Source organism: Butyrivibrio sp. INlla16 (genome assembly GCF_900104155.1).
GTDB lineage: Bacteria > Bacillota > Clostridia > Lachnospirales > Lachnospiraceae > Butyrivibrio.
In genome coordinates, this window is record NZ_FMYB01000033.1 from 1 (window position 1) to 49,477 (window position 49,477).

General features: G+C 42.9%; 45 protein-coding genes and 2 pseudogenes. 43 read left to right on the top strand and 4 right to left on the bottom strand.

The annotated features are described in order from the left end of the window. Positions 1-205 precede the first annotated feature (205 nt). Positions 206-781, top strand: coding sequence for a hypothetical protein (locus BLR42_RS14570; RefSeq protein ID WP_022760713.1), 576 nt, complete (start codon positions 206-208; stop codon positions 779-781). Positions 782-879: 98 nt separating this feature from the next. Next, the gene (locus tag BLR42_RS14575) at positions 880-2,418 is read left to right on the top strand and encodes an O-antigen ligase family protein (RefSeq protein ID WP_091870598.1); all 1,539 of its coding nucleotides are present in this window, start codon (positions 880-882) and stop codon (positions 2,416-2,418) included. Here the strand turns inward: BLR42_RS14575 and BLR42_RS14580 are convergent. Further along, positions 2,411-4,732 (bottom strand): putative bifunctional diguanylate cyclase/phosphodiesterase, encoded by a 2,322-nt coding sequence (locus BLR42_RS14580; protein WP_091870601.1) that lies wholly within the window; start codon positions 4,730-4,732, stop codon positions 2,411-2,413. The genes BLR42_RS14575 and BLR42_RS14580 overlap by 8 nt on opposite strands. Positions 4,733-4,864: 132 nt before the next feature. Here BLR42_RS14580 and BLR42_RS14585 point away from each other — a divergent pair, with 132 nt between their 5' ends. The 20 genes from BLR42_RS14585 to BLR42_RS14680 all read left to right on the top strand — a co-directional run bounded on the left by BLR42_RS14585 (position 4,865) and on the right by BLR42_RS14680 (position 27,016). Further along, positions 4,865-6,400: a hypothetical protein gene (locus tag BLR42_RS14585; protein WP_091870604.1), complete on the top strand. Its 1,536-nt coding sequence runs from the start codon at positions 4,865-4,867 to the stop codon at positions 6,398-6,400. Positions 6,401-6,535: 135 nt separating this feature from the next. Beyond that, positions 6,536-7,015, top strand: a complete 480-nt coding sequence (locus BLR42_RS14590; RefSeq protein ID WP_091870607.1) for a fibronectin type III domain-containing protein — start codon at positions 6,536-6,538, stop codon at positions 7,013-7,015. A 167-nt stretch (positions 7,016-7,182) separates the two neighbouring features. After that, positions 7,183-8,547, top strand: a complete 1,365-nt coding sequence (locus tag BLR42_RS14595) for a transglutaminase domain-containing protein (protein WP_091870609.1) — start codon at positions 7,183-7,185, stop codon at positions 8,545-8,547. 149 nt (positions 8,548-8,696) lie between these two features. Beyond that, on the top strand, positions 8,697-9,359 hold the full coding sequence (locus BLR42_RS14600) for an NUDIX hydrolase (RefSeq protein WP_091870612.1): 663 nt from the start codon (positions 8,697-8,699) through the stop codon (positions 9,357-9,359). Between the two features lie 22 nt (positions 9,360-9,381). Then, positions 9,382-10,647, top strand: coding sequence for a serpin family protein (locus BLR42_RS14605; RefSeq protein ID WP_091870614.1), 1,266 nt, complete (start codon positions 9,382-9,384; stop codon positions 10,645-10,647). A 104-nt stretch (positions 10,648-10,751) separates the two neighbouring features. Beyond that, positions 10,752-10,994, top strand: a complete 243-nt coding sequence (locus BLR42_RS14610; protein WP_022760705.1) for a hypothetical protein — start codon at positions 10,752-10,754, stop codon at positions 10,992-10,994. A gap of 391 nt (positions 10,995-11,385) precedes the next feature. Continuing rightward, on the top strand, positions 11,386-11,964 hold the full coding sequence (locus tag BLR42_RS14615) for a glycerol-3-phosphate responsive antiterminator (protein WP_091870617.1): 579 nt from the start codon (positions 11,386-11,388) through the stop codon (positions 11,962-11,964). 53 nt (positions 11,965-12,017) lie between these two features. Next, positions 12,018-13,517, top strand: coding sequence for a glycerol kinase GlpK (glpK, locus tag BLR42_RS14620; RefSeq protein ID WP_091870619.1), 1,500 nt, complete (start codon positions 12,018-12,020; stop codon positions 13,515-13,517). A 92-nt stretch (positions 13,518-13,609) separates the two neighbouring features. Beyond that, positions 13,610-14,332, top strand: coding sequence for an MIP/aquaporin family protein (locus BLR42_RS14625; RefSeq protein ID WP_022760702.1), 723 nt, complete (start codon positions 13,610-13,612; stop codon positions 14,330-14,332). 296 nt (positions 14,333-14,628) lie between these two features. Beyond that, positions 14,629-16,089: an NAD(P)/FAD-dependent oxidoreductase gene (locus BLR42_RS14630; RefSeq protein ID WP_091870622.1), complete on the top strand. Its 1,461-nt coding sequence runs from the start codon at positions 14,629-14,631 to the stop codon at positions 16,087-16,089. Continuing rightward, positions 16,089-17,351 (top strand): NAD(P)/FAD-dependent oxidoreductase, encoded by a 1,263-nt coding sequence (locus tag BLR42_RS14635; protein ID WP_091870624.1) that lies wholly within the window; start codon positions 16,089-16,091, stop codon positions 17,349-17,351. Before BLR42_RS14630 ends, BLR42_RS14635 begins: the two co-directional genes overlap by 1 nt. Positions 17,352-17,353: 2 nt before the next feature. Continuing rightward, positions 17,354-17,719 (top strand): DUF1667 domain-containing protein, encoded by a 366-nt coding sequence (locus BLR42_RS14640; RefSeq protein ID WP_022760699.1) that lies wholly within the window; start codon positions 17,354-17,356, stop codon positions 17,717-17,719. A 162-nt stretch (positions 17,720-17,881) separates the two neighbouring features. Then, positions 17,882-18,979 (top strand): phosphate/phosphite/phosphonate ABC transporter substrate-binding protein, encoded by a 1,098-nt coding sequence (locus BLR42_RS14645; protein WP_091870691.1) that lies wholly within the window; start codon positions 17,882-17,884, stop codon positions 18,977-18,979. A 226-nt stretch (positions 18,980-19,205) separates the two neighbouring features. After that, positions 19,206-19,979, top strand: coding sequence for a phosphonate ABC transporter ATP-binding protein (gene phnC / locus BLR42_RS14650; RefSeq protein ID WP_091870626.1), 774 nt, complete (start codon positions 19,206-19,208; stop codon positions 19,977-19,979). Between the two features lie 5 nt (positions 19,980-19,984). Beyond that, positions 19,985-20,806 (top strand): phosphonate ABC transporter, permease protein PhnE, encoded by an 822-nt coding sequence (gene phnE, locus BLR42_RS14655; protein WP_091870628.1) that lies wholly within the window; start codon positions 19,985-19,987, stop codon positions 20,804-20,806. Between the two features lie 61 nt (positions 20,807-20,867). Continuing rightward, positions 20,868-21,677 carry a phosphonate ABC transporter, permease protein PhnE gene (gene phnE, locus BLR42_RS14660; protein WP_091870631.1) on the top strand — a complete coding sequence of 270 codons (810 nt, stop codon included), beginning with the start codon at positions 20,868-20,870 and terminating at the stop codon, positions 21,675-21,677. Positions 21,678-21,774: 97 nt separating this feature from the next. Next, entirely contained in the window at positions 21,775-23,361 is a 1,587-nt protein-coding gene (locus BLR42_RS14665) for a bifunctional metallophosphatase/5'-nucleotidase (RefSeq protein WP_091870634.1), read from the top strand. Between the two features lie 292 nt (positions 23,362-23,653). Beyond that, positions 23,654-24,712: an FIST signal transduction protein gene (locus BLR42_RS14670; RefSeq protein WP_091870636.1), complete on the top strand. Its 1,059-nt coding sequence runs from the start codon at positions 23,654-23,656 to the stop codon at positions 24,710-24,712. Positions 24,713-24,725: 13 nt separating this feature from the next. After that, entirely contained in the window at positions 24,726-25,685 is a 960-nt protein-coding gene (locus BLR42_RS14675; protein ID WP_091870639.1) for a methyl-accepting chemotaxis protein, read from the top strand. Beyond that, entirely contained in the window at positions 25,682-27,016 is a 1,335-nt protein-coding gene (locus tag BLR42_RS14680) for an MATE family efflux transporter (protein ID WP_091870642.1), read from the top strand. Before BLR42_RS14675 ends, BLR42_RS14680 begins: the two co-directional genes overlap by 4 nt. Before the next feature lie 87 nt (positions 27,017-27,103). Here BLR42_RS14680 and BLR42_RS14685 read toward each other — a convergent pair whose 3' ends face one another. Further along, the gene (locus BLR42_RS14685) at positions 27,104-27,976 is read right to left on the bottom strand and encodes a hypothetical protein (protein ID WP_091870645.1); all 873 of its coding nucleotides are present in this window, start codon (positions 27,974-27,976) and stop codon (positions 27,104-27,106) included. 556 nt (positions 27,977-28,532) lie between these two features. Here BLR42_RS14685 and trpD point away from each other — a divergent pair. The 21 genes and pseudogenes from trpD (at position 28,533) to BLR42_RS14785 (ending at position 48,573) form a co-directional block, all read left to right on the top strand. After that, positions 28,533-29,567, top strand: a complete 1,035-nt coding sequence (gene trpD / locus BLR42_RS14690; protein ID WP_091870647.1) for an anthranilate phosphoribosyltransferase — start codon at positions 28,533-28,535, stop codon at positions 29,565-29,567. Positions 29,568-29,600: 33 nt separating this feature from the next. Then, positions 29,601-30,377: an indole-3-glycerol phosphate synthase TrpC gene (gene trpC, locus BLR42_RS14695; RefSeq protein WP_091870650.1), complete on the top strand. Its 777-nt coding sequence runs from the start codon at positions 29,601-29,603 to the stop codon at positions 30,375-30,377. 87 nt (positions 30,378-30,464) lie between these two features. Then, on the top strand, positions 30,465-31,085 hold the full coding sequence (locus tag BLR42_RS14700; protein ID WP_091870652.1) for a phosphoribosylanthranilate isomerase: 621 nt from the start codon (positions 30,465-30,467) through the stop codon (positions 31,083-31,085). Positions 31,086-31,162: 77 nt separating this feature from the next. Next, positions 31,163-32,353: a tryptophan synthase subunit beta gene (gene trpB / locus BLR42_RS14705; RefSeq protein WP_091870655.1), complete on the top strand. Its 1,191-nt coding sequence runs from the start codon at positions 31,163-31,165 to the stop codon at positions 32,351-32,353. After that, positions 32,346-33,122, top strand: coding sequence for a tryptophan synthase subunit alpha (gene trpA, locus BLR42_RS14710; RefSeq protein ID WP_022760687.1), 777 nt, complete (start codon positions 32,346-32,348; stop codon positions 33,120-33,122). The genes trpB and trpA overlap by 8 nt, the downstream gene beginning before the upstream one ends. A 59-nt stretch (positions 33,123-33,181) precedes the next feature. Further along, positions 33,182-34,654, top strand: coding sequence for an anthranilate synthase component I (gene trpE / locus BLR42_RS14715; RefSeq protein WP_091870658.1), 1,473 nt, complete (start codon positions 33,182-33,184; stop codon positions 34,652-34,654). Positions 34,655-34,656: 2 nt separating this feature from the next. After that, positions 34,657-35,220, top strand: a complete 564-nt coding sequence (locus BLR42_RS14720) for an anthranilate synthase component II (protein ID WP_091870660.1) — start codon at positions 34,657-34,659, stop codon at positions 35,218-35,220. Between the two features lie 248 nt (positions 35,221-35,468). Then, positions 35,469-36,635 (top strand): class B sortase, encoded by a 1,167-nt coding sequence (gene srtB, locus BLR42_RS14725; RefSeq protein WP_091870663.1) that lies wholly within the window; start codon positions 35,469-35,471, stop codon positions 36,633-36,635. 71 nt (positions 36,636-36,706) lie between these two features. Then, positions 36,707-37,888 (top strand): flavodoxin family protein, encoded by a 1,182-nt coding sequence (locus BLR42_RS14730; RefSeq protein WP_091870665.1) that lies wholly within the window; start codon positions 36,707-36,709, stop codon positions 37,886-37,888. An 8-nt stretch (positions 37,889-37,896) separates the two neighbouring features. After that, positions 37,897-38,889 (top strand): AEC family transporter, encoded by a 993-nt coding sequence (locus tag BLR42_RS14735; RefSeq protein WP_091870668.1) that lies wholly within the window; start codon positions 37,897-37,899, stop codon positions 38,887-38,889. A gap of 43 nt (positions 38,890-38,932) precedes the next feature. Further along, positions 38,933-40,321 (top strand): TrkH family potassium uptake protein, encoded by a 1,389-nt coding sequence (locus tag BLR42_RS14740; protein WP_242879354.1) that lies wholly within the window; start codon positions 38,933-38,935, stop codon positions 40,319-40,321. A 15-nt stretch (positions 40,322-40,336) separates the two neighbouring features. Then, on the top strand, positions 40,337-40,996 hold the full coding sequence (locus BLR42_RS14745; RefSeq protein ID WP_091870671.1) for a potassium channel family protein: 660 nt from the start codon (positions 40,337-40,339) through the stop codon (positions 40,994-40,996). 10 nt (positions 40,997-41,006) lie between these two features. Further along, positions 41,007-41,765 carry an SDR family NAD(P)-dependent oxidoreductase gene (locus tag BLR42_RS14750; RefSeq protein ID WP_091870673.1) on the top strand — a complete coding sequence of 253 codons (759 nt, stop codon included), beginning with the start codon at positions 41,007-41,009 and terminating at the stop codon, positions 41,763-41,765. Positions 41,766-41,770: 5 nt separating this feature from the next. Continuing rightward, positions 41,771-42,070, top strand: a complete 300-nt coding sequence (locus tag BLR42_RS14755) for an ATP-dependent Clp protease adaptor ClpS (protein WP_022760677.1) — start codon at positions 41,771-41,773, stop codon at positions 42,068-42,070. 1 nt (position 42,071) lies between these two features. Continuing rightward, on the top strand, positions 42,072-44,285 hold the full coding sequence (locus BLR42_RS14760) for an AAA family ATPase (RefSeq protein ID WP_091870676.1): 2,214 nt from the start codon (positions 42,072-42,074) through the stop codon (positions 44,283-44,285). 12 nt (positions 44,286-44,297) lie between these two features. Continuing rightward, positions 44,298-45,035: a nucleoside/nucleotide kinase family protein gene (locus BLR42_RS14765; protein WP_091870680.1), complete on the top strand. Its 738-nt coding sequence runs from the start codon at positions 44,298-44,300 to the stop codon at positions 45,033-45,035. A gap of 335 nt (positions 45,036-45,370) precedes the next feature. Then, positions 45,371-46,021, top strand: coding sequence for a leucine-rich repeat protein (locus BLR42_RS14770; protein ID WP_091870683.1), 651 nt, complete (start codon positions 45,371-45,373; stop codon positions 46,019-46,021). A 63-nt stretch (positions 46,022-46,084) separates the two neighbouring features. Then, on the top strand, positions 46,085-47,275 hold the full coding sequence (locus BLR42_RS14775; RefSeq protein WP_091870685.1) for a Gfo/Idh/MocA family protein: 1,191 nt from the start codon (positions 46,085-46,087) through the stop codon (positions 47,273-47,275). Between the two features lie 50 nt (positions 47,276-47,325). Next, the gene (locus BLR42_RS14780; protein WP_022760671.1) at positions 47,326-47,583 is read left to right on the top strand and encodes a GIY-YIG nuclease family protein; all 258 of its coding nucleotides are present in this window, start codon (positions 47,326-47,328) and stop codon (positions 47,581-47,583) included. 24 nt (positions 47,584-47,607) lie between these two features. Next, positions 47,608-47,670: pseudogene (locus tag BLR42_RS24250) on the top strand (zinc-ribbon domain-containing protein); the annotation flags it as partial. A gap of 48 nt (positions 47,671-47,718) precedes the next feature. Beyond that, positions 47,719-48,573, top strand: coding sequence for a PrsW family intramembrane metalloprotease (locus BLR42_RS14785; protein WP_242879357.1), 855 nt, complete (start codon positions 47,719-47,721; stop codon positions 48,571-48,573). Between the two features lie 19 nt (positions 48,574-48,592). Here the strand turns inward: BLR42_RS14785 and BLR42_RS14790 are convergent, their stop codons facing one another. Beyond that, positions 48,593-49,156, bottom strand: a complete 564-nt coding sequence (locus tag BLR42_RS14790; protein ID WP_091870688.1) for a hypothetical protein — start codon at positions 49,154-49,156, stop codon at positions 48,593-48,595. Positions 49,157-49,256: 100 nt separating this feature from the next. Beyond that, positions 49,257-49,477, bottom strand: a pseudogene (locus BLR42_RS22855) (hypothetical protein); the annotation flags it as partial.

Genomic DNA, 49,477 nt, shown 5'->3' on the forward strand with positions numbered 1-49,477 from the left:
GCGATAAAAATAGGATAATATTGTGTAATATCCACCAGAATAAATAGTTTATAAATTATTGTTACGTGCAATTAAATATACGAAAAAAAGTATAAATTTAAAATAGTGACTATTGACTTTATAAAAAGTAAAAACTATACTATAGATATGTTTTGAAAAACAAAACACACAAAAATACAATAATATGAAAAGGGAGAATGTGATTATGAAGAGACTTATTGCAATGGCCCTTGCAGCAGTAGTTGTTGCTACCTCTGCACCGGCAGTCGGAAATGCAGCTAACGTTGATGCAACAGTACTGAAGGCTGAAAGCGTATCCGTTCAGGAGAAGGATCAGCAGGAGAAGTTCGAGAAGGGCGAAGTTGCTACCGTTAAGGATGAGGACGTTGAAGAGAGCGTTCAGCTTAAGGATGGTGAAGTAACTGTTACAGCTGTTAAGTCTGATGCAAAGACTGTTAAGATTAAGGGCGAAGTTAACGGCAAGCCTGTATCAAAGATCAGTGCTAAGGCTTTCAAGAATTGTTCTAAGGCTACAACAATCGATCTTTCAGATGTAGAACTTACATCACTCGCTGGCAAGCAGTTCGCTGGTGCTAAGAAGGCTAAGACAGTTAAGATTAACGCTTCCAAGCTTAAGGCTAGCAAGATCAGCGCTAAGGCACTTAAGGGCTTCAAGGGTAAGAAGATTGTTCTTAAGGGCGTAAGCAAGAAGACCTACAAGAAGCTTGTTAAGAAGCTTCAGAAGAGTGCTCCTAAGGGCGTTAAGTTTAAGAGAGGATAATATCCATCTTTCATAAGAACAAGTATAAAAGAGACTGGCAGGGCTATTAAGCCTGTCAGTCTCATTCTTTATTTAAAGGGTTTTGGGGAGGTTTGTCTTTGAATATTTCACTTACTAAACAAAATGCATCGCGTGTTTATTTTCTAATGATTCTTTTGGTCGCACCCTTATATATGACTAATGGATTCAATAATATCTTAAGGGCTAAGACCTACATTGTATGGCTGAGCATCATAATTGCAGCTGTCTTATTACTTTCTCTTTTTATAAAAAATATAGGCATTCAAATCAGGAATAAATCACTTGGAGAATATATTAAAGGTCAGATGTCTGAAGTCGTGAATGACTTTAATATTCTTGATGTTTGCGTATTGGCATTTGCGGTTATATGCCTTTTTTCCGCTTCCTTTTCCGAATATAGGGATGCGGCATTCTCCGGAGATATGGCGTGGCATGTAGGCGCTCTGATGTTGATTTCCTTATGCGCATTATATTTCGCAGCTTCAAGGGGATATGAACTCGATATCGTGCCCTTTTTTGGCATGATGCTTGGAGGAACTATAGCAATGATTATTGCTATATTGAATGACCTTTGGATCGATCCTCTTAATGCCCAGATGAAGCTTGATCCTAACTGGCGCGATCACTTTACTTCAACAATTGGTAACACCAACCAGTTTTGCGGATACTTATCTATTATTATTCCCATAATGGTGATAATATTTGTGACTTCGGAAAATGGCTTCAAGAAAACAGCAGCAGCTATAGTGCTGTTTTTTGCATATCTCAACATGTATCTTACTCATGCTGATGGCATATATGTTGGTGTGGGAATCGGCTATATGTTTATAATTGCTTTTTGCTTCCGCAAAGCAAGCAGGTACATGGGGCTTTTAATTAATGGAATATTATTTGGCGTTTCGGGTTTTGCCGCCAAGGTAATTATTCTCTATAGACCGGAGATATGTCTTGAAGATATTTCACCTATTCTTCTTGCACATAATGTCCATGTGATTATCGGCGGAGGATGTTTTGCACTTTTACTGCTTCACATGTATCTTGAGATGAAACTTTCGAAAGAGCAGCTTGAGGCCATTTTTAAGCGGGTATTTTGGGTATATATTGTAGTGGCGGTATTATGCTGTCTTGGCGCAATTGTTTGGGCTGTGAAAAATTATGATATGAACTTCCTAAACAGAAGAGGATTGCTGTGGTTTATTGCAGTTGATGGCTTTTTTACTCAGGAACTTCCTCAACAGATTATAGGAGTTGGCCCGGGATGTATAGACGCTATATCGATGGATTATTACTTTGAAATTGAAGAAGCTTATGGGGCATTCTATTTCATTGAAAATGCTCACAATGATATTCTTGAATATCTTTTCACAACAGGACTTTTGGGTGCTATTGCTTATCTTGGTATATATTTAAGTGTCATCGTGAGTTTTGTTAGAAGCCTTATTAAGAATGAAAATTTAGAGGGTATTGAGCTTTATGCGACTATTGGACTTGTTGGTTATATGGCTCAGTCTGTGATGAACGGACCTCATCCTTTAACCACAGCGATGTTTTTTGTACTGCTTACAATATACCGGGGGAGTAAATTACGGAAATCACAGATTTCCAACCTCACTTAAGGTAATTTTCCTCAAACTCCTCAGCTGAGCAGGGCTTACCGTAATAATATCCCTCAGCGTAGTTGATACCGATTTCGCGAATCTTGTCAGCTTGTTCTTTTGTTTCTATACCTACTGCGCAGCTGATTATATCCAGTGACCGGGCCAGAGCATGAATGGACTTTAAGAGTAAAAGTGAACTATCATCTCTATTGGCACGGGACACGAGAGTATGGGAAATTTTAATTACTTTGAAAGTGCAGTCCAAAAAGTTGGACAGACGAAGTTCTCCGCCACCAAAGTCGTTTAGGCAGAGAGGAAAACCGAAATTGCAGAGGTCAAGAAGAGCTTCCTTGGAGGTTTCTTCGGCACTCAGCATAACGCTTGTACTGATATCAAGCCCAAGATTACCTATAGGAAAGTTCATATCCTTGGTGACCTTTTTAAGATGATTTATGAAAGTAGCATCCAGCAGCTGAAGTGCAGACAAATTGATAGATATATTGAGGGCTTCATCCCTGTTGCTGTTCCATGTGCTCATACGGCTTACGGCTTCGGTAACAATCCATTTTCCGAGAGAGTCCATGAGACCACATTCTTCCGCAATGGGAATAAGCTCTCCGATGGAATATTCAAAATCAGTATTCTGCTTTAGCCTGGGATAAACTTCGGCGCCAAGGAGCTTACCAGTGGACATGTTAACTATAGGCTGATAGTGAAGGATGAAATCCTTCTCGGGATCAGCCTTTTTAATTATGGATTCAAGCAGCCTGTGTTTTTCAACAGAGGCTACCAGTGCTTTGTCAAAGAATTTGTAATCATCTCTTATGGTGCTTCTTTTTACGGAATACATCGCTGCATCCGCATACGATACAACGAGATTGACATCATCGGAGTCCTCGGGGTAGATAGCTATTCCGATACTACCCGAAAGGTTGAAACTGTAAGTATCAAGTGCGACGGGAGTATTGAAAAGCTTTTGAAGTTTCTCAGCTGCCTCGAGCACATCCTTTCTGCCGATAACATCCTCCATTACGATCATGAATTCGTCGCCGCCGGTTCTGAAAGGGATAAGATTTTTCGGAAGGCTTAGCATTCTCTGTCCGAATTCTGCAAGTACGCGGTCTCCCATATCATGTCCGTAGGTGTCATTGATAGGTTTGAAGTGATTTAAATCTATAGCAAAAATTGCATAGCGCTGACCGCTAGTAGCGTATTCTCCGGTGAGCTGTCTGAGATACATCGCATTGTAACGCCTGTTGTAAATTCCGGTCAGAATATCGGTCGATGAAAGCTTCTGAAGGTTTTCATAGGCAAACTGAAGGTCCTTTGTTTTTTCTTCAACTTGCTTTTCCAGAATCTGGTTCTGTTCTCTCTGCTGCTTTAAAAGCTGCTCGTCAAGCATGGAATTATCATGCGTCGCAGACATTATCCAGTATCCCATGACTGCAATGAGAATGTAGAAAAACTCATTTTCTGAAAGGAAATTTATGAAGTAAAAGAAACCGTCGAGGAGCACCAGGGTTGAAACCAGTACCTTGAGAAAAGTTGTACTTTTTTTGCCCCGCTGATAATTGACTATATCAAAGGAATAACCGAATTCCGCCTGTGAATATGTGCCATGAGCAATCATGATCATGAAAAGCATATAGAGAAGATTCATATATACGTTCTCAGGATCCCGTCCCATCGCTTCTTTGTATGTGTAATCAAAGTCAATGAGAATATAGAGGAAAATTCCCAGCGGAACAAGGCAGGTGCCCTTTTTCAGTGACAGTCCCGTTACCATGGTGAGCAGGAAAAACAGAATCATCATGATGAAGAAATTAAGAAAAATATAGATAAGAGCACGTGCGTATTGTATCGGACTTGGATAAACTCCTCCAAGCAGAACGTCAAGGAATTTACGAAGAAGAACAAATCCTATAATGGTAATTGCAAAGGAACTGTACGCAATCCTGTTAAGCGAAGACCTGTTCAGCTTTTTAAACAGATATAATACCAGCGCCAGTCCGAAGAAATAATTTGGGAATATGAAAAATATCGAGCCGATGGTATCGATAGCAGGAGAGGGATTTATATAATTGAAAATAAAAGTCATAAGATCCCCTGCTACCCATGCCAGTATGCCAAGTCCTAGAAGCGTCATATGTTTTCTGTAGGCTTCAGATATATACGCGCTGATATAAATTACAGCAGCGGCAAGACAGGCTGTGATCGGGGAAAAAAGCGTCAATAAAAGAGAAGCCCCCGCAAAGGTGCTTACCACAAAACATCCATATGAGACCATAAGTGCAATCAGGATGGTCTTGTGAATTCTCTTCATCTTTTCCATAACTCAGTCACGTGCGCTCGTTAATGATATTACGTTTATATTATAATTCAGAAGAACAGGCTATTTATAAATATAAAATGAAAAGATTATTTAAATTATGCTAAAATTGCATAGATGGGAGACAGAGATAAAATGCAAAAGAAGAATAATCTTTTTATATACATATATCTGGGAGTTTCAGTAGTTTTATGTCTTATGCTGGCAACCAGATCGTCCTTTTTGTATCCTTTGAATAACTGGGACGATGCAAACAGCTATTTTTCCATGGGTAAGGCTATCTTTAACGGGAAAATGCCCTACAGGGACGTCTTTGATCAGAAGGGGATGTATCTGTATTTTCTTTACGGGCTTTCTTACCTGATTTCACATACTACTTTTATAGGGGTATTTGTGCTTGAATGTGTGCTCGGATTTGCGGACGTGATTGCTTTTTACGGGATAATCAGACTGTTTGACGAAGGGAAGAAGCCTGACTCTTTGGAAGGAAAAGTTCTTTCTGCAATCCTGGCCGTACTGACCTTTGCGGTTATTGTTTGCTCCAGGAGCTTCTGGTGGGGCGGAGCGGCTGAGGAGATATGCCTTCCGTTCTATGCTGCGGGCTTATACCTTTCACTTGCATATTTTAAAAATGATTACAACAAGGCAGTCATGCCGTTTAAAAGTGTTTTTTATGGTGGAATTCTTGCGGGGGTTATCGCTAATATCAAGTTCACCGGACTTGGATTTTTCTTTGCATGGATGATGATGGTGTTCTTTTCATTCCTTGCACATGGCGAATTTTTGAAGGGGATAAAAGCCTGTTTCGTTTTTTTGTTTGGGATGTTTCTGCCGTTTGTTCCGTGGATAATTTACTTTGGAATTCAGGGTGGCCTCTATGAGTGGTACTGGGGATATGTGTATGTAAATGTTTTTGTGTACACCAAGGTGGAGAGCGAAGTTCCGGGAGTTATGGGGCGCTTTCTCTATATGGCGAAGACACTGTACTGGCTGATTAGAGATGACTGGCAGTATTTTGTTCCACTTATAGTGGGAATGATTTGGAGCGTATTTGGAGTAAAGTATTCAAAAAACAAGATAAATTTGCTGGCAAGACTAAATGTGCCGGTGCTTTTTGCTTTTATGTTTTTGGGATTTTTCGGAGGAGGAAGAGACCTTCCCTATTATTCGCTGCCGCTCGCTATCTTTGCGGTACTTGGCTTTTCATTTGTGGGAAATTTTGTTTCAAAGGCGGGATTTTCCGGAAAGATATTTATTCCCGCTATTTGCACAGCACTTGCAATGCTTTTTATTGCGAATAATTCCATGAACATTCCTTTCATGAAAGTGGATAGGGACAGCTATTTTATGTACAGATTCCGCGATGAAGTTCTTGAATCAGAGAATCCGACACTCTTAAATGTGGGGTGCCTTGATGCCGGACTTTACACTTTGTGCGATATTGTTCCAAGCTGCAGATGGTTTCAGACTCAGACTCTTAATGTTGACGAACCTGAAAATAATCCCTACCTCGAACAGGAGAGATATGTCAGGGAGGGGCTTATAGACTACGTCCTTGTGCGCGATCATATCCCGGATTCTATTGGTGACCATTATGATCTTATTGACAAGGAGACTTACGGATGGGACGGAGCAGAGTTTAATTATTATTTATATAAAAAGATAAGATAATATTTTTATAAAAAACACAGGCACGTTTTGTGCCAGAACCATAGTCATTGACAAATAGTGTCTGCATGTTGAAAGACAATAATACAAATGACAAAATATATAGTAGATTACTATTTCTTACGAGGAGGTAACACTATGAGGAAGAGACTATTTCAGGTTCTTGGTGCAATGCTTGCGACAGCTATGCTCTTTACGGCTGTTCCGGTTTCTACATTTATCGGTCCGGATAAGGTAAATGCCGAAGAGGACGAAGATGTCGATGAAGAGCTGAAAATAAAAGCTCCTGCCAAGGTAAAGGGCGTTAAGGCTACAAAGATTAAGAAGACCTATAAGATTACCTGGAATCGTATAGCTAAAAACTGTAAGGGATACGAGATACAGGTTTCTCCTTATAAGAACTTCGAAATGCCGGAAGAGGACGACGAGAGCGATGAAGATATTGAATATGAGGAGATTCAGGAATTCACAAATGAAGGAAAAGGGAAGACCTATGTGAAGGTATCCGGTCTCACCAAGAAGAAGGTCTATTATGTAAGGGTCCGTGCTTTTAATGAGAATGATGACGGAACAAAGTACGGAAAATGGTCTAAGGTGAAGAAATTCAGGTATAAATAAGTAAGTTTCAAAAAATCCACGTTGGAGTAAAAGAATTAAAGGAATATTTATTGTTTTTTAATATCAATATATCGAACAGAATATTATAATTATAATGAAAGGGGGCGTATTGCTCCCTTTTGTTTTTGGTTAACGGATTAACTGTTTTTTCACAAGGATGTGATGATATGAAGGTATTAGAGAATATTGCTTACGGATTAATGGGATTGGTATTTGCATGCCTTGCTTTTATTCTTGCATGCGTGATAAATCCCGATATTGGTGTATGGGTTGGTGCCCTCCTGCAACCTGCGGATGAAGAAGAGGTTCAGGTAGACACTTCTAATAAGTATTATGTCGAGGTCCCGGACTGGGACTACATATACGGCAAATCTGAAGAGACTGATTCCCACGATGTTGAAAGTGAAGATAATTCTTCCTCCGGTTTAGGTGACATGATTACAAATGCAGTCACCGGTATTTCTGATGCCATTGCGGAGCTTGAAGCAACCGAGGTTGATAATCCTGCAGACAACGACGTTACCGTTGAGGACGTTGCAAACGCTGCCGATGCTATGGTTGACGTACTCACAGGAAAAGGAATTCATGTCGTTGTTGAGTCTGATGATAATAAGACCAAAGCAGAAGATACAGTCTCTTCGGATGGTTCAGACAATGCGGAAGCTGTGGCTTATACTCCCGGAGTTCCCGTTGGAAAGAGCGGCTATGCAGCTTTTGATCCTGAGATAATTGAGCTTGATGATGAAGGTCTTGCAAGACAGGCCATAAACAGTGTGGATTACGGAGATCTGGGAGAGGGTCTCACTTTTGATTCACAGTTTTATCCCTATTACAATATGCTAAGTGAAGAGGGAAAATCTCTTTACAGGCAGATATATGCGAATACAAGAGCTTTGAATCCCGCCTTCAGACCGGTTCAGCAGGTAACAATGGACACGATGCAGATGATAATCATGAGTGTTGTGTTTGATCATCCCGAGCTCTTCTGGCTTGATACAACTTTTTATCAGGAATATGACTATCAGGGAGTGGCTGTGAAGCTTCGCCTTCGATATTACGACAAGATAAAGGACATTCCTTCAGCGAACAGTCAGTTCCTGGCTGCGGCTGATCAGATTGTGGCAGGTGCAAGCGGGCTCCCGGATGATCTTTCGAAAGAGGTTTATATCCATAATTTGCTTGCGGAAAAGCTGAATTATAAGCATAATCCCCTCGATCAGAGCGCATATAGTGCTATTGTCGGCAATGATACGGTATGTGCAGGCTATGCCAAAGCGTTCCAGTATCTGATGCAGAGACTTGGCGTTCCGACTTATCTTTGTGCAGGCTATGCCGGACAGATGCACGCCTGGAATATCATAAAGCTTGGCGACAACTACTACAATGTGGATGTAACCTGGGACGATCAGGACCCCACGGTCTACGATTTCTTCAACCTCTCCGACCGTGATAATTACAATCACAAGAGGATGTATAATTCGGTCTATCTACCGGCATGCAATGAAGGCGTGTTCATCGCTGTGGCGGATTAAGGGGAAGCAATTGGCCTAGTCATGACATGGGATTATGTAAAACTTAAGGGAAAGTCTTAGCGGTTGGATTTATCTCCAACCGCTTCTTCATGGACAAAAAAATATGGCTGAACTATTATTAGTAAAGTAATAAAGGAGATGGAACAACTATGAATAAATTTCCATTCAATAAAGAAAACGACAAAAACCTGCTCTGGGAAGAGGTTAAGACCGAGCACATAATTAAGAATGAGTGGATTGATTTCAGACAGTCTGCTTTCAGGTTTCCTGACGGAACTGAATTTGAGCCCTACTACAGCTACAGCAGAAGAGACTATGTGGTAATAGTACCCTTTGATGAGGATGGGAATCTGATCTGCGTAAGACAGTACAGGCAGGGGATTAGACAAGTGACCACTGAGTTTCCGGCTGGTGGAATAGAAAGAAGTGACGGAAAAGAGTACAGAGATTTTTCACAAAATGGTGATAACATCAATTGTAGTATAGATGAGGAGCAGATGGTGTCAGCTGCCGAGGAAGCATTAGATGCTGCGAGGCGTGAACTGACCGAGGAGACAGGGTATGAGTCGGACGATTGGACACATCTCATAACAATTCCTTCAAATGCAACAATTGCTGATAACTATGCATATGTTTTCATGGCAAGAGGATGCAAAAAGGTCTCCGGGCAACAGCTTGATGACACTGAATTCCTGAATGTTTACAGCATAAAACAGGAGGAACTTGATGAGCTCATAAATTGCGGAGAGTTCCAGCAGGCGGTGCATGTCATGGCCTGGTTTATGGCTTTAAGAACGCTCGAACAAAAATAATTATTACTTGAGGAGGACACATATGAAGAATGCTTTTAAAGGATTGGCAGTAATAGTGGCCGGCATACTATTTTTCATTGCCAGCCTATCGGCTATAAAAAGTGTGGGGAGCAGGAGAGCTGTAGCTTCGGACGAAAAATCAGAAAATACAGATATCGAAGAAGACACAAATGATTCCGCTGAAACTGCAGATACTACCCCCGAAGGAGACGATGATATGACAGACATATCCACTAACTTTGACGAAGAACTCATTTCTTTTCTTGAAAAATCCGGATACAGCGATAAAAACTATATGGTGTCACCGGCATCCTTCAGAGCGGTTCTTGCTTTGGCGGTGGCAGGCGCTGACTCAGATACAAAGACTAGTCTCATAAAAGCTATGGGATTTGTAAATGAGGAGGAGATGAACGAATGGTATAACAATGTACTGTTTGCGCCCGATACGGCAAGTGGATTTATAACATTCAAAATGCTGAACTCTGCATGGCATAATACTGCGTCAAAGGGCAGCATAAACGAAACGTATAGACAGAACATCAGACAGCTGTATCATGCTGATGCGGAGGATGTTGCACCCGATAAGATCACAGATGCTGTTAACGACTGGGTTAATGAAGGAACTGAAGGCCTGGTTCCCAAGATGAGTGATGATCTTTCTCAGGTAGATATGGTCCTTGCAAATACAATCTATTTGAAGAGCAGCTGGGTAGAAAATTTTGAAAAAATGAATACGAAGGAAGGCGACTTTAAGAGCATAGACGGAGACGTCGTTCAGAAGGATTTCATGGAGCAGGCGGATTTCTTCAGATACTACGAGGACGCTGATGGGAAACTTGTAATCTTACCTATGCAGGGGGATGTCGATGTAATCTTTATGTTGGGCGATATCGAGGATGTTTGTGACAGGATAGTTGATTGCGAATCAGATAATGTCCATATTAAGCTTCCGAAATTTGAGACGGAAGCATCCTTCGACAACAGCGAATTAACTGAATTCATGAAAAGCAGGGGAGCAGGGATAGCCTTTTCCCCTGAGGCAGATTTTTCAGCGATGATAAGTGATTCTGAAGTATTTATTTCCGATATTATTCAGAAGACGAAGATTAAAGTGGATGAAGAAGGAATTGAAGCTACTGCAGCGAGCATGATAGCAGTGCTCGGGGCGGCACCTCCCGGTGAAAAGATTGAAACAAGGGAATTTATAGCCGATGAGCCCTTCAAATACTATATTGTCACAGATGACGATGATCCGAAGATACTTTTCTACGGGCAGATAGTAAAATGATGAAAAGGTTATCAATTTGTTATCGTTATTTAATAGAATTTTAGAATTATTCGGATATAATTATCATAACAACACTGTTTCTTATGGAAAGGGGAATTCTTATTATGAGCAGAGTATCAGAAGTTACAGGATTGCAGCAGCAGAGAATAATGAAATATGATCAGGTAGTAAAAAAGGGCGATGATGCTGAGATTCAGAAAATGGCGCTGGAGAACATGATGATGGCTCTCAATGATATTTCGCAGACTCTTGCCATGATCGCAGACAGAGATTCAGCAAATCAGCATGATACCTTTGAGTCGATGGCACGAAGCCTTGCGATGATGGCTGATGCAGGGAAAAAGTAACGTATCCGAATGCTTTAAAAATAATTAACTAATGCCGGCAAAACTTGTCAGATACTGCATTTGACAAGTTTTCGCCGGCATTGTTTGTGATAAAATCTATACATTTTGACCATGACTTATGCAAAAGGTAGACAAATAGCACAAACAAAAATCGATTTAATGTGTTAAAGTGTAAAAAATACACATAAAAAATAAAAAAACTATAAATTTTATGTTGAAAATTTCATAAAAGGGCGTTATCATAGATTCATAAGTTAATGAGCGCCGGTGAGATTAGAGAATGTGGCTTTTACAAATATACAGGCTGAAACCTGTTTGTTAGACATGTTCTTTTTTTGCACTATTTTTTAAAAAATTACGACTTAATAAATTGAGATAAGGCTGAATTTTAATGCATAGAGATTTTATAGATAAGATAGAAGAAAATCCGGTAATCGCCGCAGTTAAGGATGACAAAGGATTATCGGCAGCACTGAAGACAGACTGCGGAATAATTTTTATTCTCTACGGAGATATTTGTACCATTGGTGAAATTGTACAAAAAATAAAAGATGCCGGACGAATAGCGATGGTTCATGTAGATCTGGTGACGGGCCTGAACAACAGTAAGGACGTAAGCCTTGATTTCATCAAGAACAACACCAAGGCGGACGGAATTATAACCACTAAGAGCAATCTTATACAGCACGCCAGAGATCTAGGACTCTATTCAGTGCTCAGGTATTTCGTAATAGACAGTATGGCTTTGGTGAACATTGAGAAACAGGCTCAGTACGGATCATGTCAACCGGATGTGATTGAGATCCTTCCGGGAGTTGTGGTTTCGAAGATTATAAAGCGCGTCAACGGAATAAGCAGAGTGCCTGTTATTGCAGGCGGACTTATTTCAGACAGAGATGACGTTATGAATGCTCTCTCAAGCGGAGCGATGGCGGTTTCCACTACCAATAAAGATGTATGGAATATGTAAATGTGCCTAAAGCCGAAACGGCTATATCAATAGACTAAAGGAGGATAAGAAAAATGGCAAAATATGTAATGGCTCTGGATGCAGGAACAACCAGTAACAGATGTATCCTTTTCAACGAAAAAGGCGAGATGTGTTCTGTAGCTCAGAAGGAGTTCACACAGTATTTCCCGCAGCCCGGTTGGGTTGAGCACGATGCCAACGAAATCTGGCAGACACAGCTTTCCGTAGCACGTCAGGCTATGCAGAAGGTTGGTGCTAAGGCTGAAGATATCGCAGCAATCGGTATTACTAACCAGCGTGAGACAGTTATCGTTTGGGATAGAGCAACAGGTCAGCCCGTTTATCATGCAATCGTTTGGCAGTGCCGTCGTACTGCAGACTATGCTGAGCAGATGAAGGGCAAGATTCCCGGAATCGTTGAGAAGTTCCAGCAGAAGACAGGTCTTAAGTTTGACCCTTACTTCTCAGGAACAAAGATTCGCTGGATCCTTGAGAATGTTGAAGGCGTTCGTGAAAGAGCAGAGAAGGGTGAGCTTTGCTTCGGTACTGTAGATACATGGCTTATCTACAAGCTGACAAAGGGCAAGGTTCATGTAACCGATTACTCCAACGCTTCAAGAACACTTCTTTACAACATCAATACACTTGAGTGGGACGATGAGCTCTGCCAGATCCTCGAGGTTCCGAAGAGTATGCTTCCTGAAGTTAAGCCTTCAAGCTGCATCTATGGCGAATCCGATCCTGAGTTCTTTGGCGGCCCTATCCGCATCGCAGGCGCAGCAGGCGACCAGCAGGCAGCTCTGTTTGGACAGACATGTTTCCAGGAAGGCGAAGCAAAGAATACTTATGGTACAGGTTCCTTCATTCTTATGAACACAGGCGAGAAGCCGATCTTCTCCAAGAACGACCTTCTTACCACAATCGCATGGGGCCTTGACGGAAAGGTTACCTACGCTCTTGAAGGTTCTGTATTCGTAGCAGGTGCAGCTATTCAGTGGCTCCGTGATGAGCTTAAGATCGTTGATTCCTCACCGGATTCAGAATACTTTGCAACAAGAGTTAAAGATACAAACGGATGTTATGTAGTTCCCGCATTTACAGGACTCGGCGCTCCCTATTGGGATCCTTACGCACGCGGAGTTATCACAGGACTTACACGTGGCGTAAATAAGTATCATGTAATTCGTGCAACTCTTGAGTCACTTGCATATCAGAGTTATGACGTGCTTCACTGCATGGAACTTGACTCCGGCAAGCACCTTACATCCCTTAAGGTTGACGGTGGTGCTTCCATGAACAACTTCCTCATGCAGTTCCAGTCAGATATCATCAATACCAACGTTCTTCGTCCTTGCTGCGTTGAGACAACAGCTATGGGTGCTGCATATCTTGCAGGTCTTGCAGTTGGCTACTGGACAAGCAAAGAAGACGTTATCAAGAACTGGGCAGTTGATAAGGAATTCAAGCCCGAGATGGAAGATGCAGCACGCACAAAGGCTCTTAAGGGCTGGTCACAGGCTGTTGCAGCTACAAGAGGATGGGCAAAAGAGTGATCCACACTGGGATGAAAAAGTTTGTATGAAAAGTTAATAATCGGTCCGCCATAGTGGCGGACCGCAATAAAAAGAAACGGGGGTAACCGAATATGTCAGTTTATATTGGCGAGTTTATTGGTACTTTATTACTTGTTTTACTTGGCGATGGTGTTTGCTGTAACGTTTCGCTCGAGAAGTCCGGCTTCAAAGGCGGCGGAGCAGTACACATCCTTATCGGATGGGGTATGGCAGTTATGGTTCCTGCATTTGCAATGAGCAATTTTACAGGATGCCCTTCAGCTTTTAACCCTGCAGTTACAATCGGTCTTGCAATCAGATCAGGTGACTGGAGCACAGTTGCAGGCCAGATCGTAGCTCAGATGCTTGGTGGTTTCTGCGGCGCAGCTATCCTTATGGTTCTCTATGGAGATCACATCAAGGCTACAGCTAATGATGATGTTGTTCGCGGATGCTTCTGCACAGCACCTTCAATCCCGAACCAGGTATTAAACTTCCTTTCTGAGTTCGTAGCTACATTCGTTCTTGTATTTACACTTGCTCTGATCCCTGCTGGCTCAGATCGTACTGTATGGGTACTTGTATACGGCGTAATCGTTGCTTGCGGTGCTTCCTTCGGAGGACTTACAGGATACGCAATGAATGCAGCAAGAGATACAGCTCCTCGTCTTGCTTATCTTGCACTTGCTCCCAGCTTTGGCAAGAAGAACGGCAACTGGAGCTATGGATGGATTCCTGCTGTAGCACCTATCTGCGGCGGTATCGTTGCATCTCTTCTTTACAACGCACTTGCAGCTGCTCACATGTTTGGCTAATTTCTAAATTTTTTAAAAACAGTAATCTTGTATTACTTTTCTGATTCAATAGGGATTATAATATGAAAAGAAGTTCCTATTTTGAGATGGAAATAACTTAATAAAGATACACTGAGGGATGGAGTCGGTATGAAACGTATGATGAGATACGCTTATTAACCGACTCCATTTTTAATGTAGCTAGGGCCGAAAGGCCTGTCTCCGGGGCAAAAAGGCAAGTATATTATATGAGCCACGGAGAGCAACGGAGGCAGGCCTTTCGGCCTTAATATAATAAAGAAATAGGAGATAAAATTATGTTATATGATGTAATTGTCATAGGCGCAGGAGTTTCGGGAAGCGCGATTGCCAGAGAACTCTCCCGTTATGAAGGCAACTTCTGTGTCCTTGAAAAATGTGAAGATGTTTGTGAGGGAACATCAAAAGCAAATTCCGCAATTGTGCATGCAGGCTTTGATGCTGCAGCAGGTTCACTTATGGCAAAACTGAATGTGCGCGGAAATGAGATGATGGATGATCTTTGCCGCGATCTGGACATTCCATTTAAGAGAAACGGATCCATGGTTGTATGCATCCATAAGGAAGCACTTCCCGGACTTCAGGACCTCTACGACAGAGGAATCAAGAATGGTGTTAAGGATATGAAGATTCTTAGCCGCGAGGAGGCTCTTGAGATGGAGCCTAACCTTTCAGACAACGTAGAGGGTGCTCTCTATGCACCTACCGGTGGAATTATCTGCCCGTTCAAGCTTTGCATCGCTATGGCTGAAAATGCAAATGAGAATGGTGTTGATTTCAGATTCAATACTAAGGTTGAAGATATTAAGAAGAAGGAAGACGGATTGTGGCATATTCGCACAAACAACGGCGAGTATGTTTCAAGATATGTAGTAAATGCAGCAGGCGTTTATTCCGGAGTAATCCACAATATGGTTTCTCAGGATGACGACAAGATAGAGATTATCCCGAGACGAGGAGATTACTGCCTGCTCGATAAGGAAGTTGGCGGACATGTAAGCCACACAATTTTCCCGCAGCCCACTAACCTTGGTAAGGGCGTACTCGTATCACCTACTGTTCACGGCAACCTCATCGTAGGACCTACAGCTATTGATATTGAGGATAAGGAAGGAACAAACACAACAGCAGCCGGGATCAACGATCTTATTGCAAAAGCTAATGACCATGTAAAGAACCTTCCTATGAAAAAGGTTATCACATCCTTTGCAGGACTCCGTGCGCATGAAGCTCGTCATGAGTTCATCATCGGAGAGGTAAAGGGTGCTGAGCACTTCATCGACGTAGCAGCTATCGAGTCACCCGGACTTACATCCAGCCCTGCTATCGGTGAGATGGTTGGAAATATGCTGAAGGATATGATGAGTCTCACAGCTAAGAAAGAATGGAAGAGCACAAGAAAAGACATCATGAATCCTGCAGATCTTTCTGTAGAAGAGAGAAATGAACTTATTAAAAAGAATCCCGCATACGGCAACATCATCTGCCGCTGCGAGTCTATTTCCGAGGGAGAGATCCTCGATGCGATCCACAGACCTTTGGGAGCAAGATCACTTGATGGTGTAAAGAGAAGAACAAGAGCAGGAATGGGAAGATGCCAGGCAGGCTTTTGCTCACCTCGTACAATGGAAATCCTTCACCGCGAACTTGGACTTTCATATGAAGAAATAACCAAGAGCGGCGGATCTTCCAACATTGTAATGGAACGCACCAAACACCAGAAGGGAGGAGAGCAGTAATGACTTCTTATGATATCGTAATCGTTGGTGGTGGCCCTGCAGGCCTTGCTGCCGCTATCTCCGCTAGAAAAGCAGGAGTAGATAAAATTCTTATATTAGAGCGTGACAGAGAACTTGGTGGAATACTTAATCAGTGTATTCACAACGGATTTGGACTTCACACCTTCAAGGAGGAGCTCACAGGTCCCGAGTATGCACAGCGTTTCATCGATCAGGTTCTTGATGAAAAGATCGAGTACAGACTTCATACCATGGTAATGGATATCTCAGCTGACCGCGTTGTTACGGCAATGAGCCGTGAGGACGGAATGTATCAGATAAAGGCTGGTGCTGTTATCCTTGCAATGGGTTGCAGAGAGCGTCCGAGAGGAGCACTCAATATTCCCGGATATCGTCCGGCAGGCATTTTCTCAGCAGGTACTGCACAGAGACTTGTAAATATGGAAGGCTATATGCCGGGCCGCGAGGTAGTTATCCTCGGTTCCGGTGATATCGGACTTATTATGGCAAGACGTATGACTCTCGAGGGAGCAAAGGTTAAGGTTGTTGCAGAGCTTATGCCTTATTCCGGCGGACTTAAGAGAAACATCGTTCAGTGTCTCGATGACTTTGGCATTCCGCTTAAGCTTTCACACACTGTTGTGGATATTGAAGGAAAAGAGCACCTTACAGCAGTTACAATTGCTGAGGTTGATAAAAATATGAAGCCCATACCTGGAACAGAAGAGCGCTATACATGTGATACACTTCTTCTTTCCTGCGGACTTATTCCCGAGAACGAACTTTCAAGAAATGCAGGCGTGGAGATGAATCCTGTTACATCAGGACCTGTTGTTAATGAGTCTCTTGAGACCAACATTCCTGGAGTATTCGCTTGCGGTAACGTTCTTCATGTTCATGACCTTGTTGACTACGTTTCTGAAGAAGCAACAAGAGCTGGTGCAAACGCAGCCACGTTCGTAAAGGGCGGCGAGACAGCCGGAGATAAAGTGGTAGAACTTTTTGCTACAGACGGAGCCCGCTACACAGTTCCTTCAACAATTAACGTTGATCGCATGGATGATCTTCTTACTGTAAGATTCCGTGTAGGTGCTGTTTACAAGGATTCATACGTTAGTGTTTACTTCGATGATGAGCGTGTTATGCACAATAAAAAGCGCATCATGGCTCCCGGAGAGATGGAACAGGTAATACTTCAGAAGACAAAGCTTCAGGAAGCTTCTCCGAAGAAGATAACAATCAAGATTGAGGCGGAGGACTGATCATGGAAAAAAGAGAACTTACATGTATTGGCTGCCCCATGGGCTGCCAGATCACAGTAGAATTGGAAGAGGGCGAAGTTATAGCCGTAAAGGGCAACACCTGCGCCATTGGTGATAAGTATGCAAGAAATGAGGTTACTCATCCCGAGCGCACAGTCACAAGTACTGCAGTTATCGAGGGAGGAGACAAGCCCCGCGTATCAGTTAAAACTGCATCCAATATCCCGAAGGATAAGATTTTCCAATGCATGAAAGAAATTGATGATGCATGTGTTAAAGCACCCGTCCACATCGGCGATGTTGTGGTAAAAAATGTTGCGGGAACCGGAGTTGATGTTGTGGCAACAAGAGAAGTTGCTGCTAAGTAATTTGGAAACTTAAGAATATCTTAATATTTTCCGAAACATCATCTCGTTGACATTAATTTGTAAGTTAAATATAATTTTAATGGTTGTTGTATGGAGCTCATGTGGGGATTCTGCATGGGCTCTTTTTACGAAAAAAAGGAATATTTTTTAGCAGGAGGAATTATGAAGAGATTATTAGCAATGATGATCGCAGGTGTCAGCACAATCACAATGCTTGCAGGCTGCGGAGCTAAGACAACAGACACAGCTACTGAGACTCAGACAACAGAGGCTACAGAGGCTACAGAAGACACAGAGACTGCTGCAGCACCCGCTGAGACAGTTAAGATTGATAAGCTTACAATCGGTTTTGTACCTTCACGTGAGCCCGATGAGATCGTAACAGCTACTGAGCCCCTTAAGCAGCTCCTTACAGACGAGCTTGCAGGCCTTGGCTATGAGGTTGGTACAGTTGACATCACTGTTGGAACAAGCTATGAGGCTGTTGGTGAGGGACTTTCAGCAGGCACTATCGATATCGGACTTATCCCCGGCGGTACCTTTGTTCTTTACGAGGATGGCTGCGATGTTCTTCTTACAGCAACAAGAGACGGTCTTTCAATCGAGAGCCCCAATGCTAAGGATTGGAATGACAACAAGCCCACAGAGCCCACAGAGGATCAGGTTACTTTCTACCGCGGACTTATCATTGCAGGTCCTTCAGAGGCAGGTCAGGCTGTAGCTGAGAAGGTTAACAACGGTGAGAGCCTTACATGGGAAGACCTCGACGGACTTAACTGGAGCGTAATGAACTCTTCATCTTCTGCAGGATATATTTATCCTTCACTTTGGCTTCAGGCAAACTATGAGAAGCATGTAACAGATCTTTCACACGCTGTACAGGCTGACTCTTACGGTAATGCATTTGCAAGACTTGCTTCAGGCCAGATCGATGTTGTTTGCTGCTATGCTGATGCAAGACGTGACAACGAGGACAAGTGGACAACAGATTACGGCAGAGAAGCCAGCATCTGGGATGAGACAAACGTAATTGGTGTAACAGACGGTATTTACAATGATACAATCAGCGTAAGCAAGACATCTCCTGTTATGGATGATGCTTTCAAGGCTGCGCTCAAGACTGCATTTATCAATATCGGCAATTCAGACGCAGGAAAAGAAGTTATCTCAATCTACAACCACAACGGTTATGTAGAGGCTAATTCAGCAGATTACGACGCTGAGAGAGCTGCGCAGGAACTTATCAAGTCTATGAACTAACACCGGTTTCAGTCATAATATAGTACACAAAGGGAAGGTGTTTTAGGATACCTTCCCTGTTTTATTATGTTTTTGCCTTCCCCTTGGGGGCGCTCGACGTCCAGGGGACGTCGGTTCAGCGCGGACCAAAACGGAGTGAAGACAGGTGTCAGCGCAGCTGACGGATGAGGGGATACAATAGGCCAGCCTAATATAATTGATTTTGTAAGAATTCAGGAGAAATATCATGATCAGGTTTGAAGATGTAGGAAAAAAATATCCCAATGGTTTCGAGGGCTTAAAGCATGTTAATCTCGAGATTGAGCAGGGAGAATTTGTAGCAATTATCGGACTTTCAGGTGCAGGTAAATCCACACTTATTCGTACCATCAACAGGATGCACGATGTTACGAGCGGAAAACTCACCGTGGATGATGTTGATGTGATGAGTCTGTCCGGAAAGCAGCTCAGAAGGTTTCGCAGAAAGATTGGTATGATATTCCAGTCCTTCAACCTGATCACAAGAACTACCGTAATCAAGAACGTTCTTACAGCATTTGTTCCGGATATGCCTTGGGTTAGATCTACCTTTGGCATATATACAAAGGATGAAAAGATGAAGGCTCTTGAGTGTCTTGATAAGGTTGGGATCCTTGACAAGGCTTTTGTTCGTGCAGATCAGCTTTCAGGTGGTCAGCAGCAGAGAGTTGCCCTTGCGAGAACTCTTGCACAGAGTCCGCAGATAATTCTTGCGGATGAGCCGGTTGCTGCTCTTGATCCCGTAACTGCCAAGCAGGTTATGGACGACTTTAAGCGCATTAACGAAGAGATGAATATTTCAATTCTTATCAATATTCACCACGTAGATCTCGCGCTTCAATATGCTACAAGAGTCGTTGGAATCAGAGAAGGAGAGATTGTATACGACGGTCCTGCCGGCGAAGTAGATAAGGAGGTACTCAGCCTTATCTATAAGGGAAAAGTGGATGCACAGGGCAATGTCCAGGATGAAGAGGGGTGATTACAGTGAGCATATACGATAAGATTTTCAAGCCTAAAGTATATACACTGCCTAATGGGAAGACTGTGGAAAAGAAAGCATCAAGAATGCCGGTTTATTTTATTCTTGTTTTTCTTATGTGTGCTGTTTCCGTAAAAGTCACAGGCTTTGATATGAAGATATTATCCGAGCGAATCGGACAGTTTTTTGTAATTCTGGGAGAGATGTTCCCGCCTAACGTTTCTTATATTGAGAAGGTGTGGTCACCTCTTTTCGACACTATAAAAATGTCACTTCTGGGATCAGCTCTGGGAGCGCTTTTATCAGTACCTTTTGCAATGCTTGCAAGTACTAACGTATGCCCCAATAAGGTGGTTGTATCAGTAATAAGAGTTATGTTTTCACTCATAAGAACTCTCCCCACACTGGTTACAGCGCTTGTAGCAACACTGGTTTTCGGACTCGGAACCCTCGCGGGTACTTTTGCGATTGCGGTATTTTCCTTTGCATATATCGGTAAGCTCACCTACGAAGAGATTGAGACTGTAGACATGGGAGCGTTCGAGGCTATGGAAGCTATGGGAGCAACAAAGGCGAGAGCATTTATATCTGCAATTGTTCCGCAGGTTCTTCCGTTCTATCTTTCAAACTGCCTCTTTAACTTTGAGGGTAACGTAAGATATGCAGCTGTTCTCGGATATGTAGGAGCAGGCGGTATCGGTCTTATTCTTAATGAAAAAATCTCCTGGAGAGAGTATTCAAGCGTGGGAACCGTGCTTGTTGCACTTTTCATAGCAGTATTTATCATTGAGTCAATCAGCAGAATGCTCCGTAAGAAGCTTGTATAAGTTTACTGCTTAGAGGACTTGGTGAGTTTTTGAACCCGGTTATTTTTATTAGGAGATAATTATGAATCAAAGAATTAAAGAAGCATATGAAAAGCGTCCACGCACATGGATCTATCATCTTGCTATTGCAATTATATTTGTAGGACTTATGATCTGGAGCGGAACTGCTGTCGAAACTGCAGGAACCACAATGGATGGCGGAGAGATAGCCCTGAATATCATAAAGGGAATATTCCAGCCGGATCTGTCCTTCCTTTTTAACCTGACTACAAAAGGCGTTCCTTACCTTATGCTCGAGACTATATGTATCGCATTCCTTGGAACAATTGTCGGAGCTATACTTTCAGTTCCGCTTGCCTTCATATCAGCATCAAATCTTACACCTAAGCCGATAGCTTTTGTTGGCAGAATCATTATTATGGCTGTCCGCACAATACCGGCAGTTGTGTATGGCCTTATGTTTATCCGCGTTACTGGCCCCGGACCTTTCGCGGGTCTTCTCACAATGGGCGTGTGCTCCGTCGGAATGATTAGTAAGATGTACATCGAGGCAATAGAGGATCTCGATACTCGTGTTGTAGAGTCTCTTGATGCTGCAGGTTGTGATACCTGGCAGAAGATCCGCTATGGTATTTTGCCTCAGCTCTTACCCAACTTTGCATCAACAGCAATTTACAGATTCGATATCAACCTTCGAGACGCTACAATCCTTGGTATGGTTGGAGCCGGTGGTTTTGGTGCACCTCTTATTTTCGCAATGAATTCCTACAAATGGAACGAAGCAGGCGCTATCCTCGCCGGACTTATTGTACTAATTCTCATAATAGAGTATATTTCTACACAAATTAGAGTTAAACTAACAAGAGGATAAAGTATAAATTAAACTTTTCATAAGGAGAAGTTGAACTAAAATAATGCCTTCCCCCTAAGGGGGAAGGTGTCAGCGAAGCTGACGGATGAGGGGAACCATGCGAATAATTTTCACTTCAGACACACACGGACACGTCTTTCCAATCAACTATGCTACAAACAGCCATGAAAACTCAGGACTTTTTGGCATAGCGGCCCAGATGAAGGGTGAGAAGGAAAAAGACGGTAATACACTGGTTATAGACGGCGGTGACAGCCTTCAGGGAACGCCGCTTTTAGCCTATTATCTTAGCCACATGGATGAGTATGAGCTTAATCCTATGGCTGAGGGCTTTAATGCCATGGGACTGGATTGCTACACATTGGGGAATCACGATTTCAATTTTGGTTATGAAGCAATCAGGGATTTTGCCAAAGCTATGAAAGCTACTCTTGTGTGCGCCAATGTGACTGACAAAAAAGGTGACCTTGGAATAAAGAAGCACATAGTTAAAACTCTTGAGGACGGGACCAGGGTTGGAATTACAGGTGCTGTAACAAGCTATGTAAACGTATGGGAGCAGAAGAAAAATCTCGTCAATTTTGAGATTACAGATCCGGTAGCGGTTTTAAAGGATGAACTTGCCGAGCTGAAGGGACAGTGTGATATCACTGTTTGTATCTATCACGGCGGCTTTGAGGAAGATATGACCACAGGCGATAAACTCTCGGAATCGGATGAGAATCAGGCCTGCAGGATTGCCAGAGAACTTGATTTTGACATAATTCTTACGGGGCATCAGCATCTGCCGATAGAGGGAATATTCCTGGATGGAACCTTTGGTGTTCAGCCTCCGGATAAGGCGATGAGGTATTGCGTTATTGATGCCGATTATGTGGGCGACAGTGATGAGAAGGTTTTGAAGGGAAGTACCAGAACCTCCGGTGGATGGAGCGTTGTATCATATCTTATCCCCGTGGAAAAAGAGTATGCGGATTTTGATAAAATACAGGCTGAGAATCCGGGACTTAAGGAGATGAACGAGAAGCTCCAGGTATGGCTTGATGAGCCCATCGGAAGCCTTGAAGAGGAGATTCTTCCTGAGAAGAAGTTGGATGTTGCTCTTAAAGGAAGCAGAGTTGCTGCTATTTTTAATCAGGTTCAGCTTGAGCTTACAGGCGCTGACTTTTCATGCACAAGTCTCTCAAATGAGCCGCTTGGACTGCACAAGGATATAACGGTCAGAGATGTACTTGGAATTTATCAGTTTGCCAACACTGAGGAGGTCAAGGAGATGACCAAAGCTGATCTGAGGGCGGCCCTTGAGAGATCAGCAGAATATTATGATTATGATGAGACTACCGGTGAAGTAAAGATTTCAGAAGCATTTCTTCAGCCCAAGGTTGAACATTATAATTACGATATCTATGCAGGACTCTGGTATGAATTTGATATCAGAAGACCTGTGGGCGACAGAGTGGTCGTTATGAGAAAGCTGGATGGAACAGAATTGTCCGATGATGAGACCTATACGCTGGTAACCAGTAACTACAGGGCGACAGGAACCGGAGGGTATTCGAGCATCGGTAAGGCTAAGACCATAAGGACCTATCCTGATGAAATGCCGGATCTGGTTATCGATTTTGTAAGGAGAAACAGTCCTATAGGAAATATTTGCAACAACAAATTTAAATGTATTTACTAAATTCTGGATACATATTTAAACGGTCTGAATCAAGCAAGACGTCCTTTGAGATTTATAAATAATCTCAAAGGATGTTTTTTTTCTATATTTTTGTATGGGGTGTTTATGAAATTTTAATAGATTCTTTAATGAAATATAGTTTTTAGGGCATTGTTACCCTATATAAAAGAATGTTATCATTTATGTTAAGTTGAGAAATTATGTTTTAATTTTCTGCGCTTATGTAGTGTGATAACAATTTATGCGGCAGACTTTTGTATTAAGATGCCAGAGTGTAAGGAGTATATGCCTTATGAAAATGTTTAACGCGAAAAGTTCATCAGCTGATGTATCGGAAGCTACAAGAGGATTATCCGGACCCAAGCTTATTCTATTCACAAGTGATGAGAAGCACTTTGATGCAAATGTAGCGGAGATTGAAAAGAAATATCCGGGTGTTCCCAGCATTGGCTGCGTAGGTATGGGCTACGACTCTTCGATTCAGGAGAGTGGGCTTATTGTTACTGCTTTCACTGAGGGCGTTAAGGTTAAGACCGGAGTCCTTGAGAAGGTATCCAAAATGCCTGCCCGCTATATCGGAAGGCTTGAAGAGGATATAGAGGAAATCAGACCGGGAAAAGAGAATACTGCGATAATCGATTTTTGCGCAGGAAATGATGCAGCGGTTCTTACAACTCTTCGCGGACTTATTGATAAATATAACCTTCAGGTTATGGGTGCGACAGGTGATGCCGGAAAGGTTGCTGTAGACGGCAAAATCTATGAGGATGCCATGACCTATGCGGTAGTAAGAAATGAAGGCGGCAAGGTTAAGGCCTATAAGGAAAACATTTATGAGCCCAAGGATAACAGGCAGCTTATCGCATCAAAGACAGATAAGGCTAAGTATTACCTTGGAGAACTCAACGGACGTTCCTCCAAACAGGTATACATGGATCTCACCGGCGCGACAAGCGATAAGCAGATTATAGACCAGACCTTCCAGAATCCTCTTGGAAAGATGATAGGTAATGATGTCTGCATTTGTTCTATAAAGGATGTATCGGGAAGCGGACTTATTCTCTACAGACAGATAAACGATTCAGATATCCTGACGCTCCTTGAAATGAGAGATCCCATGGAGGTTGCTCAGCATACGATTGATAAGATCAGAAATGATTTTTCAAGGATTTCATGCATCTATTCCGTTAACTGCATCTTCAGATATCTGGTACTGAAGGAAAGAGGCGAGCTGAATACGTACCTGTCAAAAATTGCTTCGCTTGGACCTTCCTGCGGGCTTATCGGATTCGGAGAGCATTACAATACACAGTTCGTTAATCAGACAATGACCTGTATAGTATTTGAATGAGGGAGATAGAAATATGCTGACAGATATTTTTAAGAAAAAAACAGAAGAAATCGCAGAAACTGTTGCAGCTCCGAAATCCGCAGCGGATGATGAAAAGCGCGAATCCCTTATTTACATAGCGGATTCTGTTAAGAAATTCCAGCGCGAACTCGTGGAAAATGAAGTTACTTCACTTACTGAAATTCATGATATGGGTGAAGCTATTGAGGATGTAATCGAAAGCAACACTCAGCTTCACGATCAGATGGACGCATTCAATGAGATGTTTGCGGCAGTAAATGACAGTGCAGGTAAATTCGAGGACGTTAAGGTCAATATTTTAAATAGCGTTCAGAATGCTCAGAATAAAGTTTCAGAGCTGAAGGACAGTTCCAATGAAGTACGTGCCACTTTTGATGAAATGACACAGAGCTATGAAAACTTTAAGAGTGCGGTCGATCAGATTTCCGATTATATGAAGAAGATTATCGGAATCGCAACCCAGACCAATCTGCTTGCACTTAATGCTTCAATTGAGGCTGCAAGAGCAGGAGCTGCAGGAAAAGGCTTTGCGGTAGTTGCTACCGAAGTAAGAGAACTTGCTGATGAGATTAAGGTCATGATCAGCCAGGTTAATGCTTCTATCGAGGCAGCAGGAGAAGAGAGTGAAAAACTCTCTCAGAATATTCAGAACTCTATAGCAGCTATGGATAAGAGCATTGAAGAGGTTGACGAGACCAACGCTACCTTTGATGAAATTATCGAAAGTGCAAACGGAGCAAATGCGGTTCAGCAGGAGATTTCAGATACTGCTGATACAGCTTCCGATGAGCTTAACAGAATCGGCAGCAGCTTTTCTGATATCAACAGCAAGTATGATGCTCTTGTTAGACAGCTTGAACGCGTTAATTCCCTTGGAACAACAAAGAGCAGTGTATTTGAGCACATCGACAATCTGATTTCACAGATTGAGCCTATTGTAAAGGATAGATGAGTAACGAATTATTTGAGAAAGCACCGATAAGAACCGCATATTTGAAGCTGGCAATTCCTGTTGTACTCAGTATGGTGGTGTCACTTGTTTACAGTATGGTTGATACATACTTTATAGCGTTGACGGGAAACACGGCACTTATCGCGGGAGTATCTATCTGTGCTCCTCTGTTTACATTGTTCCTTGCATTTGGTGATATGTTTGCACTGGGAGGAACCTCTTATATTTCGAGACTTCTTGGAGCAGGAAAAGGAGAGGACGGAAAGAGGCTGAGCGTTTTTTGTCTGTATGGCTCAGTTGCATTTGGAATCATAATGACAATGCTTCTTATGCTTTTTCAGCGACCGGTACTGACATTTCTGGGGGCTGATGAGGGAACCATGAGCTATGCAGGGCAGTATTATCAGTTTATTGTTCTTGGCAGTACTCTTATTATGGCATCGCTCGTTTTATCCAATATGCTAAGGACGGTTGGTCAGCCCAATGCATCCATGATTTGTTCAATAATCGGTGCCGTGGTCAATATGGTTCTTGATCCGGTTTTCATCTTCGGATTTGGCTTGGGAGCTGCAGGCGCGGCTATAGCTACAGTTATAGGGTATGTTTGCTCAGATGTGTATGCATTTTGGTTCATAGCAGCAAAATGTGATGGTTTGTCGGTTGATCCCCGTGATTTTGGCCTTAAGGAAGGTGAACTTGCAAAAATCTTTGCAGTAGGTCTTCCCGCATCGGTAACGAATTTTACTCAGACACTTGGAATTACACTTACTAATCGTGCATTGTCGGCTTACGGAAGTGATTCCATTGCCGTTATGGGAATTGTAATAAAAATTGTAAATATAGTCATGTTGATAATCGTGGGACTTGCCTTTGGCGGACAGCCGCTTACAGGATATATATACGGATCCGGTAAGAAGGAGCGTCTGCGCAAGGTTCTTTCCTTCGCCTACAGGATTGTTGCAGGTACAGCTGCAGTTCTGGCAACAGTAGTTGCGATTTTGGCGCCGCTTTGCATGAAAGCATTTTTAAAGGATGAGGCACTCATATCTCAGGGAGCTTTGATGTTGCGCCTCCAGATGCCCGGAATGGTACTGATGGGACTAGGTCTTGTGACAATTTGTACTTTCCAGTCCATGGGTAAGGGACTTCCTGCTCTTATTTTGTCACTTTGCAGGCAGGGAGTTGTGTACGCAGCAGTAATAGCTGTATTCTCCGCACTTTTCGGCTACATGGGAGTCATTTCCGCTCAGCTCGGTTCGGATGTCATATCAGTGGTTATTGCAGCTGTTCTTTTTTGGATGGTAATAAAGCCGGAACTGGCTTCGAATTAGGTCGTGATCGCTATATAAAGATAAAAAAGGAGTCAGTCGGGAATTGTATCACAATCCCAACTGACTCTTCGTTTTTTTGTATGCGCTTTATTCTACAATTGTAGGATTTACAAAGAATGCTACATCAGCGCAAGTGCCATTAAATTCGGATTTATAGAACTGTAAGGTTCCGGTGATTGATTTGCCTTCGTCTGCGCTGTAATCATAGACGTAATCAATTACATAGCCGTCCTTATCGAGAACCAGTGCCTTAATATATCCGGGTGTGAATTTATCGGCTGAATACACTGAATAATCAATCTTCAGATCACCGTTATCTGTACCGATAGCCCAGTCACATTCCCAGTATGCATCTTTAAAGCTGGAGTCAGGTATCTGGATTTCATCCCAGTGAATCTCACCTGTAGGAACATCAGTGCAAGGAACATCAAAAATTGCTGTGTTTCCGGGGCCTATAGCTGATTCATAAAGTGAAAACTCGCCAATATTCTCTCCGGAAGAACCCTTCGCATAACCGGTTCCGTCAAAAACAATAGCCTTGTTATACAGATTTGTTACGCCAACAATGAGATGATAATCATCTTCGATGTAGAAAGGTGTTACGGAGATTACAAGGTAATCCATACCGGTGGGAGAATACTGAACACCCCATTTTACTTTGTTGTAATCAGATTCAAGCTTATCAAGAGTTGCCTGTGCATCTGCATTCAGATAGCTTGCTGTATTGGCAGATGTATTGCTGCTTTCGCTATCTTTTTCTGTAGTCCCGGGATCGGAAGCTAAGGTGTTATCCATATCCTGATCGCCTGCAGTCTCATCCGTAGTATCATTTGAAGCTACATCGGAATTGTCATCGGATTTGTCTTCGGTGGCAACTGAGCTATCGATAGTCTCATCAGTGGCTACTTCATCATCATAGTTGGTATCCCCGGGATTTTCTGCTGCAGCATCTTTACGCATAATTCCAGCAAACGCTTTAATATCTTACCATATTTTGATGAGAGAAACTAAAAAAGTTGTTGACAATTTATTTCACAGACATTATTATGTATAACAAGTTAATACTTTAAACCGATGAAGCGGAGATAAAGGTAATGATGCCTACACAGAGAGTCCGGGGTGGTGAGAGCCGGGTAAGAAACAAGTTATCAAATGGACCGCTGAGGGTACGATACAAAAGTGAGTAATTGCTGAGTATATCGTAACGTGATGGCATACGTCAGTTGTCGGGGATATGTTGGTATCCTGCTAAGCGCGTAGCACATAGCTATGAATTCAAGGTGGCACCGCGGATAATAGATTATTCGTCCTTGACAGAAATATATTTCTGTCAAGGATTTTTTTATTGGCTCAAACCTTGTAATAGCAAGAAACTGAACAAGTACAATCCCTAAATACAAAGAATAGTTGGGGGGAAGATAACGTATTAGAAATTCGAGCGATTTTGCGTGAGCAATCGGAGCGAGATTTTTAATATGTTATCTGACTCCGACCGGCTTAAAAGGAGGAAAGGAACATGATTAAAGAGGCAATCGTAAAAATCGTAAACAAAGAGGATCTCACATATGATGAGGCATACGCTGTAATGAACGAAATAATGGGCGGCGAGACAACACCCACTCAGAATGCAGCATTCTTATCAGCACTCTCAACAAAGAGCGCAAGAGCAGAGACAACCGAGGAAATCGCAGGATGTGCGGCAGCCATGAGAGACCACGCAACCAAGGTAGATACAGGAATGGATATATTTGAGATTGTTGGTACTGGCGGTGACAACGCTCACAGCTTCAATATCTCAACAACCTCAGCACTCGTTGCGGCAGCAGGCGGAATGAAGGTTGCAAAGCACGGAAACAGAGCAGCATCTTCAAGCTGCGGAACTGCTGACTGCCTCGAAGCTCTCGGAGTTAACATCCAGCAGGATCCCGAAAAGTGCATAGAGCTTCTTAATGAAGTAGGAATGTGCTTCTTCTTTGCTCAGAAATATCACACATCAATGAAGTACGTCGGTGCTATCAGAAAAGAGCTTGGATTCAGAACTGTTTTCAACATCCTTGGACCTCTTACCAATCCCGGTTCACCCAAAATGCAGCTCCTTGGCGTATATGATGAATATCTTGTTGAGCCACTGGCACAGGTGCTTGTAAGCCTTGGTGTAAAGAGAGGCATGGTTGTATACGGAATGGATAAGCTTGATGAAATATCCTTAAGTGCACCTACCAAGGTTTGCGAAATCAAGGACGGATGGTTCAAGACTTACATGATAAAGCCTGAAGATTTCGGACTTACAAGCTGCACCAAAGAAGATCTTAAGGGCGGTACACCTGAAGAAAACGCCAAGATCACAAGAGAAATTCTTGCAGGAGCCAAGGGCCCCAAGAGAGATGCGGTTCTCATGAACGCAGGTGCATCACTATATATCGGCGGTAAAGCAGAAAGCTTTGCAGACGGAATTAAGCTTGCAGCAGAGATCATCGATTCCGGCAAGGCAACCGAGACACTTGAGAAACTAATTGAAGTAAGTAATAAATCAGTAGAAATGACTGCATAAACAAGCCTTCCCCTTGGGGGACAAGGAGCGAAAATGACAATACTTGACGAACTCGCAGAATACGCCCGCGTACGCTGCGATCAAAATAAAAAAACAATCTCTGCCTCTGATTTACGAAGAGAGGCAGAGAACCTCCCTAAAGGCGATTTCGCTTTTGAGAGAGCTCTGAAAAATGAAGACATATCCTTTATATGTGAGTGCAAAAAAGCTTCTCCTTCCAAGGGACTTATAGCAGAGGATTTTCCTTATCTTGAGATTGCAAAGGATTATGAAAAAGCAGGAGCCGATTGTATTTCGGTCCTTACCGAACCAAAGTGGTTCCTGGGAGATGACAGATATCTTAAGGAGATAACACAGGCGGTCAGTATCCCCTGCATAAGAAAAGATTTCACTGTGGATGAGTACATGATTTTCGAAGCAAAGACTCTCGGAGCATCGGCAGTCCTTCTCATATGTTCAATCCTTGAGAAAGAGGCAGTCAGAGAGTACATAAATATCTGCGATGAGCTTGGCTTATCCGCACTTGTTGAAACTCATGATGAAAAAGAGATTGAGAGTGCCATCGATGCCGGAGCAAGAATAATCGGAGTAAACAACAGAAATCTCAAGGACTTTTCGGTTGATACGACAAATAGCATGCGACTTAGAAAACTGATTCCGGAGGACGTGATCTATGTCTCAGAGAGCGGCATCAAAACCGCAGAGGATATAAAACGCCTTAGAGAAGCCGGAGTTGATGCGGTACTTATCGGTGAAACACTTATGAGAGCATCTGATAAAAAGGCAATGCTCGCCGAACTAAGATACTAAAGAATACTGCCTTCCCCTTGGGGACGTCGGCTTAGCGCGGACCGGAGCGGAGCGAAGACAGGTGCCCGAAGGGCGGATGAGGGGCCTATGATAAAGACAAAATTTTGTGGTCTCACGAGACCCGAAGATATCCAAATTGTAAACAGGCTTAAGCCCGACTATATAGGTTTCGTATTTTTCAAAAAGAGTAAGCGAAACGTGGAGCCGGAGGAAGCAAAAAAACTAAAGGAAAAGCTTGATTCTAACATAAAAGCAGTCGGGGTATTTGTTGATGAAAAACCGGAGTTCATTGCAGGACTTGCAAACGAAAACATCATCGACATAATACAGCTCCACGGAAATGAAGATGAGAAATATATTGGACAGCTAAGAAAACTGACAGCTGCAAAAATCATAAAAGCTTTTCAGATAAAAAATTATAACTGTACTAAAAATGGAACAGCAGATTTTTTGAAAGAGGTTGAAGCATCATCTGCTGACATAGTGCTTATCGACTCAGGGCAGGGTACAGGAACAGCTTTCAACTGGGAAATACTAAAAAAGATCACAAGACCATACTTCCTGGCAGGTGGAATAAACACTGCAAATATTGAGGAAGCCGTAACAGACATAAAGCCTTACGCCATCGATGTCAGCTCCGGAATAGAGACTGACGGCGTAAAGGATGAGGAGAAGATGAGTTTTATTCTATCAATTAATAAGAAATGACTAACCTCTATTCTAAGCCTTCTCCCACTGGGAGAAGGTGGCGCGAAGCGCCGGATGAGGGGAATAGGAGAAGAACAATGACCAACACAAACGGAAGATTCGGTGTACACGGCGGACAGTACATCCCCGAGACACTCATGAATGCTGTAATAGAGCTTGAGAAAGCCTACAACCATTATAAAAACGATCCCGAGTTCAACAGGGAACTCACAGAACTTTTAAATGAATATGCAGGCAGACCTTCAAGGCTCTACTATGCTGAGAAGATGACCAAGGACCTTGGCGGAGCAAAGATATATCTCAAGAGAGAGGATCTCAACCACACAGGTTCACACAAGATAAACAACGTTCTTGGTCAGGCACTTCTTGCTAAGAAGATGGGAAAGACAAGACTTATCGCAGAGACAGGCGCAGGTCAACACGGCGTAGCAACCGCAACAGCTGCTGCTCTCATGGGAATGGAATGCGTTGTCTTTATGGGAGAAGAGGATACCAAGAGACAGGCTCTCAACGTATACAGAATGAGACTTCTAGGCGCAGAGGTAATCCCTGTAACTTCAGGTACAGCAACCCTTAAGGATGCGGTGTCAGAAGCGATGAGAGAGTGGACCTCAAGAATCGACGACACACATTACTGTCTTGGATCTGTTATGGGACCTCATCCTTTCCCGACAATCGTAAGAGACTTCCAGGCAGTTATCTCAAAAGAGATAAAAGATCAGATTCTTGAAAAGGAAGGAAGACTTCCCGATGTGGTCATGGCCTGTGTAGGCGGCGGATCAAATGCCATCGGAACCTTCTACAATTTTATAGAAGATAAAGATGTTAAGCTGATTGGCTGCGAAGCTGCCGGAAGAGGCATTGATACCTTTGAGACAGCAGCTACCATCAATACCGGAAAACTCGGAATTTTCCATGGTATGAAGTCTTATTTCTGCCAGGATGAGTACGGACAGATAGCTCCTGTTTACTCGATTTCCGCAGGACTTGATTATCCCGGAATCGGACCTGAGCACGCAAACCTTCATGACACAGGAAGAGCTCAGTATGTGCCCGTAACTGATGATGAAGCGGTTAACGCATTTGAGTACCTCTCCAAGACAGAGGGAATAATTCCTGCGATTGAGTCAGCACATGCTGTGGCTCACGCAATAAAGATTGCTCCGACAATGAGCAAGGACGAGATAATAGTAATAACCATTTCAGGAAGAGGCGACAAGGACTGCGCCGCTATCGCAAGATACAGAGGGGAGGACATCCATGAGTAAAATAGCAGAGGCTTTCAATAATAAAAAAGCATTCATTCCATTTGTGACCTGCGGGGATCCCGACCTTGATACAACCAAGAACATCTTAAGAGAGCTTCAGAAAAACGGCGCTGACCTCATCGAACTTGGCATTCCATTTTCAGATCCCACAGCCGAGGGCCCGGTGATTCAGGGAGCCAACATAAGAGCACTGAAAAACGGCATAACCACCGATGACATCTTTGCCATGGTAGAAGAAATCCGCAGTGAGATAACGGTGCCTATGGTTTTCATGACCTACGCCAATGTGATCTTCTCCTATGGAATGGACAGATTTTTTGAAAAGTGCCAAAAGATCGGAATGGACGGAGTGATACTTCCCGATGTGCCTTTTGAGGAAAAGAGTGAGTTCGATAAATCAGCCGGCACCTACGGAGTTGATTTTATTTCAATGGTGGCTCCCACCTCCGAGGACAGAATTGCAATGATCGCAAAGGAAGCAAAGGGATTTATCTACATCGTATCAAGCCTTGGCGTTACAGGAACCAGAACATCCATAACAACCAACGTTAAGGACCTGGTTGATCAGATAAGAAAGGTCACCGATGTTCCCTGCGCAGTCGGATTTGGAATCTCGACTCCCGAGCAGGCCTCAAACATGGCAGAGATCTCAGATGGTGCGATCGTAGGATCCGCAATCGTCCGCATCATTGAACAGAACGGCAAGGATGCACCTGCCAAGGTCGGAGAATTTGTAAAGAACATGAAGAGCGCCTACAAGGCATCATAATAAATAATGCCTTCTCCTCAGGAGAAGGTGTCAGCGAAGCTGACGGATGAGGACATAAAATGAAAATTACACCTGACTTTACTGAAATTGAAAAGCTCGCCGCTACCGGCAAATACAACGTACTTCCTGTTAGCTGCGAAATTCTTTCTGATTTTATAACACCCATAGAGGCTATGAGAATCCTCAAAAAAGCATCAAAGCATGTCTACATGCTTGAGTCCGCGCAGGCGAACGAGACCTGGGGAAGATACTCATTTCTTGGCTATGATCCGACCATGAAGATAACCTGCATCGACGGGAAAATCGGCATCACGGATGAAAACGGAAATGAGACGACAGCTACAGGAGATCCTTCTGAGTGCCTTAGAAAAATTCTAAAGGACTACAAAAGCCCCAGATTTTCAGATCTTCCGCCCTTTGCGGGAGGAATGGTAGGCTATTTTTCCTATGACTTCCTGGGTTATAGTGAGCCTACAGTCAGAATGAATGTAGAGGATTCCGAAGGATTCATGGACGTAGATCTCATGCTCTTCGACAAGGTTATCGCCTTTGATAATACTAAGCAGAAGATCGTACTTATAGCTAACATGAAGCTTGATCCGTCCGCTTTACAGGCAAATTATGATAAAGCAATAGCTGATCTTGAGGACATAATACAGCTTCTTACCACCGGAGAAAAAGTGACGGAGGTTCGAGGCAGGCTCCTTAGTGAGATGACACCTCTTTTCAATAAAGAACAGTACTGTGAGATGGTTGAGAAGGCAAAGAGACACATATTTGAGGGCGATATCTTCCAGATAGTGCTCTCCAACAGGTTTAGTGCACAGTATGAAGGAAGCCTTTTTGATACTTACAGACTCCTTCGGACAATCAACCCGTCACCCTACATGTTCTATTTTTCAGGAACCGATGTGGAGGTGGCCGGAGCTTCTCCCGAGACGCTGGTTAAGCTTAAGGATGGCATTTTGCATACTTTCCCTCTTGCAGGAACCAGACCCAGAGGCGCTTCTGTGAAGGAGGACAAAGAGCTGGAAGAGGAACTTCTTGCTGATGAAAAAGAGCTTGCTGAGCACAACATGCTTGTGGATCTTGGAAGAAACGACCTGGGGAAAATCAGTAAATTCGGAACTGTAGAGGTTGAAAAGCTGCATTCGATAGAGCGCTATTCACATGTAATGCACATAGGATCTACAGTCCGTGGAGAAATAAGGGATGACAGGGATGCGCTTGATGCGATATCCTCCGTGCTTCCCGCAGGAACACTTTCCGGGGCACCCAAGATCAGAGCCTGCCAGATAATCGGTGAACTTGAAAATAACAAGCGAGGCATCTACGGCGGAGCTATCGGCTATATTGATTTCACCGGAAACATGGACACCTGCATTGCAATCCGTATTGCCTACAAGAAAAACGGTAAAGTCTTCGTAAGAAGCGGCGCCGGAATAGTTGCCGATTCCGTTCCGGAGAAGGAATTCGAGGAGTGCATGAACAAGGCGAAGGCTGTGATGAAGGCACTTGAGACGGAGGAATAATAATGATTTTATTAATAGATAACTACGACAGCTTTTCCTATAACCTTTACCAGCTTATCGGCGAGATAGAACCGGACATAAAAGTAATCAGAAACGACGAGATGACAGTATCCGAAATTGAGGCTCTGAATCCCGACAGGATAATACTCTCCCCGGGTCCCGGAAGACCTGAGGATGCCGGTATTTGTATGGAGGTGGCAAAAACAATCGCAAAGAAAATCCCGACCCTGGGTGTATGTCTGGGACATCAGGCTATCTGCGCTACATATGGAGCTACGGTAACTTATGCCAAAAGGCTGATGCACGGAAAACAGTCCGATGTCAGATTTGATCTTGATTGTCAGATTTTCAAAGGACTTCCGGAAGAAGCACCTGTAGCAAGATACCATTCTCTGGCAGCGGATGATTCTACAATACCTCAGGAACTAATAGTTACCGCACGCACCACGGATGGTGAGGTTATGGCGGTAAAGCACAGGGATTATCCGATCTACGGAGTTCAGTTCCATCCTGAGTCCATAATGACCCCGGATGGAAAAGCGATGCTGAAGAATTTTGTTCTGTAAATATTTGCCGGACGGCTCTTACATTGACAAATTGTAAGCGACGGAGCGGTTATCACAGTAAAAGGCAAAAAAGGAAAAGGCAAGGATAAGATTATAAAGAAGATTAAGAAGCAGACAAATGCAACGGTAAAATAATCACTTTGGAAGGAAAGCTGTCACACTCGTACAGGTGTGGCAGCCTTCTTCTTTATATGGTACTATTATTGCTGTACGTTTAGTTTTATTAAGAAGTTGGGAAAGATTTTATAGTGAGCAGTTTTAAGAAAAAATTATTTACAAAACTGGTACAAAATGCCGGTGAATATAATAAAAAGCATAAAAGCAGTGCAAAGCGCGTGACATATTTTACACTGGGGCTCATAGTTTTTTTGAGCATCCTGTTTTTTATACCTGAGAAGATATGCGAGCTTTTAGGTCTTGTTTTCAAGAAAAAAGGCGTATTAATTTCAACAGCAATAATTGCAGCGTTGGCGCTTCTTTACGTATGGCATGCATCAGCGCCTCAGAAAAACATGATCACTGATCATGAAAATGTAGAAGCTACTATTGCGGAAAATTCAGAAGAAATACAGAGTGCTGAAGAAGATGCAAATAATTCTGAAGAAGAAAATTTAACGGCAGATAAAGATGATACAGAAAACAAGACAGATGATTCCGAAATACAGCAACCTGCATCAGACGAATCCAAGCTAGACCAGCAGGTATCCGACGAATCTGAGCCCGACCAGAAGGTATCTGATGAATCTGAGTCTGAACAAGCTGCAGATGAAAACAATTCCGAGTCAGACCAATCCGTATCCTATGTAACAGAGTCCGACCAACCTGCATCAGAAAATTCCGATTTTCCTCAGATTGACCTCACTGCCTACATAAAAGAAAATCCTGATGTTGTAGGATGGCTTGTCGTAGACGGAACCCAGATCAGTTACCCTATAATGCAGGCTGAGGATAATGAAAAATATCTGACCAGTAATTCCGACGGAGAGACTTCGGATACAGGTGCGATTTTCTTAGACAGCAGATCCAAATCCGATTTTACCGATTCAAATTCGATTATCTACGGACATAACATGAAGGATCGTTCCATGTTCGGAAGCCTTCGTGACTACAGATTTGAAAAAGGCTTCTATGATGATCACAAGTACATCTATGTTATTACTGCGGAGAAGATACTTAAATATCTGATATTCTGCTACATGGATGTACCTAAGGATTATGTGATTTACGATTATGTTGGGGCTGCTTCGGATGAGTTTGTTGCGGACGCAGAACCTGTAAGACTTAAGTCCTACATGGATTCGGAGATTCCGGTTAAGAGTACAAGTAAAGTCATTACATTATCCACATGCACGGACAGTAAGGACACTCACAGATTTGTGGTATGCGGTGTTTTGGAAGAGGAGATTTCGGACTGACAGAATTTTAGGAATTAATGGTCTGATTGGAAACGTGTGAAAAAGAGTTTTTTGAAAATGGGGAGATTTCTATGAGGCTCTTAATACATGATCTTAATGACGAGGAATGGAATAGAATCGAAGACGATTACAAGGGCTGGGAGATAATATCGGATAACGGTAGTATTAAGCCCTGTGTGGGCTGTTTTGGATGCTGGACCAAGACTCCCGGCGTATGCATGATTAAGGACAGCTATGACCGCATGGGAGTATTGTTCCACAAGGCGGATGAAGTCGTAGTTATGAGCAGATATACCTACGGCGGCTTTAGCAGCTTTGTGAAAAATGTATTCGACCGCAGCATAGGCCTGGTGCTTCCATATATGAAAGTATTTAACGGGGAGATGCACCATGAAAAGAGATACCCCGAAAAGCAGGAAATCACTTTTATTTTCAGAGGGAAAGCACTTACTGACACACAAAAAGAGCATGCAAAAAAGTATGTAGAAGCGGTGTGCAGAAATTTTCACGGAGATATCAAGGCACTTAAGTTTGAAAACATCGAAGAATCCGATAATACATTTTCGGATAACGCAGCTGAAAGCAAAGAGAATACCAGCTCTTTAGAGACAGTATCAGAATCTCAAAAAATTCTACTGATCAACTGCAGCTCAAGGGGCGATGATGCAAATTCTCTGAAATTCCTGAAATACTTAAGCGGCAGCATAGAATGCGAGACAGAAAGCATCAATCTTTTGACCTACTTAAATAAGTACAACGAACTTGCAGAGCTTGTTACTTCATATAAAAGGATTGTTTTCGGAATGCCGCTCTATGTCGACGGGATTCCCTCTACTGTTTTGAGACTCCTGGAAAAACTGGAGGCGAAAGGAAACAAAGACAAAAAGAAGATATATGTCGTAGCTAACATGGGATTCTATGAGAGCAGACAGATCTGCAACCTCCTTGGCATGATGGAAGAGTGGGCCGAAACATGCGGCTATGAATACTGCGGAGGAGTTGCAATAGGCGCAGGAGAGATGATGGGACAGATGATGCGCATGCCCGATCCGACAAAGGGGCCGGCAAGAAATGTTGCACTATCATTAAAAGAGCTTGGACAGGCTGTAAATGAAGGCACATCTATAGAGAATATCTATGCGGATGCATATAAGTTCCCTCGCATTCTGTATCAGATTGCCGGTAATTCAGGCTGGCCAAGATCAGCCAAAAGAAACGGACTTAAGAAGAAAGACATGCTTAAGAGGTGGTAGAGTAAGAAATGGAAAATTTGGTTTTTAGCCTGAATGCAACACTTCCGATTTTCTTTCTTATGACACTCGGAAACGTGTTCAAGAGACTTGGAATTATTGATGATAACGCTGCAGCGTTTATGAACAAATTTGTATTTGAAGTCGCACTTCCGGTTTTGCTCTTTTCGGATCTGGCAAAGCAGGACTTTATTGGAACCTGGAACCCGGGGTTTGTACTCTTTTGTTTTGTCACCACAATAGTCAGCATACTTTTTATAAGTTTGTTGTCACGAATATTTGTAAAAACGCCCTCCAGACGAGGCGAGTTTTTACAGGGCGCTTATCGAAGCAGCGCAGCGCTTCTTGGTATCGCTTTTATTCACAGTATCTACGGCGAATCCAGCAGTGGAATGGCGCCTCTGATGATCCTTGGAAGCGTGCCGTTATACAACATTTTTGCAGTTATTATATTGACAGTGACAGCTCCGGAGGACGAGAATGTATCGGCTGACAGCAAAAACGTGGAACACTCGTCAGCTGGTAATAACAAACTTTTAAAGAAAACCGTGCTTGGGATTATCAAAAATCCCATCATCCTTGGAATATTGACGGGACTTATCTGGTCTGTTTGTAAGCTGCCCGTTCCCAAAATCATGGACACCGTAGTAAGTGACGTCGGCGCACTTGCGACACCGCTGGGGCTCATGTCGATGGGTGCGACCTTCGATTACAGAAAAGCCTTGCAGAACGTGAAACCCGCACTGGTAGCAAGCTTCATCAAGCTGTTTTTATTGGTTATGATATTCATGCCTGTCGCAATTCGTCTTGGCTTTGCGGGAGAGCAGCTGGTGGCGATTCTTGTGATGCTCGGTTCAGCCACTACAGTCAGCTGCTATATCATGGCGAAGAACATGGGACATGAAGGGACGCTCAGCAGTAGTATAATAATGATAACTACCTTTGGCTGTTCTTTTTCCCTTACGTTTTGGCTCTTCGTATTAAAAACGCTTGGGGTTATTTAAACCTTAGGTTACAAGTAAACTATCGCTTACAGAGGTACACCGATTGCGAGTTTTTAATGAAACAAAGATAGAAAAAAGCAGATTAACATCAACACAGATAATTGTGCTTGGCTTTTTGCTGGCAATAGTGGTTGGTTCATTTCTTCTGATGATTCCGGCAGCAACGGCAAGAGGCGAGCACACTGACTTTATCACTGCTCTGTTTACGGCAACCACTTCGATATGTGTTACCGGTCTTGTGGTGGTCGACACCTTTTCTCACTGGTCTTTTCTTGGACAACTGATAATCCTGATATTAATCCAAATAGGCGGATTTGGTGTAATTACGCTGTATTCCGCGATAATGATGCTTATGAAAAAGAAGTTCTCATTAAGCACCAGACTTCTGATTCAGGACTACTACAATCTTGATTCTATTCACGGACTGATTAAATTCCTCATAAGAGTTATCAAGGACACTTTCATAGTTGAAGGCATTGGAGCTGTTCTTTACTCATTTGTTTTTATCCCAAGGTTTGGCTTTTTCAAAGGAATATGGGTGTCTGTTTTTAACGCGGTTTCAGCTTTTTGTAATGCCGGAATGGATGTAATGGGGGCCAATTCGCTGATAGATTATCAGACCAATATCCCGGTGAATGTGATCACTATTACACTGATCGTCCTTGGTGGTCTGGGTTACGTTGTATGGTTTGATTTTATTGAAAATCTGAAAAGATCGGTAAAGCACGGATACAACATCAGAACCTTCTGGAAAAGGCTTGGCGAACATTCCAAGCTTGTAATCAACCTAACGCTGTTTTTACTGATATCCGGAACCCTTCTGGTTATGCTTTTTGAGTGGGATAACCCTGATACAATAGGAAAAATGACAGTGGGAAACAAAATCCTTGCAAGCTTTTTCCAATCGGTGACCTTCAGAACAGCTGGTTTTGCAACTGTTCCCCAGGAGTCGCTGACACCTTCAACCTGTATTGTGGGATGCATGTACATGTTTATTGGAGGATCTCCGGTGGGTACGGCGGGAGGAATAAAGACGGTTACAATTTTTGTGGTTCTCCTCAATGTCTTTTCATTTATCAGGAACAGGACAGAGCCCGTTGTGTTCAGCAGAGCTGTCTCGGAAAAGCTGATCAACAAGGCAAGTGCCATCGTAATGTCAAACCTTATGCTGACAATGGCACTGATGATCGCACTTATGCAGGTATGTGATGCGCCGGCGCTTTCCGCAGCGTATGAGATATTCAGTGCAACAGGAACCGTAGGTCTTTCCAGGTCGCTCACGGCGAGTCTTAATGTGCCGGGAATGATAGTGGTAATGATCGGAATGTATGCAGGAAGAATAGGACCTATTTCCATGGCACTGTTTTTCAGCACTAAGCGTTCGGATAAAAATGATATCAGATTTTCAAACGGACACTTTATAGTAGGATAAAAGGAGAGTGGACTGATGAAGTATAATTCTTTTGTGGTATTCGGTCTTGGAAAATTCGGACAGGCAGTAGCCGACAAGCTTATAGAGAGCGGTGCGGATGTCATGGTAGTTGATAACGATGCGGACATCATAGATTCCTATTCTGCCAAGGCTACAACTGCTATTGAGGCTGATCTTACGGATCCCGCTGCCATAAAGGCGCTTGGCATATCCAACATCGACTGCGCTGTGGTTGCCATGGGCATGAGCCTTGAAGCAAGCATAATGTGCACAATGATATCGAAGGAGTACGGAGTTAAGTGGGTTGTTGCCAAATCAAGTAACGAGAGAATGGGATCTGTTTTATCCAAAATCGGAGCAGATGAGGTTATCTATCCCGAAGAGGAGAGCGGTATAAGAACGGCAAGAGGGCTTATTTCCAGCAACTTCCTTGAGTATTTCGAAGTAAGTGATGATATATGTCTTATAGAGATGCTGCCTAAGGAAAAGTGGGTGGGGAAGTCGTTAAAAGAGCTTAACCTCAGAAAAAAATACGGTATAAACGTGGTTGCAATAAAAGACGGTGTTGTCAATGAGTATGTGGATCCTGATGTTCCGCTAAAGGCCAAGGAGGCACTGCTCATGCTGATTCATAAAAAGAATCTTTCAAAGCTTGATAAAGATATTGTCTTATGAGGAGAGTAAAGTGAAAACAGTTTTTATTACAGGAGCGACATCCGGAATAGGGCAGGAATTTGCCAGAGTGTATGCGAAAAGAGGATATAGGCTAATTCTCACGGGAAGGCGCACGGATCGCCTTGAAGCCATGCGTACAACATTCGGTGAAACCTGCAAAGTGATAACTACAGATTTATCCGATGAGAATCAGTGCAAAAAGCTTTTGGAGAGTATCTACGAAGAACATATAGACGTTTTCATAAACAATGCGGGATTCGGGACAGCGGGATCTTTCATTGAAACGGATCTTGAAAAGGAAATATCAATGATAAAGGTCAACGATATTGCCATGCATATTCTTTTTAAGGGTGTGCTTCGCAAAATGAAAGCGCAGGGAACGGGGACAATCCTGAACGTGGCTTCATCGGCAGGCCTTCTTCCGGCAGGCCCTTACATGGCGACCTACTACGCATCCAAAGCGTATGTTGTTTCGCTTACCAAAGCTGTTGCGAGAGAGCTTAAAGAACAGGGAAGCGGCGTTTATGTTTGCTGCCTCTGCCCGGGACCGGTGGATACTGAGTTTAACAGTAAGTCGGATGTGATGTTTGCTCTTAAAGGGATATCCGCTAAGCAATGCGTAAAAGAATGCCTTACGGGTATGAAGAAGAGGCAGACAGTGATAATTCCGACTCTTGGGATGAAGCTTGCTATTGCTTTTCAGCATTTCATTCCGGAGAGTCTATTGATAATGATCACAGGAAGACAGCAAAAAAAGAAAAGGCGGTGATTATTATGGCAGTTCAGGGACAGACAAAGGAGCGTACAAAGGATAAAGTTAAGGAGCCGCGTCAGTTCAACGTGGTCATGTACAACGACGACTTCACCACTATGGAATTCGTGGTGGAGATTCTCATGGATATATTTCATAAGGACGAGGTCACAGCTCAGTCCATTATGCTTGGTGTCCATAAAAAGGGACAGGCAGTTGTTGGAAAATATCCTTACGACATCGCATCAACCAAGGTGAACGCAGCCCTGATGCGGGCGAAACAGGAGGGCTTTCCGTTTCGCATGAGCGTGGAGGAGGCATAATATGAATCTATCTGCAGAAGCTATGCTTGCACTTCAAAATGCGGTGGAGTATGCAAGTAGTAACCAATATGAATATGTGACACCGGAGCTTGTGCTCCTTATGATGCTTGATGATGAGGCATTTCGCGAGGCTTATGAGGAGTGCGGCGGTGATATTCAGGCTCTTTCGAAGAACCTTATGAATTATGCGGCAAAATACATTGAGAAGGTAAAAGGAAAAGAACCTGTGCTCTCTCTTTCCACACAGCATATGATTAATTTTGCGGGACAGAGTGCCTATTCAAGCGGCTGCTCCGAGGTCCATATAAGGCATCTTATCCATGCAATCTGGAATCTTGATAACAGCTATGCAGTATACTACATGGAGCAGGATGGGCTTACGGAGGCTGAACTTCTTGAGGAACTTTCATATATTGAAGATGAGAACGTAGACTATGGCGGCAGTGCCTCTACAGGCGGTCCTGAGCGCGAGGAGGATACAGGCAATCTCAAAATATTTGCACCCTGCCTTAATGATACTTTGGAGGATGTGAATCCCCTTATCGGCAGGAAGGAAGAGCTTGAGAGAACTATCCAGATTCTGTGCCGCAAGGACAAGAACAACCCGCTTCATATCGGTGAACCCGGAGTCGGTAAGACAGCAATAACCTACGGACTCGTGGAGCTTCTTAGGAAAAATGAGGTTCCGGACGCTATAAAAGGCGCCAGAGTTTTTGCGCTGGATCTTGGAGGTATGCTCGCAGGAACGCAGTACAGAGGTGATTTTGAGAAGCGCTTCAAGAAGGTATTATCCGAGATAGGAAAAGAAGAAAAGCCAATTATTTATATAGATGAGATACATAATCTTGCAGGTGCCGGCGCAGTTGGAGAAGGCTCTTTTGATGCTTCGAACATGCTTAAGCCCTATCTTGCAGATGGACATATCAGATTCATCGGGGCGACAACCTTTGAAGAATACAAGAAGTATTTCGAGAAGAACAAGAGCCTCGTTCGCCGTTTCCAAAATGTGGAGATTAAGGAACCCTCAGAGGAGGAGAGCATCCGAATACTAGAGGGACTAAAGGAAAAGTATGAGAACTATCACGGCGTAATCTATGAGGATGAAGTTCTTCCTTATGCTGTGAAAATGAGTGCAAAATACATAAATGAAAGATATCTTCCGGACAAAGCGATTGACATTATCGATGAGGCAGGATCCTTCAGAAAACTTCATCCGTTAAAGGCTAAGAAGCAGATTGTTGATAAGGAAGTAATTAACGAGATTCTCACCAAAATATGCAGGGTGCCTATTGAGACTGTTGAGACAGATGATGTTACAGGGCTTGCAACTCTTGAGAATAGACTTAAGGGCAAGATTTTCGGTCAGGATGAGGCTGTATCACAGGTTGTAAATGCTGTGAAATTCTCCAAGGCAGGTCTTTCGGAGGAGAACAAACCTCTTGCAAGTCTTTTATTTGTGGGACCTACCGGAGTCGGAAAAACAGAGATTGCAAAAAGGCTTGCGGATGAGCTTGGTGTCAAACTCATTCGTTTCGATATGAGTGAATACGGCGAGAAACATGCGGTTGCAAAGCTAATTGGATCTCCTGCGGGCTACGTTGGCTACGAGGAGGGCGGAATACTCACAGAGGCCATAAGGAAGAGTCCTTCTGCCGTTCTTTTGCTCGATGAAATTGAAAAGGCTCATCCCGATATCTATAACGTCCTTCTTCAGGTCATGGACTATGCGACGCTGACCGATAACCAGGGACGAAAAGCCGACTTCAGGAATGTCGTCGTTATTATGACCTCAAATGCAGGGGCTAACAAGCTTGGCAAAAGCGGCATAGGCTTTGTCAGCGAGGGTCACGACAACAGCGTACTGATGGAGGAGGTTAAACGCGTCTTCCAGCCTGAGTTCAGAAACCGCCTGAGTAAAGTTGTTGTATTTAACAGCATGGATGAGGATATGGCAAGTCTCGTGGTAGACAAGAAATTATCCGAATTAAAGGATCAGCTTTCCGCGAAGAAGATAGTATTTTCTGCGGATAAAAAGGCCAAGGATCTGGTGATAAAGCGCGGAATCAGCCAGGAATTCGGAGCAAGGGAAGTTGACCGTGTCATTCGAAACGACATCAAGCCACTGTTTGTAGACGAGATTCTTTTCGGCAAATTAAAGAACGGCGGCAAGCTAACACTCACCGTAAAGAGTGGGGAGTTTACAGTCCGCACCTAAAGAGGCCTTTTTATGAATTACAACGTAAACATAAACGGAATAGACGTGCAAGCAAGTTACAGTGAAGGATCCTTGCGCGAAATATTCATCCCTTTATTATCAGACCTAACTTCATTACAAAAAAAGAAGAACAGGCGAATCCTTGTCCTTCTGGCAGCACCTCCCGGAGCCGGGAAGAGCACATTGTGCAGTTTTTTGCAGAGTTTGTCTGAGCAAAATGAGGAATATACCGATATTCAGGCGATAGGAATGGACGGTTTTCACAGATACCAGGACTATCTCCTGACACATAACACTATTCGGGACGGTAAGGAAATTCGCATGGTCGATATCAAGGGAGCACCGATAACCTTTGATTTGGACCTACTTACAGCGCGCATAAAGGATGTCGTCAGCAAGGAAAAAGTAGGCTGGCCCACTTATGACAGGCACCTTCACAATCCGACAGATAATGCGATTAAAGTAGAGAAAAACATCGTACTTCTCGAGGGCAACTATCTTCTGCTTGATGAGGATGGATGGCGAGAGATTAAGACTTATGCCGATTACACAATCTCTATCACTGCAGATGAAAATATGCTGCGTGACAGACTTGTGGACAGAAAGGTTAAGAGCGGCAATACACTTGAAGTAGCAGAAAAATTTGTGGACTTTAGCGACATGGCTAATGTCCGTCTGTGCCTTTTAAAGACCATGAAGGCCGATCTGGAGCTTATAGTAGACGAAAATGGGGATTATCAGCGCAGCTGATTCCCCATTTTTGATTCGATCATCTCAATAATATAATCCATGGTAAATTCTCCTTTATAATTTAAATGTTCTATTATCTTCCGCAAGGGCAGGTGATGTATCTCTTAATGTGAATTCCGAATAAGTTAAGAATGTTAATAATCATTGTCATGGTGATTACCTCCTTCTATGTGAAACTCATTAGCTGTCTTCCTTTTGTTGAGTTAATCATATCAGTGTGAACATCACAGAATTATCACACTGAGGAAAACTTACATTTTCTTTTTGATGCCGGAAGTTTGCGATATAATATTCTTATGCTGAAACGATTCTCGCAATAAGAGAGGAGTCCGTATATGAATAAGCAGCCGGCGTCAAATTCGATTCCCAAAAGGTTAATTGTTATTCTTGTATCTTCATTGTTTTTAATTATTTTGAAATCTCAGAATGTTTATGCAGCAGGCACATTTACCTTTAATGGGATTGATTATGAGGTTTTAGAAGAAGCCGTAGATAATAAAGCCGGAAAATGCATTGTAATCGGTGCGGCAAACCACAATATTAAAAAGTTGGTAATTCCATGTCTTGCCGGTCCTGCTCTGGGTCAGGATTATGAGATTATCGGAATAAAAGAAGGCGCCTTCAAGAATTACAAAAAACTAAAATCTGTTTCGGATGAGGCTGACTGTAGTCTTGAATACATTGCAAATGATTGCTTTAAGGGCTGCAAGAATCTTCGATACGTGTATTTTGAATCGCTTACGTTAAGAAAAATAGGTAAAAATGCTTTTAAAGGATGTAAGAAGCTGGAGTGCTTCGATGTTTACAGTCAGCTGCTTAAAAAGAATTCCTTTGGAAAGAATTCTTTTTCGGGTACAAAAAAGGGGCTGCTTGTCAGGAACCCTAAACTAAAAACAGCAAAGAAATACGCAGGCTACATGAAAAAACAGGGTGCTACTAATCCCAAGGGGGCTTTAGCTTTGCCTGATCCGGGAGACGATGATTAAAATTCCGGAATTTTACCTAAATCGATATTTTTACTATACCTTGTTGAGAAGGAGATACATCATATGAGTTCAGTTCAAAAGTTTAAAAAAGTTAAAACTGCTGTCATCGGTTGTGGGATGATTAGCGACATTTATATCCGCAATCTGAAGGAGATGTTTGACATCATCGATCTTGTGGCAATAGCAAATCGCTCGATGAATGGCGCAAAAGCCAAGGCTGAGAAATTCGGTATAGCCAGAGTTATGACTATAGATGAGGTTGCTGCATCTGACGACATTGAGCTTGTTGTGAATCTGACACCTGCTGATGTTCACTATGAGATAGTAAAGCAGATGCTTGAAGCAGGGAAGCATGTCTACACTGAGAAGATGTTTACCACAAGCCTCGAGGAAGCTGAGGAACTTATAAAAATATCAGAAGAAAAAAATCTGATGATAGCGGTAGCGCCTGATACGGTTTTAGGTGCCGGAATTCAGACCGCCAGAAACTATCTTGACTCCGGGATCATAGGAGAGATAACAAGCGGATTTGTCAGTGTCAACCGTGACCAATGCCTGATGTCTGAGCTTTTCAGATTTTTGCAGCAGGAAGGTGGTGCTATTCCTTATGATGCAGGAATATACTATGTTGGTGCGCTTATTGCACTCCTTGGAAGTGTGAAAAGAGTTACAGGCTTCGGAGCACCGGCCCTGATGCATGATAAGCAGCTCTTATATGTCAAAGGTAATCCGGATTCCTGGCAGATCCCCGGAACAAATGTACTTTGCGGAGCGCTGGAATTTGAGAACGGCGTGCTTGTATCACTTCATTTTAACGGAAATAATGTTGGCGGAGAGAAGACCAGATTCGAATTATTCGGAACGAGGGGCAACATGGAAATAGGTGATCCCAATAAGTTTGACGGTGAGGTTATCATATCACTCCCTGAAAACGAGCCGATAAAAATGCCCTTCACTCATGGCTTTGATGGTAAAAATATGGTTGGAGAGCCTATGCCTTTTGACGGCTACGGTCACCGCGGAGTGGGCGTTGCTGAGCTTGCTTATGCCATCAGACAGGGAAGAAAGAACAGACTTAGCAAGGAATATGGTTATCACTGTATGGAGGTTTTGCTTGGACTTGATGAATCCATCAGAACGGGCAAAATCTATGAACTGAAATCAAGAGCGGAGGTTACGCCATTAAAGCCGGGGTACTATTCCTCTATGTTTGGAGGGCAGGTGAGAGCTGATGCGGAACTGTCGCTTATATAAAAGGCAGCATATATCTGGAAAAATACTATGGAGCGGGCAGGGATAATCTGATGAACTACACTTACTTGGTCGAATGCGCTGATGGGTCTTTATACTGCGGCTGGACTAATGATCTGGAAAAGCGAATCGCCGATCATAATGCCGGAAAAGGCGCAAAATATACAAAACCCAGACTTCCGGTGAAGCTCGTGTATTATGAGACTTTTGACACAAAAGAAGAAGCCATGAGCAGAGAGTGGCATATTAAACATTTGCGCAGAAATGAGAAACTGAAGCTGATAAACTGCACCATGACCGATAAAAAATAGTTCTTTAGGGGAGAGGAGTCAGACGTGTACTGTACTAATTGTGGAAGTGAGATACAACCCGGACAAAAGTTTTGCGGCAACTGCGGAGCTGCTACGCAAAATTCGAACTTGTCGGTGCAAAACCCGAGTCTACATGTGCAAAATTCAAGTCCGTCAGTGCAAAATCCGAGCATAACGGAACAGAAGGACACATTCTATGTTCGAAAGCTCCCTATGGTTATGATAGTCGTCCTGACTTTAAGTCTGATTTTTACTTCCCTTGTCATGGGAGCCGGCAGCATGACGCTGGCAATGCTTCTATCATGTGCGCAGGGGATTATATTGATATTTCTTATATACAAACTGGACAGCATCGAACCTGAACCGATACCGCTTCTTATCAAGCTGTTTCTATTCGGAGCTATTCCGCTTCCGATTGTTGTAACTATAATTGAGTCGGGAATTCAATATGTTGTGGATATATTAACTCCTCAGGGATCTCTGATTAACAGCGTCCTGGTAGCATTTCTGGTTGCGGCTTTTTCGGAAGAAATTTGTAAATATGCTGTATTGAAGAAGCTGACCTGGAAACATCCTGCATTTAACTACCGCTTTGACGGAGTGGTTTATTCGACCACCGTAGCTATAGGCTTCGAGGTTGTTGAGAATCTTTTATATCTCTTTACTTCCGATGCCGGAACAGCGTATCTGAGGGCAGCTTTTCCCGGCCACTGTATCTTCGGAATTTACATGGGTTATTACTACGGACAGGCCAAGAGCCTCGAACTTAGCGGCGACGAAAGCGCAGCAAAGCAGATGAGGACAAAAGGCGTCCTTATTGCAATGCTTATTCATGGTATCTACGATACCGTAGCTATTTCATGCAGCGCATCAGAAGATGGATTGTTTATCTTGTCCGGTATGCTTGTGCTTGTTGTGATAATGTGCGTTTTAAACGTTAATGCCTATAAAAACATCAAGAAATATGCGCATGAAGACAGACCGGTGTGAATACTGATATTATGTTATCCTAACTTTTATCGGTCTTGATCTTTTTTACTTTTGTCCAGCTTCCAACATTTTTTACACCGGATACATTCTTTATGGTTCGCATCTTAACATAATAAGTCTTTTTGCTCTTTAAGCCTTTTACGGTTAAGCAGTCTTTGCTTTTTTTTACGGTCTTTTTAATTGTGTCTTTTTCTGAAAAGCTTTTATTTGTACATATCCATATTTCAATTTTATCCGCCTTTTTGAGATCTTTTTTGCTTAATTTACTCCATTTTACAGTTACGCTTTTACTGGTTGCGGATAACTTTGGCTTTGATATTTTTGGTAGTTTATTATTTTGTTTTTCTGTTATGACAGGTTTTTCTTCTTCCGGGGGTGCTGTTTTTTCTTCTTCCTGAGGAGTGGTTTTCCCTTCGGCCGGTGCTGCTTTTATTTCGGCGGAGACATATTCGGGGGCTGTATCATTATATTCTTCATTTCCGACACACTTATACCAAACCAGATAAGTGCCTACTTCAACAGCCGTTGGAATAGATGTTGAATATGAAGCCTCTGATGGTGGATCATTGGAATTGGATCCCAATGCATAATAAAGAGTTACTATTCACGGTCTAAATACTTTTGGACATGACAAATCAGCGTACTTAATCAGCACGCTGATTCGCTATTAAGTTTCAGTATGATTATTTCTGTGAAGAGAAGATTTCCTCCACAGTATAAGGTTTACCATTGCATAGCCTGGACAGAGCTTCTATTTCATTTATCCCGTTACGACGGCATGTTTCGATATATGTCCTTATAAGGGCGTAATTATCCGCGGTATCAGTAGATGCAAACTGACCTGATACCTTCATTTTGGTTTTGATTCCTCTGAGTGATCTTTCCGACAGATTATTCGTTGTAG

Bases quoted from the DNA above. Each gene is read 5' to 3' on its own strand.
- BLR42_RS14615 (WP_091870617.1), top strand. From the start codon at position 11,386: ATGCATAGAGATTTTATAGATAAGATAGAAGAAAATCCGGTAATCGCC.
- BLR42_RS14625 (WP_022760702.1), top strand. From the start codon at position 13,610: ATGTCAGTTTATATTGGCGAGTTTATTGGTACTTTATTACTTGTTTTA.
- BLR42_RS14675 (WP_091870639.1), top strand. From the start codon at position 24,726: ATGCTGACAGATATTTTTAAGAAAAAAACAGAAGAAATCGCAGAAACT.
- trpA (WP_022760687.1), top strand. From the start codon at position 32,346: ATGAGTAAAATAGCAGAGGCTTTCAATAATAAAAAAGCATTCATTCCA.
- BLR42_RS14760 (WP_091870676.1), top strand. From the start codon at position 42,072: ATGAATCTATCTGCAGAAGCTATGCTTGCACTTCAAAATGCGGTGGAG.
- BLR42_RS14765 (WP_091870680.1), top strand. From the start codon at position 44,298: ATGAATTACAACGTAAACATAAACGGAATAGACGTGCAAGCAAGTTAC.
- BLR42_RS14735 (WP_091870668.1), top strand. From the start codon at position 37,897: ATGGAAAATTTGGTTTTTAGCCTGAATGCAACACTTCCGATTTTCTTT.
- BLR42_RS14670 (WP_091870636.1), top strand. From the start codon at position 23,654: ATGAAAATGTTTAACGCGAAAAGTTCATCAGCTGATGTATCGGAAGCT.
- BLR42_RS14590 (WP_091870607.1), top strand. From the start codon at position 6,536: ATGAGGAAGAGACTATTTCAGGTTCTTGGTGCAATGCTTGCGACAGCT.
- glpK (WP_091870619.1), top strand. From the start codon at position 12,018: ATGGCAAAATATGTAATGGCTCTGGATGCAGGAACAACCAGTAACAGA.
- BLR42_RS14630 (WP_091870622.1), top strand. From the start codon at position 14,629: ATGTTATATGATGTAATTGTCATAGGCGCAGGAGTTTCGGGAAGCGCG.
- BLR42_RS14700 (WP_091870652.1), top strand. From the start codon at position 30,465: ATGATAAAGACAAAATTTTGTGGTCTCACGAGACCCGAAGATATCCAA.
- trpD (WP_091870647.1), top strand. From the start codon at position 28,533: ATGATTAAAGAGGCAATCGTAAAAATCGTAAACAAAGAGGATCTCACA.
- phnE (WP_091870631.1), top strand. From the start codon at position 20,868: ATGAATCAAAGAATTAAAGAAGCATATGAAAAGCGTCCACGCACATGG.
- BLR42_RS14635 (WP_091870624.1), top strand. From the start codon at position 16,089: ATGACTTCTTATGATATCGTAATCGTTGGTGGTGGCCCTGCAGGCCTT.
- BLR42_RS14680 (WP_091870642.1), top strand. From the start codon at position 25,682: ATGAGTAACGAATTATTTGAGAAAGCACCGATAAGAACCGCATATTTG.
- BLR42_RS14605 (WP_091870614.1), top strand. From the start codon at position 9,382: ATGAAGAATGCTTTTAAAGGATTGGCAGTAATAGTGGCCGGCATACTA.
- BLR42_RS14610 (WP_022760705.1), top strand. From the start codon at position 10,752: ATGAGCAGAGTATCAGAAGTTACAGGATTGCAGCAGCAGAGAATAATG.
- BLR42_RS14720 (WP_091870660.1), top strand. From the start codon at position 34,657: ATGATTTTATTAATAGATAACTACGACAGCTTTTCCTATAACCTTTAC.
- BLR42_RS14580 (WP_091870601.1), bottom strand. From the start codon at position 4,732: ATGGAAAAGATGAAGAGAATTCACAAGACCATCCTGATTGCACTTATG.
- trpB (WP_091870655.1), top strand. From the start codon at position 31,163: ATGACCAACACAAACGGAAGATTCGGTGTACACGGCGGACAGTACATC.
- trpC (WP_091870650.1), top strand. From the start codon at position 29,601: ATGACAATACTTGACGAACTCGCAGAATACGCCCGCGTACGCTGCGAT.
- BLR42_RS14665 (WP_091870634.1), top strand. From the start codon at position 21,775: ATGCGAATAATTTTCACTTCAGACACACACGGACACGTCTTTCCAATC.
- BLR42_RS14570 (WP_022760713.1), top strand. From the start codon at position 206: ATGAAGAGACTTATTGCAATGGCCCTTGCAGCAGTAGTTGTTGCTACC.
- BLR42_RS14685 (WP_091870645.1), bottom strand. From the start codon at position 27,976: ATGCGTAAAGATGCTGCAGCAGAAAATCCCGGGGATACCAACTATGAT.
- BLR42_RS14595 (WP_091870609.1), top strand. From the start codon at position 7,183: ATGAAGGTATTAGAGAATATTGCTTACGGATTAATGGGATTGGTATTT.
- BLR42_RS14585 (WP_091870604.1), top strand. From the start codon at position 4,865: ATGCAAAAGAAGAATAATCTTTTTATATACATATATCTGGGAGTTTCA.
- BLR42_RS14770 (WP_091870683.1), top strand. From the start codon at position 45,371: ATGAATAAGCAGCCGGCGTCAAATTCGATTCCCAAAAGGTTAATTGTT.
- BLR42_RS14600 (WP_091870612.1), top strand. From the start codon at position 8,697: ATGAATAAATTTCCATTCAATAAAGAAAACGACAAAAACCTGCTCTGG.
- trpE (WP_091870658.1), top strand. From the start codon at position 33,182: ATGAAAATTACACCTGACTTTACTGAAATTGAAAAGCTCGCCGCTACC.
- BLR42_RS14745 (WP_091870671.1), top strand. From the start codon at position 40,337: ATGAAGTATAATTCTTTTGTGGTATTCGGTCTTGGAAAATTCGGACAG.
- BLR42_RS14780 (WP_022760671.1), top strand. From the start codon at position 47,326: ATGAACTACACTTACTTGGTCGAATGCGCTGATGGGTCTTTATACTGC.
- phnC (WP_091870626.1), top strand. From the start codon at position 19,206: ATGATCAGGTTTGAAGATGTAGGAAAAAAATATCCCAATGGTTTCGAG.
- BLR42_RS14755 (WP_022760677.1), top strand. From the start codon at position 41,771: ATGGCAGTTCAGGGACAGACAAAGGAGCGTACAAAGGATAAAGTTAAG.
- BLR42_RS14775 (WP_091870685.1), top strand. From the start codon at position 46,085: ATGAGTTCAGTTCAAAAGTTTAAAAAAGTTAAAACTGCTGTCATCGGT.
- BLR42_RS14730 (WP_091870665.1), top strand. From the start codon at position 36,707: ATGAGGCTCTTAATACATGATCTTAATGACGAGGAATGGAATAGAATC.
- BLR42_RS14640 (WP_022760699.1), top strand. From the start codon at position 17,354: ATGGAAAAAAGAGAACTTACATGTATTGGCTGCCCCATGGGCTGCCAG.
- BLR42_RS14645 (WP_091870691.1), top strand. From the start codon at position 17,882: ATGAAGAGATTATTAGCAATGATGATCGCAGGTGTCAGCACAATCACA.